The organism is Geobacillus sp. B4113_201601, assembly GCF_001587475.1.
Classification (GTDB): domain Bacteria; phylum Bacillota; class Bacilli; order Bacillales; family Anoxybacillaceae; genus Geobacillus; species Geobacillus icigianus.
The window spans coordinates 6330-63026 of record NZ_LQYX01000121.1; the positions used below are offsets into that span (position 1 = coordinate 6330).

56 protein-coding genes and 3 pseudogenes (1 of these 59 cut by a window edge) are annotated in these 56697 nt (G+C 54.0%); 45 read left to right on the forward strand and 14 right to left on the reverse strand.

From position 1 onward, the window contains the following. From B4113_RS20850 to B4113_RS16535, 10 genes and pseudogenes are all read left to right on the forward strand, one after another. Window positions 1-474: pseudogene (locus B4113_RS20850) on the forward strand (transposase); the annotation flags it as partial. A 341-nt stretch (window positions 475-815) separates the two neighbouring features. Continuing rightward, window positions 816-1601 (forward strand): SDR family oxidoreductase, encoded by a 786-nt coding sequence (locus B4113_RS16495; RefSeq protein WP_033844840.1) that lies wholly within the window; start codon window positions 816-818, stop codon window positions 1599-1601. A 130-nt stretch (window positions 1602-1731) separates the two neighbouring features. After that, entirely contained in the window at window positions 1732-2598 is an 867-nt protein-coding gene (locus tag B4113_RS16500; RefSeq protein WP_033843419.1) for an NAD(P)-dependent oxidoreductase, read from the forward strand. A 365-nt stretch (window positions 2599-2963) separates the two neighbouring features. Further along, on the forward strand, window positions 2964-4175 hold the full coding sequence (locus B4113_RS16505) for an acyl-CoA dehydrogenase (protein WP_033843420.1): 1212 nt from the start codon (window positions 2964-2966) through the stop codon (window positions 4173-4175). 19 nt (window positions 4176-4194) lie between these two features. Beyond that, window positions 4195-4977 (forward strand): SDR family oxidoreductase, encoded by a 783-nt coding sequence (locus B4113_RS16510; RefSeq protein WP_033843421.1) that lies wholly within the window; start codon window positions 4195-4197, stop codon window positions 4975-4977. Window positions 4978-5003: 26 nt separating this feature from the next. After that, a pseudogene (locus tag B4113_RS16515) lies at window positions 5004-5894 on the forward strand (AMP-binding protein); the annotation flags it as partial. A 63-nt stretch (window positions 5895-5957) separates the two neighbouring features. Continuing rightward, window positions 5958-6527, forward strand: a complete 570-nt coding sequence (locus B4113_RS16520; RefSeq protein WP_033022050.1) for a TetR/AcrR family transcriptional regulator — start codon at window positions 5958-5960, stop codon at window positions 6525-6527. A 103-nt stretch (window positions 6528-6630) separates the two neighbouring features. Further along, window positions 6631-7689 carry a phosphotransferase family protein gene (locus B4113_RS16525; protein ID WP_033843422.1) on the forward strand — a complete coding sequence of 353 codons (1059 nt, stop codon included), beginning with the start codon at window positions 6631-6633 and terminating at the stop codon, window positions 7687-7689. Between the two features lie 9 nt (window positions 7690-7698). After that, entirely contained in the window at window positions 7699-8481 is a 783-nt protein-coding gene (locus B4113_RS16530; RefSeq protein WP_033843423.1) for a 2-phosphosulfolactate phosphatase, read from the forward strand. Then, window positions 8478-9452, forward strand: coding sequence for an NADPH:quinone oxidoreductase family protein (locus tag B4113_RS16535; protein ID WP_033022058.1), 975 nt, complete (start codon window positions 8478-8480; stop codon window positions 9450-9452). Before B4113_RS16530 ends, B4113_RS16535 begins: the two co-directional genes overlap by 4 nt. Before the next feature lie 476 nt (window positions 9453-9928). Here B4113_RS16535 and B4113_RS16545 read toward each other — a convergent pair whose 3' ends face one another. After that, entirely contained in the window at window positions 9929-11086 is a 1158-nt protein-coding gene (locus B4113_RS16545) for an aminotransferase A (protein ID WP_033843424.1), read from the reverse strand. A gap of 156 nt (window positions 11087-11242) precedes the next feature. Then, entirely contained in the window at window positions 11243-11470 is a 228-nt protein-coding gene (locus B4113_RS16550; RefSeq protein ID WP_033022062.1) for an IDEAL domain-containing protein, read from the reverse strand. Window positions 11471-11668: 198 nt separating this feature from the next. Here B4113_RS16550 and corA point away from each other — a divergent pair, with 198 nt between their 5' ends. From corA to B4113_RS16575, 5 genes are all read left to right on the forward strand, one after another. Then, the gene (corA, locus tag B4113_RS16555; RefSeq protein WP_172418594.1) at window positions 11669-12661 is read left to right on the forward strand and encodes a magnesium/cobalt transporter CorA; all 993 of its coding nucleotides are present in this window, start codon (window positions 11669-11671) and stop codon (window positions 12659-12661) included. Between the two features lie 68 nt (window positions 12662-12729). After that, window positions 12730-13380, forward strand: a complete 651-nt coding sequence (locus B4113_RS16560; RefSeq protein WP_061912688.1) for a glycoside hydrolase domain-containing protein — start codon at window positions 12730-12732, stop codon at window positions 13378-13380. 165 nt (window positions 13381-13545) lie between these two features. Further along, a complete protein-coding gene (locus B4113_RS16565; protein ID WP_061912689.1) occupies window positions 13546-15177 on the forward strand; it encodes a diguanylate cyclase in 1632 nt (543 codons plus the stop codon). Then, window positions 15178-16203, forward strand: a complete 1026-nt coding sequence (locus tag B4113_RS16570; RefSeq protein WP_033843428.1) for a HEAT repeat domain-containing protein — start codon at window positions 15178-15180, stop codon at window positions 16201-16203. It begins immediately after the preceding gene. Further along, window positions 16203-17606, forward strand: a complete 1404-nt coding sequence (locus B4113_RS16575; protein ID WP_061912744.1) for a glycosyltransferase — start codon at window positions 16203-16205, stop codon at window positions 17604-17606. The genes B4113_RS16570 and B4113_RS16575 overlap by 1 nt, the downstream gene beginning before the upstream one ends. 180 nt (window positions 17607-17786) lie before the next feature. Here the strand turns inward: B4113_RS16575 and B4113_RS16580 are convergent, their stop codons facing one another. Next, a complete protein-coding gene (locus B4113_RS16580) occupies window positions 17787-18221 on the reverse strand; it encodes a YkyB family protein (RefSeq protein ID WP_033022070.1) in 435 nt (144 codons plus the stop codon). A 477-nt stretch (window positions 18222-18698) separates the two neighbouring features. On the opposite strand from B4113_RS16580, the gene fadH reads away from it, so the two are divergent. The 10 genes from fadH (at window position 18699) to B4113_RS16635 (ending at window position 27148) form a co-directional block, all read left to right on the forward strand. After that, window positions 18699-19466: a 2,4-dienoyl-CoA reductase gene (gene fadH, locus B4113_RS16590; protein WP_033022072.1), complete on the forward strand. Its 768-nt coding sequence runs from the start codon at window positions 18699-18701 to the stop codon at window positions 19464-19466. Window positions 19467-19913: 447 nt separating this feature from the next. Then, the gene (locus tag B4113_RS16595; protein WP_033022074.1) at window positions 19914-21131 is read left to right on the forward strand and encodes an EAL-associated domain-containing protein; all 1218 of its coding nucleotides are present in this window, start codon (window positions 19914-19916) and stop codon (window positions 21129-21131) included. A 50-nt stretch (window positions 21132-21181) separates the two neighbouring features. Next, complete coding sequence (locus B4113_RS16600) at window positions 21182-21415, forward strand: hypothetical protein (protein ID WP_033022077.1); 234 nt, start codon at window positions 21182-21184, stop codon at window positions 21413-21415. Between the two features lie 298 nt (window positions 21416-21713). Continuing rightward, complete coding sequence (gene abbA / locus B4113_RS16605) at window positions 21714-21911, forward strand: antirepressor AbbA (RefSeq protein ID WP_033843433.1); 198 nt, start codon at window positions 21714-21716, stop codon at window positions 21909-21911. 101 nt (window positions 21912-22012) lie between these two features. Next, the gene (gene cbpB / locus B4113_RS16610) at window positions 22013-22489 is read left to right on the forward strand and encodes a cyclic-di-AMP-binding protein CbpB (protein WP_033843434.1); all 477 of its coding nucleotides are present in this window, start codon (window positions 22013-22015) and stop codon (window positions 22487-22489) included. A 97-nt stretch (window positions 22490-22586) separates the two neighbouring features. Next, the gene (locus tag B4113_RS16615; protein WP_033843435.1) at window positions 22587-23459 is read left to right on the forward strand and encodes a LysR family transcriptional regulator; all 873 of its coding nucleotides are present in this window, start codon (window positions 22587-22589) and stop codon (window positions 23457-23459) included. Between the two features lie 73 nt (window positions 23460-23532). After that, a complete protein-coding gene (gene dapD / locus B4113_RS16620; protein ID WP_033022086.1) occupies window positions 23533-24243 on the forward strand; it encodes a 2,3,4,5-tetrahydropyridine-2,6-dicarboxylate N-acetyltransferase in 711 nt (236 codons plus the stop codon). Between the two features lie 58 nt (window positions 24244-24301). Beyond that, the gene (locus B4113_RS16625; protein WP_033843436.1) at window positions 24302-25438 is read left to right on the forward strand and encodes an N-acetyldiaminopimelate deacetylase; all 1137 of its coding nucleotides are present in this window, start codon (window positions 24302-24304) and stop codon (window positions 25436-25438) included. Window positions 25439-25483: 45 nt separating this feature from the next. Then, window positions 25484-25726: a YkuS family protein gene (locus B4113_RS16630; protein ID WP_033022091.1), complete on the forward strand. Its 243-nt coding sequence runs from the start codon at window positions 25484-25486 to the stop codon at window positions 25724-25726. Window positions 25727-26485: 759 nt separating this feature from the next. After that, window positions 26486-27148 (forward strand): TrkA family potassium uptake protein, encoded by a 663-nt coding sequence (locus tag B4113_RS16635; RefSeq protein WP_033843437.1) that lies wholly within the window; start codon window positions 26486-26488, stop codon window positions 27146-27148. Window positions 27149-27420: 272 nt separating this feature from the next. Here B4113_RS16635 and rnjA read toward each other — a convergent pair whose 3' ends face one another. From rnjA to B4113_RS21055, 3 genes are all read right to left on the reverse strand, one after another. Beyond that, window positions 27421-29088, reverse strand: a complete 1668-nt coding sequence (rnjA, locus tag B4113_RS16640; protein WP_033843438.1) for a ribonuclease J1 — start codon at window positions 29086-29088, stop codon at window positions 27421-27423. Next, on the reverse strand, window positions 29085-29300 hold the full coding sequence (locus tag B4113_RS16645) for a DNA-dependent RNA polymerase subunit epsilon (RefSeq protein WP_033022097.1): 216 nt from the start codon (window positions 29298-29300) through the stop codon (window positions 29085-29087). The genes rnjA and B4113_RS16645 overlap by 4 nt, the downstream gene beginning before the upstream one ends. A gap of 142 nt (window positions 29301-29442) precedes the next feature. Next, the gene (locus B4113_RS21055) at window positions 29443-29571 is read right to left on the reverse strand and encodes a hypothetical protein (RefSeq protein WP_255358743.1); all 129 of its coding nucleotides are present in this window, start codon (window positions 29569-29571) and stop codon (window positions 29443-29445) included. Between the two features lie 185 nt (window positions 29572-29756). Here B4113_RS21055 and B4113_RS16650 point away from each other — a divergent pair, with 185 nt between their 5' ends. Then, on the forward strand, window positions 29757-30533 hold the full coding sequence (locus B4113_RS16650) for a Cof-type HAD-IIB family hydrolase (RefSeq protein WP_033843439.1): 777 nt from the start codon (window positions 29757-29759) through the stop codon (window positions 30531-30533). Window positions 30534-30585: 52 nt separating this feature from the next. Here B4113_RS16650 and def read toward each other — a convergent pair whose 3' ends face one another. Further along, on the reverse strand, window positions 30586-31140 hold the full coding sequence (gene def, locus B4113_RS16655; RefSeq protein ID WP_033843440.1) for a peptide deformylase: 555 nt from the start codon (window positions 31138-31140) through the stop codon (window positions 30586-30588). Between the two features lie 526 nt (window positions 31141-31666). Here def and pdhA point away from each other — a divergent pair. From pdhA to B4113_RS16680, 5 genes are all read left to right on the forward strand, one after another. Then, entirely contained in the window at window positions 31667-32776 is a 1110-nt protein-coding gene (gene pdhA, locus B4113_RS16660) for a pyruvate dehydrogenase (acetyl-transferring) E1 component subunit alpha (protein ID WP_033843441.1), read from the forward strand. Window positions 32777-32779: 3 nt separating this feature from the next. Continuing rightward, on the forward strand, window positions 32780-33757 hold the full coding sequence (pdhB, locus tag B4113_RS16665) for a pyruvate dehydrogenase complex E1 component subunit beta (RefSeq protein WP_033022105.1): 978 nt from the start codon (window positions 32780-32782) through the stop codon (window positions 33755-33757). A gap of 71 nt (window positions 33758-33828) precedes the next feature. Then, the gene (locus B4113_RS16670) at window positions 33829-35124 is read left to right on the forward strand and encodes a dihydrolipoamide acetyltransferase family protein (RefSeq protein WP_033843442.1); all 1296 of its coding nucleotides are present in this window, start codon (window positions 33829-33831) and stop codon (window positions 35122-35124) included. Window positions 35125-35128: 4 nt separating this feature from the next. Then, the gene (lpdA, locus tag B4113_RS16675; RefSeq protein WP_033022111.1) at window positions 35129-36541 is read left to right on the forward strand and encodes a dihydrolipoyl dehydrogenase; all 1413 of its coding nucleotides are present in this window, start codon (window positions 35129-35131) and stop codon (window positions 36539-36541) included. 144 nt (window positions 36542-36685) lie between these two features. Continuing rightward, complete coding sequence (locus B4113_RS16680) at window positions 36686-36928, forward strand: hypothetical protein (RefSeq protein WP_033022113.1); 243 nt, start codon at window positions 36686-36688, stop codon at window positions 36926-36928. Between the two features lie 221 nt (window positions 36929-37149). On the opposite strand, the gene B4113_RS16685 is transcribed toward B4113_RS16680, so the two are convergent. Continuing rightward, window positions 37150-37527, reverse strand: coding sequence for a DUF1885 family protein (locus B4113_RS16685; protein WP_033022115.1), 378 nt, complete (start codon window positions 37525-37527; stop codon window positions 37150-37152). A gap of 182 nt (window positions 37528-37709) precedes the next feature. Here B4113_RS16685 and B4113_RS16690 point away from each other — a divergent pair, with 182 nt between their 5' ends. Beyond that, a complete protein-coding gene (locus tag B4113_RS16690; protein ID WP_033022116.1) occupies window positions 37710-37835 on the forward strand; it encodes a GapA-binding peptide SR1P in 126 nt (41 codons plus the stop codon). A 108-nt stretch (window positions 37836-37943) separates the two neighbouring features. On the opposite strand, the gene B4113_RS16695 is transcribed toward B4113_RS16690, so the two are convergent. After that, complete coding sequence (locus B4113_RS16695) at window positions 37944-39416, reverse strand: aminotransferase class I/II-fold pyridoxal phosphate-dependent enzyme (protein ID WP_033843443.1); 1473 nt, start codon at window positions 39414-39416, stop codon at window positions 37944-37946. A gap of 157 nt (window positions 39417-39573) precedes the next feature. Here B4113_RS16695 and B4113_RS16700 point away from each other — a divergent pair, with 157 nt between their 5' ends. The 4 genes from B4113_RS16700 to B4113_RS16715 all read left to right on the forward strand — a co-directional run bounded on the left by B4113_RS16700 (window position 39574) and on the right by B4113_RS16715 (window position 42025). After that, on the forward strand, window positions 39574-40533 hold the full coding sequence (locus tag B4113_RS16700; RefSeq protein ID WP_033843444.1) for a nitronate monooxygenase family protein: 960 nt from the start codon (window positions 39574-39576) through the stop codon (window positions 40531-40533). Between the two features lie 16 nt (window positions 40534-40549). Then, window positions 40550-40846: a UPF0223 family protein gene (locus tag B4113_RS16705; protein WP_033022123.1), complete on the forward strand. Its 297-nt coding sequence runs from the start codon at window positions 40550-40552 to the stop codon at window positions 40844-40846. An 89-nt stretch (window positions 40847-40935) separates the two neighbouring features. Continuing rightward, complete coding sequence (locus B4113_RS16710; protein WP_172418592.1) at window positions 40936-41151, forward strand: hypothetical protein; 216 nt, start codon at window positions 40936-40938, stop codon at window positions 41149-41151. Window positions 41152-41230: 79 nt separating this feature from the next. Beyond that, window positions 41231-42025 (forward strand): inositol monophosphatase family protein, encoded by a 795-nt coding sequence (locus B4113_RS16715; RefSeq protein ID WP_033843445.1) that lies wholly within the window; start codon window positions 41231-41233, stop codon window positions 42023-42025. Window positions 42026-42324: 299 nt separating this feature from the next. Here the strand turns inward: B4113_RS16715 and B4113_RS19970 are convergent, their stop codons facing one another. Further along, window positions 42325-42498, reverse strand: a complete 174-nt coding sequence (locus B4113_RS19970; protein WP_160331385.1) for a DUF5325 family protein — start codon at window positions 42496-42498, stop codon at window positions 42325-42327. A gap of 233 nt (window positions 42499-42731) precedes the next feature. Here B4113_RS19970 and typA point away from each other — a divergent pair. The 3 genes and pseudogenes from typA (at window position 42732) to B4113_RS16730 (ending at window position 45268) form a co-directional block, all read left to right on the forward strand. Next, window positions 42732-44576: pseudogene (gene typA, locus B4113_RS16720) on the forward strand (translational GTPase TypA). A gap of 105 nt (window positions 44577-44681) precedes the next feature. Continuing rightward, a complete protein-coding gene (locus B4113_RS16725) occupies window positions 44682-44987 on the forward strand; it encodes a YlaH-like family protein (RefSeq protein WP_033843447.1) in 306 nt (101 codons plus the stop codon). Next, window positions 44984-45268 (forward strand): hypothetical protein, encoded by a 285-nt coding sequence (locus B4113_RS16730; protein ID WP_033022130.1) that lies wholly within the window; start codon window positions 44984-44986, stop codon window positions 45266-45268. Before B4113_RS16725 ends, B4113_RS16730 begins: the two co-directional genes overlap by 4 nt. A gap of 50 nt (window positions 45269-45318) precedes the next feature. Here the strand turns inward: B4113_RS16730 and B4113_RS16735 are convergent, their stop codons facing one another. Beyond that, complete coding sequence (locus B4113_RS16735; protein ID WP_033022131.1) at window positions 45319-45519, reverse strand: YlaI family protein; 201 nt, start codon at window positions 45517-45519, stop codon at window positions 45319-45321. A gap of 61 nt (window positions 45520-45580) precedes the next feature. After that, complete coding sequence (locus B4113_RS16740) at window positions 45581-46171, reverse strand: YhcN/YlaJ family sporulation lipoprotein (RefSeq protein WP_033843448.1); 591 nt, start codon at window positions 46169-46171, stop codon at window positions 45581-45583. A 133-nt stretch (window positions 46172-46304) separates the two neighbouring features. Here B4113_RS16740 and B4113_RS16745 point away from each other — a divergent pair, with 133 nt between their 5' ends. Then, window positions 46305-47636: a PhoH family protein gene (locus B4113_RS16745; RefSeq protein ID WP_033843449.1), complete on the forward strand. Its 1332-nt coding sequence runs from the start codon at window positions 46305-46307 to the stop codon at window positions 47634-47636. 188 nt (window positions 47637-47824) lie between these two features. Here B4113_RS16745 and B4113_RS16750 read toward each other — a convergent pair whose 3' ends face one another. Further along, complete coding sequence (locus tag B4113_RS16750; RefSeq protein ID WP_033843450.1) at window positions 47825-48331, reverse strand: hypothetical protein; 507 nt, start codon at window positions 48329-48331, stop codon at window positions 47825-47827. A gap of 164 nt (window positions 48332-48495) precedes the next feature. Between B4113_RS16750 and B4113_RS16755 the strand changes: the two genes are divergently transcribed. The 3 genes from B4113_RS16755 (at window position 48496) to pyc (ending at window position 53625) form a co-directional block, all read left to right on the forward strand. Beyond that, window positions 48496-48783: a YlaN family protein gene (locus B4113_RS16755; RefSeq protein WP_033022310.1), complete on the forward strand. Its 288-nt coding sequence runs from the start codon at window positions 48496-48498 to the stop codon at window positions 48781-48783. Window positions 48784-48905: 122 nt separating this feature from the next. Continuing rightward, window positions 48906-50117: a putative lipid II flippase FtsW gene (gene ftsW / locus B4113_RS16760; RefSeq protein WP_033843451.1), complete on the forward strand. Its 1212-nt coding sequence runs from the start codon at window positions 48906-48908 to the stop codon at window positions 50115-50117. 64 nt (window positions 50118-50181) lie between these two features. Then, a complete protein-coding gene (pyc, locus tag B4113_RS16765; RefSeq protein ID WP_033843452.1) occupies window positions 50182-53625 on the forward strand; it encodes a pyruvate carboxylase in 3444 nt (1147 codons plus the stop codon). 162 nt (window positions 53626-53787) lie between these two features. Here the strand turns inward: pyc and B4113_RS16770 are convergent, their stop codons facing one another. Beyond that, window positions 53788-54741, reverse strand: a complete 954-nt coding sequence (locus B4113_RS16770; protein ID WP_033843453.1) for a heme A synthase — start codon at window positions 54739-54741, stop codon at window positions 53788-53790. A gap of 388 nt (window positions 54742-55129) precedes the next feature. Between B4113_RS16770 and cyoE the strand changes: the two genes are divergently transcribed. Further along, complete coding sequence (gene cyoE / locus B4113_RS16775) at window positions 55130-56059, forward strand: heme o synthase (RefSeq protein WP_033843454.1); 930 nt, start codon at window positions 55130-55132, stop codon at window positions 56057-56059. 85 nt (window positions 56060-56144) lie between these two features. Further along, on the forward strand, window positions 56145-56697 hold the 5' portion of the coding sequence (gene coxB, locus B4113_RS16780; RefSeq protein ID WP_033843455.1) for a cytochrome c oxidase subunit II. It continues 518 nt past the right edge of the window; 553 of the gene's 1071 nt are visible here — the first part of the coding sequence; its start codon is at window positions 56145-56147; the stop codon falls past the right edge of the window.

The following is a 56697-nucleotide window of genomic DNA, read 5'->3' on the forward strand; positions in this document are numbered from 1 at the left end:
TGAGTTCAACGACACCTGCCTCGTCACGGTGGGGAACGAGCGTTACCGCGTGTATCGCTACGAGGGAGCAATCCATGGCCTCGAGGATGCGGTGGTGCTGCTGGCTTGGAAGGCGGATCAACGGATGACGCCGGATCATCTCCATGTCGTCTTGAGCACCGACCGGGAGCTGAGTGACGAAGACATCTTGCGTTACGATACCCAGCGCTGGACGATCGAATGCGTTTTCCGGCAGGCCAAAGGCCAGCTGAAGTCAGGTGGGACCGTGTTCGCCACGTTCGGGCGGTGAAACGGTATTGGGCCGTGGTGCTGTTCGCCTGCGTATACAGCATCGCGGAATCTCAACAAGACCTCTCTTCCGGCCTGGAGCTTCTTCGGTCTCGAAAAGGACACAGCATCGTCGAGTTCATCTACGATGCCGCGAAGCAAGAGATTCCCATTGATGTGATCAAAAAACCGCTCCATGTCGCCTAAGGGGTACCCTGTTTGTCTCTCAGAGAATGGAAATGATTGTAATAAAAAATGCTCATCTACAGCCTGATATTGCTTTTCAAGTGTTTATACAGGAGCAAGGGGGAGAATTAAATGAGGAAACGATGTTTGTCTAATGGTCTTTGTCTATGGTCGTTTAGTTGCCCATCTACAGCGACGCAGAACGTTCGCCAGAAAGGATGCAATATTCTTGGTGAGGCGCAAAGACCATTCTTCATTTCACGAGTATGGAGTCGTGACCGCTTTTTCGCGGGGCGAAAGAAGGAAAATCGAGCATAGCCGCGAATATTATGACTTGCGATGATTTTTTTGGGGGGATGACGATGGAACTCGGATTGGCGGGAAAAACGGCGTTGGTTGCCGCCTCAAGCCAAGGGCTCGGCAAGGCGATCGCCCGGGCGCTTGTGCTCGAAGGGGCGAACGTGATGATCACGAGCCGAAGCGAAGAAAAACTGCAGCAGGTTGCTGAGGAGCTGAACGGGTTACATAAGGGGCGCGTCGCTTACGTGCGCACCGATGTGACGAAAGCGGACGAGATTCGCCAGCTGGTCGCCAAAACAGTGGAGACGTTTGGGACGATCGATTTGCTCGTCAATAACGCCGGCGGTCCCCCCGCGGGGACGTTTGAAACGGTGAGCGACGAAGACTGGCAATATGCGTTCGAGCTCAATTTATTGAGTTATATTCGGCTCATTCGCGAAGCGCTTCCTTATTTGAAGAAAAAGGGCGGAAAAATTGTCAACATCACCTCCTCATCGATCAAAGAGCCGATTCCGGGCTTGATTTTATCCAACACGTTCCGCACCGGCATCGTCGGGCTGACGAAAACGTTGGCTGGGGAGCTCGCTCCGGATGGCATTTTGATCAATACGGTGGCCCCAGGGCGAATCGCGACGGAACGGGTCGCCTTTTTGGACAAGGTGAACGCCGAGAAACTAGGCATTACGAAAGAAGAGATGGAAGCGCGCATGAAAAGCGCCATTCCGCTCGGTCGCTACGGAACTCCCGAAGAGTTTGCCAACATCGTCGTTTTCTTGCTGTCAGAGGCGAACTCGTATGTTACCGGGCAGGCGCTCATTGTCGATGGGGGCATGGTGAAGGCCATCTAAGCCGAGCGGATCGGTAGCGGCAAAACGGTCATGAAATCTGCACGATCCCATTGAGCATGGGGGATAGGTGGAAAAGCTAGACTCGCCCTTGACCAACACCCGCCAAAGCGGATCGGAGGGGAGAAACAACATGAAAACAATCGGGTTTATCGGACTTGGTGTGATGGGGAAAAGCATGGCGCGCCACTTGCTAAAAGCAGGCTATCCCCTTCTCGTCTATACGCGAACGAAAGAAAAGGCAAACGACTTGCTGGCAGAGGGGGCGGCATGGAAGGAAACGGTCGCTGATTTGGCCCGGGAGGCGGATGTCGTGATGACGATGGTCGGCTATCCGCGCGATGTCGAGCAAGTGTATTTCGGTGAAGGCGGCATTTTGGAGAACGCGCGGCCGGGAACATACGTCATCGATATGACCACATCGACGCCGACGCTGGCGCAATCGATTTACGAAGCGGCGAAGCGAAAAGGCGTTCATGCATTGGACGCGCCGGTGTCCGGCGGCGACATCGGCGCGCGCGAAGGAACGTTGACGATTATGGTTGGCGGTGACGAAGACGTGTTTTTGGCGTGCAAACCGATCCTTGAGCGGCTTGGAACTAACATCATTTTGCAAGGGAAAGCGGGAGCTGGCCAACACACGAAAATGTGCAACCAAATCGCCATTGCCACGAACATGATCGGGGTGTGCGAGGCGATCGCCTATGCCAAGCGGGCGGGATTGGATCCGATGAAAGTGTTGCAAAGCATCTCCAAGGGAGCGGCTGGCAGCTGGTCGCTGAGCAACTTGGCGCCGCGCATGCTCGCTGGCGATTTTGCCCCCGGATTTTACGTGAAGCATTTCCTCAAAGATATGAACATTGCCCTTGAAGAAGCGGAGCGGATGAACTTGCCGCTGCCGGGCTTAGCGCTTGCGAAGCGGCTTTACGAGGAGCTGGCACAAGCCGGCGAGGAAAACAGCGGCACGCAGGCGTTGTACAAACGGTACGCGTCAGAATGATGGCGCGCGTTTTGGGCTGCCCTAGCGTCCGTTGCCCCTAAGGCGCGACGAATGCTAGGGCTTGCTGCTGTTTGGCCGCTAGCAAGCTGGTGAACACCAGTGGTTTTTCCCCGTCCATGAGCAAACGGGTGAAAACGAAAACCGGATGCTACGAGGTTTTTCGATGAGAGAAACGATGCTCGGAAGCGGGATGTTCGATTCAGTCCCGGTCCTGCTAGAAGGCCGGCGTTGGCGTGGGGAAAGCCGTTCAGACCGACGGAGAGTGCAGTGATTATTCGTCAAAAAATATTGAATATGGTTTCTTGGTAAGGTATAGTAGTAGTAAGAGGACATACCAACCGGTTAGTATAAAAGGAGGGGAGCAGATGGACTTTTCCTATTCGCCCAAAGTGAAAGAGTTGATCAAAAAATTAAGCGCTTTCATGGAAGAGTACATTTATCCGAACGAGAAGGTGTATGAGGAGCAGCTGAACGCCCAAGAGTCGAGATGGGCCGGCGTGCCGCCGATCATCGAACAATTGAAGGAAAAGGCGAAAGAAGAAGGGCTTTGGAATTTGTTTTTGCCAGACAGCGAATACGGCGCGGGATTAACGAATGTCGAGTACGCGCCGCTTTGCGAAATCATGGGTCGCTCGCTCATCGCCCCGGAAGTGTTCAACTGCAATGCGCCCGATACCGGCAACATGGAAGTGCTCGTCCGCTACGGCACCGAGGAGCAAAAGAAAAAGTGGCTTATCCCGCTCTTGAACGGAGAAATCCGCTCGTGCTTTTCGATGACGGAGCCGGATGTGGCGTCGAGCGATGCGACAAACATTCGCGCTTCGATCGTTCGCGACGGCGATGAGTATGTCATCACCGGACGGAAATGGTGGTCATCCGGGGCCGGCGACCCGCGCTGCAAAGTCGCCATCGTCATGGGAAAGACGAACCCCGATGCGCCAAAACATGAACAGCAGTCGATGATCATCGTTCCGCTTGATACGCCGGGCGTGAAAATCGAGCGGATGCTGCCGGTGTTCGGCTTTGACCATGCGCCGCACGGGCATGCCGAAATTACGTATGACCATGTGCGCGTGCCGAAGGAAAACATCATTTGGGGCGAAGGAAAAGGGTTCGCCATTGCCCAAGGCCGGCTCGGTCCGGGGCGGATTCACCATTGCATGCGCTTGATTGGGGCGGCGGAGCGGGCGCTTGAACTGATGTGCCGCCGCGTGCAGTCGCGGGTGGCGTTCGGCAAACCGCTCGCCGAGCACGGCGTCATCCGCGAGTGGATCGCCCAGTCGCGCATCGAGATCGAGCAGGCGCGCCTGTTGACGCTCAAGGCGGCGTACATGATGGATACGGTCGGCAACAAAGCGGCGCGCAAAGAAATTGCGATGATCAAAGTGGTCGCGCCCAATGTCGCGCTCAACGTCATCGACCGCGCCATTCAGGCGTTTGGCGCCGCCGGGGTGAGCAACGATTTTCCGCTTGCCGCGATGTGGGCGAACTCGCGCACGCTTCGTTTGGCTGACGGGCCGGACGAAGTGCACAAAGAGCAAGTGGCGAAGCTTGAATTGCGGCAATACCAACCATAAGGGAGAGGAAGAGGAGCTTATGCATGTGCTGGATTTATTCAAAATCGAAGGAAAAACCGCCATCGTGACGGGCGGTGGGCGCGGGCTCGGTGAGCAAATCGCCATCGGCCTCGCTGAAGCCGGAGCGAACGTCGTCGTCTGCTCGCGCAAGGTTGAGGCGTGCGAGCAGGTGAAAGAAAAGCTCGAACAGCTCGGCGTCCGTTCGCTCGCATTGCGGTGCGATGTGACGAATCCGGAGGATGTCAAACACGTTGTCGAAACGACCGTCAACGAGTTCGGCGGCATCGACATTTTGGTCAACAACAGCGGGGCGACGTGGGGGGCGCCGGTCGAGGAAATGCCGCTTGAGGCATGGCAAAAGGTGCTCAACGTCAACGTCACCGGCACATTTTTGATGAGCCAGGCGGTCGGCAAGGTGATGATCGCCAAACAAACGGGCGGCGCCATTGTCAATATCGCGTCGGTCGCCGGTCTTGGCGGCACGCATCCGGACATTTTGAATACGATCGGCTACAACACGAGCAAAGGGGCGGTCATTACGTTTACGAAAGATTTGGCCGCCAAATGGGGAAAACACGGCATTCGCGTCAACGCGGTAGCGCCGGGCTTTTTCCCGACGAAAATGTCCCAAGTCGTCCTTCAGCATGTCGGCCAAAAAGTGCTCGAGCATACGCCGCTCGGCCGTTTCGGCGGCGACGATGACTTAAAAGGCGCGGTCCTGTTCTTGGCCTCTCCGGCCTCCGCGTTTGTCACCGGCGCGCTTCTTGTCGTTGATGGCGGCAGCCATGCTGCTGGAATGTAATCCAAAATGGAAGGGGGAAAAAAATAATGAGCGAAAAACGGGCGTTGTCTCTTTATCCGGAACATGTGTCGTTTCATATCGAGATTCCGAACAAAACGGTGTGCGAGGTGCTGCATGAACGGGCGGCGGAATTTGGCGCTCAGCCGGCGCTGACGTTTTACAGCCAAACGATCACTTACGCTGAGCTCGCCGCGGCGGTCAACCGCTTCGCTTCTAGCCTGCAAGCGCTCGGAGTGCAAAAAGGCGATCGGGTCGCGATCATGCTGCCAAACTGCCCGCAATACGTCATCGCTTACTACGGCATTTTGCAGGCGGGCGCCATCGTCACCCAAGTGAGTCCGATGCTCGTTGAGCGTGAGCTTTCGTACTTGCTCAATGATTCGGGGGCGGAGATAATCGTCATTTACGCGCCGCTTTATCCGCGTCTAGCGGCCGTGAGAGAAGAGACGGCCGTCAAGCGGGCGGTCACTGTCCAGTTCGGGGCGCCGGCTTCTGTCCCGCTCGCTGAAGGCGATGTGACGTTTGAACAGTTTTTGGCCCAAGGGGATGGACAAGTGCGCCCGGTGCCGATCGAGCCGGCGCATGATATCGCTGTGTTGCAATACACAGGCGGAACGACAGGGCGCTCGAAAGGGGCGATGCTCACCCACCGCAACATTTTTGCCAACGTCTTGCAGTGCGCCGAATTTTTCAAAGGAATGTTTGAATTTGGAAAATATTGGTATTTAACCATCATTCCGTTGTTCCACGTATTCGCGATGACGTCCGGCATGAACTTGGCGATTTACCAAGGGGCGGAAAACATTTTGTTGCCACGCTTTGAGCTGAAAGAAGTGCTCGAGACGATCCACGACAAGCAGCCGACCGTGTTCCCCGGCGTGCCGACGATGTACGTCGCCATCACGAACACCCCCGGCAAGACGGGCCATTTTATGGTACAATAGCTGGCAGTGATGACGCAGGGCAAGAGGTGGGAGAACATGAGGGAAAAGATTATCGCTGCCAGCATTGAACTGTTTGAGCAAAACGGGTTCAGCGAAACGTCGATTCAAGATATTGTCGACGCGCTTGGGGTAACGAAAGGGACGTTTTACTATTATTTCAAAAGTAAAGAAGAGCTGCTCATGGATATTCATCTTCGCTACATTGAAGGGCTGCTTCGCGAACAGCAGCGCATTATCAATGACGGGCGGCGATCGGTGCGGGAAAAGCTGTATGCCATTGTGTATATGCTTATTCACAACGTTGAGCGCCAAGGGCGGCAAGCGCGCATTTTTTTCCGCGAAATGAAACATTTGAACGAGGAGCATTTGCAAAAAGTGAAGGAAAAGCGCGATTTGTTTCGCTATCAGCTGCAGGCGTTAATTGAGGATGGAATGAAAAGCGGCGAACTGCGCCGCGATTTGTCGCCATCGATTGCCGCGCTCACGGTGCTCGGGGCGGCCAATTGGAGTTACCATTGGTTTCGCCCGGACGGCGGGCTGACTGATGCGGAAGTGGCCAAACAGATGATCACCATTTTGATCGATGGGATGGGGCCGGCGTCTTAACAAGCACCATGCGCCTGCCATAGAAGTCAAGGTCGCCGTTCATGTCGCTCGTCTGTCGATGTTTGACCAAACAAAACGCGCTCGCCAAAAGGGGGAGAGGGAAATGAGCGCCATTATTCCGGTGCGCAAAGGTGAAGAATTGCCGGTTGGAAAATTGGCCGCGTTTTTGCGCTCAGTGCTGCCGGACATGCCGGATGGGGAGCTGGAGATTCGGCAATTTTCCGCCGGTCGCTCGAATTTGACGTATTTGCTCCGCTGCGGGGAGTGGGAGGCGGTGCTGCGCCGGCCGCCGCTTGGCCCGGTGCCGCCGAAAGCGCATGATATGAAGCGGGAGAGCACATGGCTTGCCGAAATCCATCCGCTCTTTCCGCTGGCGCCGAAGCCGCTGTATTTTTGTGACGATGAGTCGATCATCGGTAGCTCCTTTTTCGTGATGGAGCGGCGTGATGGCGTTGTCATTGACGACGATTTTCCGGACGGCGTTGTGCCGACAGAAGACGTCTGCCGCGGCATTTCCGAAACGATGGTCGAGACGTTAGTTCGCATCCATCAAATCGATTATACGAAAACGCGGTTGGTGCACATGGTCAAGCCGGAAGGATTTATGGAGCGTCAAGTGCACGGATGGATTCAGCGGTATGAGCGGGCGAAAACCGACGATGTTCCAGCGGCTGAGGCGCTGACGAAGTGGCTCGCTTCCCACATTCCGCCGCAGCGGGAGGCGACGGTCATTCATTACGATTTTAAGATGAACAATGCTATGTTTGCGAAAGATGATATCACTAACATGGTCGGCTTGTTTGACTGGGAAATGTCGACCGTCGGCGATCCGCTGGCCGATTTGGCGGTGGCGATGAGCTATTGGATTGAAGAGGATGATCCGCCGCTTGTGAAAAATGGATTTGGTCGCGCACCGGCTACCGTCCGGCCTGGATTTTACACGCGCGAACAGTTTATTGACGCGTACGCGAGAAAAAGCGGCCGCGATGTGTCCGACGTGCACGTGTATTTGACGTTTGCCTACTTTAAATTAGCGGTCATTTGCCAGCAAATTTATTATCGTTATCGCCGCGGGCAGACGAACGATGAGCGGTTTCACCATTTCGGCCAGTTTGTCGACGCGCTTATCGAGCATGCATGGCAGCTGGCGACGGGGCGGTGAGGCAGCGTGATGACAAACGTGCATGTCGTGCTGCGCAAGGAAGACATTGATGAGACGGCGCTCGCTGATGGGAAAGTTGCTGTTGTGTTTGACATTTTGCTTGCCACCTCATCGATTGCCGCCGCGCTTTCGGCCGGCGCTCGTTCGGTGATCCCGGTGCGCGACGCCGAGGAGGCGAAGGCGGTCGCGATTCACTTGCCGGAGAAAAGTTATGAGCTCGTCGGTGAACGGGAGGGACGGACGATCGATGGCTTCCATCCCCCGGCGCCGCTGTTTTTGCAAACGATCTGCCCGGGGAAAACGGTCGTGTTGTCGACGACCAACGGCACGGTGGCGGTTCATAAAGCGCAGTCGGCGAGCGCGGTATACACGGCGAGTTTGCTGAACAGCCCGGCGGTCAGCGAGCATGTTTGCCGGTGGCATCGCGACAAAACGATTATCGCCATCTGCTCCGGCTCGTCGGGTCGTTTTTGCCTCGAAGACTTTTACGGCGCCGGCTATTTCGTGCATTGCCTCGTCGAGCAAGGGATCGATGCGACAAAGCTGTCTGACAGCGCGATGGCCGCATGGCTCTTTTACCGGCAATATTCGGGGGAAGAAAGGGCGAAAGAAGTATTGTTCGCCGCGCGCGTCGGCCGCTGGATGGCGGCGTACGGTTTGGAATCAGAAGTGGATTACATTAACCGGCACGGGGCGCTTTCTTCCGTTCCGAAACTTGAACGAGGATCGTTCGGTTTGGAGCTGCGCGATATCGCGCCAACAAAATTCATGAAAGAGGGGAGATCGTCATGAAATTTGTCCAATTCGTTGAATACGGTGGGCCCGATGTCTTGCGTGTTTGCGAAGGAGAACGGCCGAAGCCCACAGGTCGGCAAGTATTGATCGAAGCCGAAGCGATCGGTGTCAACTATGCCGATACAGCCCGGCGGGAAGGGCGCTACGTGGTGCCGACGCCGCTTCCGTTCATACCGGGGACGGAGGTGGCCGGCGTTGTTTGCGAAGTTGGTCCGGAGGTGCAAACGGTCCGTCCAGGGCAGCGCGTCGTTGCGTTGATTGAGTCGGGGGGCTACGCCGAGTGTGTCGCTGTTGACGAGCGGGCGGTCGTGCCGCTTCCGGACGGCATGGATGCTCGGCAGGCGGCGGCTTTGCCGGTGCAAGGGCTGAGCGCCTACCATATTCTCAAAACGATGGGCCGCTTAGAGGAAGGAGAAACCGTGCTCGTTCACGCCGCTGCCGGCGGCGTTGGAACGATCGCCGTCCAGCTGGCGAAACGGTTCGGCGCCAAAACGGTCATCGCCACGGCGAGTACGGAGGAAAAACGGGCGCTCGCCCAACAGCTTGGCGCTGATGTTGCCATTGATTATACAAAAGACAGCTGGGCCGCGGACGTGATGGAGGCGACCGGTGGCCGCGGCATCGATGTCGCCTTGGAAATGGCGGGCGGCGATGTCTTTCATCAGACGCTCGATTGCCTCGCTCCGTTCGGCCGTCTTGTCGTCTACGGGGCGGCGAGCGGAGAGATGACGCGTCTCAATCCGGTTCGTCTCATGGCGAAAAACTGGTCCGTCATCGGTTTCTTTTTGCCGCAAATCATGCGAAAGCGGGCGCTGTACGAACAAAGTTTGCGCGAATTGCTTTCATGGGTGCAAGATGGGAGCTTGCAGCTGACGATCGGCGGCGTCTACCCGCTTGAGCAGGCGCCGATGGTACACAAACTTCTTCAAGAGCGGAAAACGCACGGCAAGCTGCTGCTTGTGCCATAAGGAACGAAAAGGGTGTCCAGACACGGAGCTGGACACCCGCAACTTCCTGAACGTAGTCGGCATCCGCCAGCTACGTTTAGAAGGCTGGTGAAACGTCGCTGCTTCCCTTCATCAATGGAAGAATGAGTGAAAAAACAGACCGATGCAACAAGGTTTTTCTCGTTGAGAAATGAGATGGAAAAGCACGAGTACATCACCGGCCTCTTAGGAGACCGGTCATTGAAGGGAGCAAGCCGCTGATCAAGCGCGTTTCTCCAATAGAAAAGCCTTGTCGCATTAGGATCGCCTTTCAAACGATTCCCCATTGCTTAAAAGAAACAACCGTTTTTCACCGGCCTCTTTCGCGATGTATCGACTAGCCTCTGTTTTGGCTGTTAGGAGGAACAAGCTGTGAACTACTCCCACTTCGTTTTGCTTGAAGTGGGAGACTTCTTTCGGAATTATGTTAAAAAAGAACCGGTGTGGATCGCGTCCCATTACGGCCGCCGCCGTTTTTGTTGAATGTACCGCTCGAGCCGATCGAGTCCTTCCTTTAACACATCGAGCGAATAGGCGTACGACAGTCGGACGTGGCCTTCACCGTAGTCGGAAAAGGCGCTGCCGGGAACGAGGGCGACGCCGGCGTTTTCGACGGCATCGAGGGCGAAATCAAACGAAGACATGCCAAAGGCGGCAATCGACGGAAACAAATAAAACGCCCCGTCCGGCTTTTCCACCGGCAGCCCCATGGCGGTGAGACGACCGTAGGCGTACTCAAGCCGCTTTGCATAGGCGGCGCGCATCGTCTCGGCGTCGTTTTTGCCGGCGGTGAGCGCCTCGAGCGCCGCTTTTTGGCTGATCGATGATGTGCACGAGACGCTGTACTGGTGCACTTTGATCATTTGTTCAACGGCGAACGCCGGGGCGAAGACGAAACCGATGCGCCAACCGGTCATCGAGTGCGATTTGCTTAAGCCGTTGATCACGATCGTCTGCTCCGGCAGCCATTCGGCGATCGAGCGGTGGCGTCCGCGATAGACGAGCTCGCTGTAAATTTCATCAGACACGATCCAAATCGGCCGTCCTTTCAAAAGCGAAGCGATGCGGGCCAGCTCTTCAGCCGACAGCGCCGTCCCTGTTGGGTTGGATGGATAGGGAAGGATCACGCAGCGCGTCTTTTCCGTCAAATAAGGTGCAATGAGCTCAGCCGACAGACGGAACCCGTTTGGCCTTGTGTCGATGTACACCGGTTTTGCCCCGCACAAACGGATGAGCGGCTCATAGCCGGGATAGACCGGCGCGGGAAGGAGCACTTCCGTCCCTTCTTCTAAAATGGTGCGGAACGTGATATCAAGCGCTTGGCTGGCGCCGACGGTGGCGATGACTTCGTCCGGCGTGTAGCGGAGGCCGTACTTGTCAGCGACGAATTGGCAAGCCGCTTGGCGCAGTTCAAGCAGCCCGGCGTTGGCGGTGTACGTGGTGAAATCAGCGGCGATCGCTTCCTGGGCGGCGGTTTTGACATGTTCGGGCGTTGGAAAGTCGGGCTGGCCGATCGTCAGTGAGATCACTCCTGGTCGGCCGGCGACGAGGTTGAAAAACTGGCGGATGCCTGATATTTGGATGGATTGGACGCGTGGCTGAATGAGGTGTTTCATGGCGTGTCCACCTTTCTTTTTTTCTCTATTGTATCATTGTTCAACGCAAACGGAAAAACGAAAATCAGCCCCATTTCCGTTTGGGTGGTTTCCGCAGACGGAAATGGGGCCTACGTTGCGATGGATGATTCACACTCCAATTTCGTTCGCTCCTTTTTACGCGCCGTATTTTTTCAACAAGTCATTGTATTGGGCGGAAAGCTGCAAAAACAGCGGCTTGTTGCCGGCGGCGAGCGCCTCGTCGATTTGCTCCATTAATTTTTTTCGCTGAAATTGGAAAATCGCTTCGTTTAGCACCTGTTCGGCGATCGGTCCGTAGCTGCTTTTTTCTTCCGGTTGGTTGAACAAGACAGCGCCTTCGTTTGGATATTGTTTTTCGTACATCGTTGATTCCCTCCTATACGGGAACGAAATGGTTCCCTTTTTTATATTATCCTCGTTTTTGAAGCTAATGTAAAGAAAATTTCGATAAATATTTTTTGTCAATTTTTTCTCTACATGATTTGAATACCCGTTTTTTCTTGGGCGATAACAGACTTTTCGGTTATGATAAAAAGAAGAAACAATGGCAGGGTGATGGAAATGATTCGCACATGTATCGTGACAAAAGAATTTGAGATTTTGGCTGGGGTAGATCTTACGATGGTCAACAGTCCCGACGTTTCTTGGTATTGGGTCGACTTTCATGAGCCGACGGATGAGGAGTCGGAGCTGCTCGCGTCGTTTTTTCGCTTTCACCCGCTCGCGATTGAAGACTGCTTGGAATATGTGCAGCGGCCGAAGCTCGATTTTTACGACCGCTACTTGTTTGTCGTTCTCCATGCGATCGCTGGGATGACGCTCGAGGCTGAGGAAGTGGATTTGTTTGTCGGGCAAAATTTCATCGTTTCGTTTCATAAGTCGGCCATTCACGCGGTCGATGAAGTGTGGGAGCGGCTCAAACATGAGGCGGATGTTCAGCAGGGACCGTTTCATGTGATGTATCGGCTCATTGACAAACTCGTTGACGATTATTTTCCGCCGTTGTACCATATTGAAGACGTGCTGAACGATTTAGAGGAGAATACGAACAACGAACCGATTCATGACATCATTGAAAAAGTGTTCGACATTCGCAGCGATTTGTCAAAACTGCGGCGGACGATTGTGCCGATGCGCGATTTGTTATACCGCATCACCCATTCTGACCGGCTGCAGCGCATGAAGGAGCGGCAGCTGTATTTCCATGATATTTACGATCATTTGCTCAAGCTGTCGGAAATGATTGAGACGAACCGGGAAATTACCGCGGACATCCGCGACAGCTATTTGTCGCTCAACTCGAATCGGATGAACAATATTATGATGACGTTTACCGCCATCACGACGATTTTCATGCCTCTTACCTTCATCGCTGGCATTTATGGGATGAACTTTGACTATATGCCGGAGCTGCGTTGGAAATACGGCTATTTCGCCGTATTAGCGATCATGGCCGTAATCGGTATGACGATGTTCGTTTGGTTTAAACGCAACGGTTGGTTTCAGCTGCTCAAGAGCGACTGGGCGGATGAAGAACGGAAGCGGCGCCCCTAGCCGTATAAGCCAAGCGGTTCCCTTCATATACATAGCTATAGCGATGCGATCGCAAAGGAGGGAAACGGGTGGCAAAGGGAATTTGGGGAGTCGACTCGGCTCAGTCTGTTACGGAGCAACTGTTGCAATGCGTCCGGACCGAGCTAGGCGCTCCAAAATTTTGGGGCCGTTATTTAGTTCGGGTTCCAAACGTATCGGAAGGGTTGACACGGGAGGAAATCACGCGCATCCGCAACGACGGCATCAAAGTGTTGCCCATTTACAATGCGTTTCGCGAGGCGATCGGCTATGCGAGCGGACAGGTGGCGGCGCGCAATGCGGTGTTCCATGCGCGACGGCTCGGCATTCCGAAAAACAAGCTGCTGTTTGCCAACATTGAAGATTTTTTCGCCGTAGACGCTGCTTGGATCGCCGCTTGGGTGGAAACGCTCTATCCGACCGGGTACCGGCCGGGGCTGTACGCTGACCCGACGAAAGGGGACTTTGCTGCCGCTTATTGTGAGGCGGTCAGCCGGAACAACCAAGTGGCCGTGCAAGCGGTCATTTGGAGCGCCGCACCAAGGCCGGGGGCGACGAAAGAGCAAAAAGCGCCGCGCTACCAGCCGGCCGCCCCGCCTTGCAGCGCCAATGTCTGGGTGTGGCAGTACGGGCGCGACGCGGAGGTGTGTCCGGTCGATACGAATTTGGCTGACCGCCGCCTGCTTGATTTTTTGTATTGAGCGAAGCCGTTGCCGACAGCAGCGGCTTTTTGTATGGCGGTGAAAAGTGGAGCGGTTTTGAGTTTATTTTCTTTCATGTTTTGCTTCAGATCGATTATATTAGTAATAGGAAAAAGGACGGATTGGCGATTGGACGCAGACATATAGTCGGAAAGGAGGGGGAGCGTGGATCGATCGACCGCGTTGTTATTGGCACGCATGAAGGAGCAGTACGAACGATGGAAGGCGGGACCGCTGACCAGCCGGGAATTCGCCCGGTTTTTGCGCGCCGTTGGCCGGGCGGCAACCGTGATCGGACGGCCTGACATCGCCGCCGAGGCCGAACGGTTGAGCCGTCAGGTGAACAGCGGCAAAGAGAAGGAATGGACGGCTGAAGAAGCGCTGGTGGAGATCGCTCCTCTTCTTCGCTGTTTCTATGAAGAGAAGGAAACGCCCTTTCCGCTCCCTCTCATCAAAAGCGAACAGGAATCGGAAGCGACGATCCTCCTGTGCGGAAATGATCCGCTGTTTTTTACGTATCTTTGCCGCGCGCTGGATGCCGCGCCATGGCGGCTGCTCACGGTGCCGTCGCTCGAGCAGGCGGCGGCTTCGATCATTTGTCTTAGTCCGGACTGCCTCGTGGTCAGTCTTAGCGAGGAAGACGGGGAACCTTCTGCGTTGGCTAGTTTGTTGGAGAACGCCGGACGGCACCCGTATCTTCCCGTTGTGGTCATCAGCGCCGATGGGCGGAAAGAGACGCAGTTGAAATGCTATGAGCTCGGCGCCGATGATGTCGTGACCCCGACGGCCGCCGATGAGCTGTTTATCCGCATCCGCCGGTTGATTGAAAAAAAGAGAAAAATTGATGAGCTTGTATTGGTAGATGAATTGACAGGCGTCTATAACCGGAAATATTTGCCGCGCGTGTATGCCCGCCTCCGCAGCGATTTGGAACGTTCCGGCACGCCGAGTTGTTTAGCGCTCCTAGACCTCGACCATTTCAAACAGATCAACGATCGCTTCGGCCATTTGGTCGGCGACGCCGTGTTAAAGAAACTGGCTGATGTGCTCCTTCAGCATACGCGCGGCCTGGATACCGTCATTCGTTTTGGCGGAGAAGAGTTCATCGTTTGGCTGGCCCAAACGTCGAAACAGGAAGCGCGGGCGGTGCTTGAGCGTCTGCGGCACCAGTTCGAAGGCGAAGAAATCGTAGCTGACGGGTTCCGGCTGTCGTGCACGTTTTCTGCCGGTTTGGTGGAATGCGATCAAGCTGATGAATCGCTCGATCATTGGCTGCGTCTCGCTGATGCCGCGTTGTACGAAGCGAAAAAGAAGGGCGGCAATCGCATCGAGGAAGCTGGCGCGCCGTCCGCCCCTCACGATAGCGGCCAAGAGCGAAGCCAGCGCCGGCGAACGGGCAGGCGGCGGTGGGCGGTGGCCATTGTCGATGATGATGAACTGGCGCGGGCGGTCATTGCTGATCTTGTTCGCAAGTTGGCGGCTGAACAACAGCGGGAAGTGGACATTGAGGAGTTTGGCGACGGGCTTTCCTTTTTGCAGTCCCCGCTGTACCGAGACGGTCGGCGGTTCATTGTGATTCTCGACCGGGTGATGCCGAAAATGGACGGTCTAGAGGTGCTTGAACGCCTCCGCCAAGAGCGGAAGCGATGCAAGGTGATGATGTTGACATCGCGCCACGATGAGCGGGAAATTGCCCATGCGTTGGAGCGCGGGGTGGATGAATATGTGACCAAGCCGTTCAAATGGCTTGAGCTGGAGGCGCGGCTGCGCCGGCTGCTGAGGGGGCTCGATTCGTAAATGGCGCTGAAGGTTGCCGTTTCCCTCACCTTCTTTTTGTTTGGAACGTTGACCGCGGTGTTTGCGTATTTGATGGTGCGCAAGCGGCGGGAAAACCGGCGCCAAGCGGTGCTGCGCGCTGGCAAGGAACAGCTTCGGCTTCCGTTGCTCCGCTACTTGCTTGGCGATGAGGAACAGCCCCCTTGGCCGGCTTCGTTGCTGGAGCGAGAGGCGCTGCTTGAGCTGCTGGACGATTTTGCCGCGCTGTTGAAAGGGGAGCAAGTGCAGGCAAGGATTCGGGCGTTTGCCGAAGAATATTTTGAAGGCTGGCTGCGCCGCCGGTTGGCAAGTCGACATTGGGGAGAGAGAATGAACGCGCTGTTTTTCATTGAAGATTTGCAGATGAAGGCGCTGCTAGCCGACATCGAGCGGTTATATCGCTCCCGGATCGCTACCAAAGGGGAAGTGGTAAAAATATTGACGATTTTCGCCAAATTTGATTACCGCCCGGTTGTCGTGTACGTGCTTCAACCGAAACATGAGCTGACGGAATTTGCGTACCGCGTCATTTTTGGCCATATGAGCGAAAGGCTGCTCCAACAAGTAAAAAGGCGGTTTGCCGAGCTCCCGCCGGCAGGCCAATATGCATTGATCGACATCATCGGCATCCGCCGCCGTCAGGAACAGTCGTTTTTGCAAGAGCGGCTGGCATCGGAAGAGCTGGAAATCCGTGTCCGCGCGCTCAAGGCCATGGCGGAAATCGGCGCGCCGCTTCATGCGCGTCAGCTTGCGCACCATCTAAGTTCCCCGCACTGGCAGGAACGGTTGATGGCCGCCCGCCTTGCCGGTCGATGCCGCGAAGAACGGCTGCTTCCGCTTTTGTATGAACGGCTGTCCGACCGCTCCTTTGCGGTTCGTGCGGAGGCCGCTGCCGCTCTCGCGCGCCTCCCTGGTGGCCGCATCGCGTTGAACCGGGCGGCTCAGCAAGCCGATGACCGTTATGCTCGCGATATGGCCCGACAATGGTTGGAAGGCGGGGAAGGATGATGGCGTTCTGGCAGTCGGTTGTATCGTTCATTGGGAACGCGGTGCTTGTTTATATGATCGGGGTAGTCGCTTTTTATACGTTTTTGCTTGTCGTGTCGTTTTGGCATTTGCGCCGCCTCCATCGGCTTGACGACTGGGAGCCGTATGAAGAGCTGCTTGAAGCCAGCTACGCCAAGCCGGTGTCCATTCTTGTGCCTGCCTATAATGAAGAAGCCGGCATCGTCGGTTCGGTTCGCTCCTTGCTCGCCATTGAATATCCGCAATACGAGGTGATCGTCATTAACGACGGTTCCACAGACCGGACGCTCGAGCGGCTGATCGAACATTTCGAACTTCGCCCGGTCTATCTCGTCATTCGCCGCCAACTGGCGACAAAAGAAGTCAAAGCGATTTATCAATCGCCGGCTTATCCGCATTTGTTTGTTCTTGACAAGGAAAACGGGGGGAAGGCTGACGCGCTGAATGCCGGCATCAACGCTGCCCGCTATCCGTATATTTGTTCCATTGACGGCGATTCGGTTTTGGAACGGCACGCGTTTTTGAAAGTGATGAAGCCAATGCTCGAATCCGATGGCGAGGTCATCGCCTCCGGAGGGACGATTCGGGTCGCCAACGGCTGTCAGATTGAACGTGGTGAGATTGTCAAGGTTGGGTTGTCGCGGCAGCCGCTCGTAGTGATGCAGACGATTGAATATTTGCGGGCGTTTTTGCTCGGCCGCCTTGGTTTAAGTCGTCATAACTTGCTGCTGATCGTCTCCGGGGCGTTTGGCGTCTTTTCCAAACCGTGGGTGATTGAGGCTGGAGGGTATGCCGACACAGCCGGTGAAGATATGGAGCTGGTCGTCCGTCTGCATCGGCTGGCCCGGGAAAAAAACGAGCCGAAAAAAATCATCTACATCCCAGATCCCGTTTGTTGGACAGAGGCGCCGGAAACGTACCGCGATTTGCGGCGGCAGCGGCGGCGTTGGCATCGTGGGCTGCTTGAGAGTCTGTGGCGGCATCGCGCCTTGTTGTTCAATCCGAAATACGGCTCGATCGGCCTTTTGTCGCTCCCGTATTTTTGGATTATTGAGCTTCTTGGCCCGGTCGTTGAACTGGTGGGGTATATGGTGATCATCCTTTCATTGTGTTTCGGCACCATCTACATCGAGTTTGCTCTTCTTTTGTTGACTGTTTCTGTTTTGTATGGCTCGCTTTTGTCAGCGGCCGCAGTGCTGCTTGAGGAATGGACGGAGCGGAAGTTTCCGAACGTCTCGGATTTGGTTCGGCTGTTTTTCTTTTCATTGACGGAGACGTTTTGGTACCGTCCGTTGACCGCATGGTGGCGGTGCGAAGGGATCATCGATGCGTTTCGCTGGCAAAAGCAATGGGGAAGCATGAAACGAAAAGGGGTGTCCGCTTAATCGGACTTGAGGTGTTGCCGCTGGCATGGTTCACGGTTCGGTTCGTGAATTCCCCGCCATGAAGAAAAGGGTGTCCCAAGCAGCGGGACCCCCTTTTTCATCGGAAATCAAGGACATGAACGGAGGGGAGTCTGAGCAAAGCGGTCTGTCATCGCGATGGGCATTGAGAGCGTTCTTTGGTCAATAGCGGTCGCCGAGCCGCCTAAACACGGGTTTGGTCGCCCGTTTTGGGGCCCGCTCCAACGGCTCGTTCAATCCGGTGTAGGCGATGAGAATGGCCTTGGCTTCCGACAAAGGCATGCGAGCCGGAGGATTGCGGTACGAATCATTGAGTGCGCCAAGATGCGGGAGGACGGCGAAATCTTGTTTTGTCGGAGGGATGTGGAAATAGTAATCGCCGACGGCAACGAGCACATCCGACTGCTGTTGGCTGTATTTTGGGTTGCGGGAAAAATGGAGGCCGACCTTTTTTGCCTTGCCTTCTGCGAGCAGTTTTTCGATGGCTTTTTTCTTGAGCAGATAAAGAAACGAAGGGTTTAATGCCGTTTTGGCGTGGCGGTTGACCGTAAAAATGGCTTTGGCGATATTGTCGACCGACAATTGCAATGGTTTCATCGGCATATCTCCTTTTTTTCTTTCTATTATAGCATACGGACGCCCGGCTTGGCTTCTTTTTCGAAAGGGACGGGCAACGACGGCGTTTGTTCGTTTGCAACCCAAAAAGCCGCTATGTCCCCTCTTTCTTTGAGCGGCTTTCGATCACTGACTCGCCAACGCTCACCGGCAGGCGAGCGAAAAACGGTCAGTTCCGGCGGGGCGAGAAACGGAGCGGCACTCCAGCGCGCGTCACCAAAGGAGGAAGACGCCGTCAATGCGGCCGTGGGGCCAGTGCGCGCCCCATTTTTGAAAAACGCGCGTCGGTTCATATAGGTTGGTTCCATGTGAGGCATAATGTCGCCGTCCTTTCATAAGCAGTTTTATTATAACGAAAAAGGAAAGAGAAGGACAACCAGAGAAAAATATCGAATATTCAATGATTATGTAGTATGATGAAAATATGAATGAATCATCACTCACAGGAGGGGAAAAACGATGAATGGAAAGGTCGTCATTGTGACCGGCGGGTCGAGCGGAATGGGCAAGTATATGGCGAAGCGGTTTGTCGCTGAAGGGGCGGACGTCGTCATTACGGGAAGGCGGGCGGAAGCGCTGGAAGAGGCGAAGCGGGAAATGGAAACGCCCGGCGGTGGGCGCGTGCTTGCCGTCCCGATGGATGTGCGCAACCCGGAGCAAGTCGCCGACATGGTCGCGCGGGCTGACGCCGAGTTTGGCCGCATTGATGCCCTCGTCAACAACGCGGCCGGCAACTTTATTTGTCCGGCGGAAAAGTTGTCGATCAACGGCTGGAACAGCGTCATCAACATCGTGTTAAACGGCACGTTTTACTGCAGTCGGGAAGTGGGAAACTACTGGATTCAGCGCGGTTTGAAAGGGAACATCATCAACATCATCGCGACGTACGCGTGGCATGCCGGCGCCGGAGTCATTCATTCCGCCTGCGCCAAAGCCGGGGTGTTGGCGATGACGCGCACGCTTGCGGTCGAATGGGGGAAAAAATACGGGTTTCGCGTCAACGCCATCGCTCCGGGGCCGATTGAGCGCACCGGAGGAGCGGAGCGGCTTTGGGAGTCGGAAGAAGCGGAGCGGATGACGTTGGAAAGCGTGCCGCTCGGGCGGCTCGGAACGCCGGAAGAAATCGCGGCGGTCGCTTCGTTTCTGCTTTCCGATGAAGCCGCTTACATCAACGGTGCTTGCATCACCGTCGACGGCGGCCAATGGCTCAATCGACGGCCGTTTTAACGTCATTTCCGACCGAAGCCTCCCACCTCAAGGAATGGACGGGACAACGCCCAATGAGGAGGTGGGGGGATACATGTCGGTTGACGATTGCCGACCGATGTGGTTATTGTTCGAACGGACGCTTCCGAGCGAAGGAAAGCGTAAAGGGTTCTTGTGTGCGGCTTGCCGTTCGGCCAACACGCACAAGCCGCTTGAAGCTTCCGCCTCCAAGCGAAGCGCAGGTGGCGGGTGAGCGCTAAGCGAAAGCGACGGCGCGCTGACAGCGCGCGGATCCGCGTCCAAACCGTGCCTCTCATCCTTTTTGTCGCAACGGATGGGAGGCTTTTTGTTTCGAGTTTGGTGGGGAGGAGGACAGTCTGTTCCGGTCGCTGTTTTTCCGTCAGGAACGACGAAGCCGTTGTGCTATAATAAAAGCAGAGATGGTCGACGAGAATGAGGTGAGCGCAAATGGATGCATTAGACGTGATGGCCAACTTGTCGCAAGTCGTTCCGCACTACCAGCCGATTTTCAGCGCCGATGAGCATGGAGTCATCGGATATGAAGTGCTCGGGCGTTTTCAAACCGAGGAAGGGCCGGTCAGCCTCGGTCCGTTTTTCCACGATGAGACGATTCCGGAAGAGTTTCGCATGGAAGTCGATGATGTGATTACTAAAAAGGCGCTTGATTATTTTTTGTCGCTCGATGACGAAGCCCTGCTCATCTTTTTCAACCGTGACGCCAATTTGTTGATGCTTGACCGCGGCGAATCGTTTTTGCAGCTGCTTTTTGCTTATCAAGCCAAAGGGCTGGCGCTTGACCGCATCGTGTTGGAAATCAACGAGCAGCATTTTAAAGGCGATTTGGATCAACTCAGCCACCTGTTGACGTACATTCGCACCTATGGCATTCGCGTGGCGGTTGACAATATCGCCGAACATAGCATTCATCTCGAGCGAATCGGCGTGTTGTCGCCTGACATTTTAAAAATCGATTTGCACGAATTGCGGAAAACATCGGTCCACCAAGCTTACCAAGAAATCGTTCACTCCATTTCGTTGCTAGCGCGCAAAATCGGAGCGACGCTGTTGTATGAGGATATCGAAACTTCCTTTCAGCTCCAATACGCTTGGCGGCATGGCGGCCGCTATTATCAAGGATATTATTTGGCAAAACCGGGGCCTGAAGTCGTGCCGCGCGATTTGCTGAAAGACTTGCTGCGAAAAGAGTGCCATCGCTTCATTCAGCAGGAAAAGAAAAAGCTTGAGACGCTGTATCACATTTCCGAACAGTTTCAGCAACGAATTGCTGCGCTGCTTGGCAAATACAAAAAAGCGGGCGGCTTCAACGAACTCATTTCACTGTTGGCCGATGAGCTGGATGACGTTTGCTTCCGCATTTACGTTTGTGATGAAGACGGCTTTCAGCAGTCGGGCAATATGTTCAAGCGCGATGGGCGCTGGACATTGGAGCCGCAGTACTATATGAAAAATTGGAGCTGGCGCCCGTATTTTTTGGAAAACATTATTCGGATGCGCTCGCGCCGAAGAGGCATTTTGTCCGATTTGTATACGGACATCGAAACGGGCGAAACGATTCGGACGTATTCGTACCCGATCGATGAGCGCCATTATTTGTTCATCGACTTGTCGTACAGCTATTTGTTTGAGCACGATGCTCATTATTAAACCGTATAAAATCTCCTCGGTGCGGCAAAGTATAGATGAGGTGAACGAAGATGGCACAGCTTGCCTTTATCTTATCGATTTTGTCCGTCTTGATTGCAGTGATCGGATTCGTTTATACAGTTCGCCTTGGCCGCCAGCAGCGCTGGCAAGGGGAGCTTGACGGGCCGATTCCGAAACCGGTGGAGGAACATGCTTATTTGCGCAATCCGATGCTTCTCGCCTACGTGCTCGCTGCTTTGCTCGCCGCGTTTGCCATCGGGTATTTGGCGCTCCGATCTTATTGAACAAAGAGGCTGGCCCAAAAGGTTGACGTCTTCAAGATGAATTCCTTGACGAAACAATTTCGTCATCATCAGAAGGATGTAAATCCCTTTGCCCATTTTCGACCGGCAGGTATTTTCACGATCGGCACAATCGATCGTGCGGCAGAGGCAGCCAGCACGTATATAGTGCAACGAAAGAGGGATCCCGATCCTTGGGACACCCTCTTTCTGTTTGCCTCTACATGACGCTTTTTTCCATGACTTTTTTTCGTGGCCGGCGAATATATATGGAAGCGGAAGAGGCAAAGGGGGAATGGAGATGGCCAAGCGGCTGCCGCCGGAGCTGTCGGGCGAGGAAGCGATGCTGTTGCTTGACGTGTTGTTCAGTCAGCAATATGCGCTAGAGCTCGTCCGTTCCGAGCTGGCGGATATCGAAAACGGTGATAAAAAAGCCGATGAACAACGATACCGGCAGCTGTTGCGCTTATATGACCGTCTGTGTACTGAAGAAACTTAAAAGATTGTCTCGCGCTATCGCTTGGCAAGAAGCGATAGTCTTTTTTATGATATGATGATGAGGGAGAGGAGAAGACAAACAGAGAAAGGCGGAACAACGGTATGACATGGTTGAAAGACAAAGAGGCAGTTCCTATGACAGTCAAACCATTTCTTATTTCTGCGGATAAAGTGGCGCACGTCCAGCCGGAAAACTATTTGGATCACGCGCTGCTCGTTCTCACTAAAACCGGTTATTCAGCGATTCCGGTGTTGGATACATCCTACAAGCTGCAAGGGCTGATCAGCATAACGATGATCATGGACGCGATTTTAGGATTGGAGCGCATCGAATTCGAACGGCTCGAAACGATGAAAGTGGAAGACGTGATGAACCGAAACATTCCGCGCCTGCGGCTTACCGACAGCCTGACGAAAGCCATCGGGCTCATTGTCAACCATCCGTTCGTCTGCGTCGAAAATGATGATGGCTACTTTGCAGGCATTTTCACTCGCCGGGAGATATTGAAACAACTGAATAAACAGTTGCATAAATCTAACGGCGGCCGGAAGACAGACCGAAAAGAAGCTGAACAATGAGTAAGAAAGTCGCCATCTGCAACATGGTTATCGTTCGTTCCGACCATCGCCTCGGCGATCGTCCCCCGCCGAGGCGGAAAGGAAAAGGAGGATCGTTTTGAACAGTTCAGAGTATGAAATCCTCGCCGTTTTGGCGGAAGAATTGAATATGAGGAAAGCGGCCGCCCGGCTGTATGTGACGCAGTCGGCGTTGTCTCAACGGCTGCAGGCGATCGAAGCGGGCTGGAATGTGAAAATATTTATCCGGTCTCCGCGAGGGTTGCTGTTAACGCCAGAGGGGGAAAAAATCGTCCAACTGGCGAAAGAAACCGTGCAGAAAACGAAGCGAGTCAAAGAGGAGATCCAACGACGGGTCGGACAAATCAGCGGGACGTTAACGATAGCGGTCACGTCCATTGTTGCCCAGCATTGGCTGCCCCCCGTTTTAAAAACATTCATCAAATTATATCCGGATGTCAACGTTTCGTTGACGACGGGATGGACAAGCGAAGTGCTAAGTCATATGTACGAAAATCGGTTTCAGCTTGGGATTGTTCGCGGAGAGCCGAACTGGAGCGGGATCGCGACGCGGCTATTTACCGATCAGCTCTATTTGGTCGACCAAGAAATTCACGATTTGGAGCAACTGCGCCACACCGAGCGCCCGTTCATTCAATTTAAAAGTGATTCGACTTATTCGCTGCATATTCAACAATGGTGGCATGAACAATTTCAAGCTTTGCCGGCGCGCACAGTGATGGTCGATCAAATTGAAACGTGCAAACAGCTCGCTTATCATGGCGTTGGTTATGCGATTTTACCGGAAATCGCTTTAGATGACCGCGAACAATATGTTGTTCATATGATACCGTTAAAAAATAAGCGCGGTGAGCCAATGACGAGAGATACGTGGCTGATCAGCTCGGAAGCGGCGTGGCAGCTTCCGCAAGTACAAGCCTTCGAAAAGGTGCTGCGCCGTTTTGTCCCGTGAATTTATGCTTGTCACGATGAACTCTCGTTTGCTAAAGTAAAAAAGAATACAGCTGCAAAGGAGGATGTCGCCCATGAAGATGATGGACGCCAATGAAATCATTTCGTTTATTCAAAACAGCAAAAAATCCACGCCTGTGAAGGTATACATAAAAGGAGAGCTTGATGGCATCGATTTCGGCCCAAGCGCGAAAACGTTTATGACCGGCAACGTCGGCATCGTGTTTGGCGAATGGCAAGACATTCAAGCCGCCATCGAGGCGAATCAAGACAAAATCGAAGACTATGTCGTCGAAAACGACCGCCGCAACTCGGCCATTCCGCTCTTGGATTTGAAAGGCATCAAGGCGCGCATCGAGCCGGGAGCGATCATCCGCGACCATGTCGAAATCGGCGACAACGCCGTCATTATGATGGGAGCGGTGATCAACATCGGCGCCGTCGTCGGCGAAGGAACGATGATCGACATGAACGCCGTGCTCGGCGGCCGGGCGACGGTCGGGAAAAACTGCCATATCGGTGCTGGTGCCGTGTTGGCGGGCGTGATCGAGCCGCCATCGGCTAAGCCGGTTGTCATTGAAGATGATGTGCTTGTCGGGGCGAACGCCGTCATTTTAGAAGGCGTCACCGTCGGCAAAGGGGCGGTCGTCGCTGCGGGCGCGGTCGTCGTCGAAGACGTGCCGCCGTATACGGTTGTCGCCGGCGTGCCGGCGCGCGTCATTAAGCAAATCGACGAGCAAACGCGAGCGAAAACGGAGATGAAACAAGAGCTTCGCCAATTATAAATCACAACAAAGGCTGTCCCTTGATGAGGACAGCTTTTTTCCCATGGAGGAGAAGATGATGAAAGCGATCAGCCGATTTGTCGCCATTCGCCGCGACTTGCATCAAATCCCGGAGCTTGGGTTTCAGGAGGTTAAGACGCAGCACTATTTGCTGCGCTATATCCAATCGTTGCCGCAAGAGCGGCTTCAAGTCCGGACGTGGAAAACCGGAATTTTTGTCAAAGTCAACGGAACGTCACCGCGCAAAACGATCGGCTACCGCGCCGATATGGATGGGCTCCCGATTCGCGAGGAGACGGGCTTGCCGTATCGGTCGACGCATGACGGCTGCATGCATGCGTGCGGCCACGATGTCCATATGAGCATCGCCCTTGGCGTGCTCACCCATTTTGCTCATCATCCAATTCAAGATGACTTGCTGTTTATTTTCCAGCCGGCGGAGGAAGGACCGGGCGGGGCCAAGCCGATGATCGAAAGCGACATCATGCAGGAATGGAAGCCGGATATGATCCTTGCCCTGCATATTGCCCCGGAATATCCGGTCGGCACGATCGCAACGAAAGAAGGGCTGCTGTTTGCCAATACGTCGGAGCTGTTTATCGACTTGAAGGGAAAAGGCGGCCACGCGGCGTTTCCGCATTTGGCGAATGACATGGTCGTCGCCGCTTGCGCGTTGGTGACGCAGCTGCAGTCGATTGTTGCCCGCAACGTCGACCCGCTTGACAGCGCGGTCATTACGATCGGGAAAATTACCGGCGGGACGGTGCAAAACGTCATCGCCGAGCGCGCTCGGCTCGAGGGAACGATTCGGACGCTGTCGGCCGCGGCGATGCAGAAGGTGAAACGGCGGATTGAAGCGATCGTGCACGGCGTTGAAGTCGCGTACGAATGTGAAGCCGCTATTGATTACGGGGCGATGTACCATCAAGTGTACAACGATCCGGAGCTGACAGCGGAATTTATGAAGTTTGCTGCGGCGCACGGCGGCGTGAATGTCATCAGTTGCAAGGAGGCGATGACCGGCGAAGATTTCGGCTACATGCTGGCCGACATCCCGGGTTTTATGTTTTGGCTCGGCGTTGAGTCGCCATACGGGCTGCACCATGCCAAACTCGCTCCGAACGAGGAAGCGATCGACCGCGCGATTGCGTTTTTGATCGACTATTTTTCTTGGAAGGGGAATTCAGAAGTATAGTTCCACCTCTGACAAGGCACATTATGGGTGAGGAGGTGGAGTGGGATGGCGAAAATTGGTGTTGAGCCATCGCTGACTGATGTGCAAGAAGCGTTGAGAGAACGAGGGCATGACGTTGTGCCCCTCCGTGGGGAGCAAGACGCAAAAGGTTGCGACTGCTGCGTCATTACCGGTTTGGATGCAAACGTTGCCGGCATGCAAAACGCGGTCACGTCCGGCCCGGTGGTGGAAGCGAGCGGGCTCAGCGCGGAAGAGATTTGCCAAAAAGTTGAAGAAAAACTTCGTTGATGATCCAAAAACCGGGCTAGGCGCGCTGACAGCCCGGTTTTTTGTGCGCCAAGCGGCTAGGCTCTCGACACCTAGGAGGCTGGTGAAAAACGGTTGTTTCTTTTGAGCAATGGGGGATCGTTTGAAAGGCGATCGTGATGCGATGAGGCTTTTCTATTTGAAAAACGGGTTTGATAAACGGCTTGTCCGCTTAAATCACCGGTCTCCTAGAAGGCCGGTGATTTACTCGCGCAACTGCTTCCCAGCATTGTTTCTCAAATAGAAAAGCCTTGCAACAATGCAAACTTTTTTCGTCAACTAAAGGAAACCAATGGTTTTCACCAACCGTCTAGAAAGCCGGTGAAAAACCGCTGTCACACCAATTGGCGGCATGATCCATGGGCAATGGTTTGCCCTCCACCCGGGGATGAAAATCCGCGTCAGGACGGCATTTTCACGGAAAGGAAAGCTGATTTTGTAAGGTTTCTCTCATTGAAAAATGGGGGGAACTCAGCAGTATTTTGCTCGAAATCACCGGACTCCTAGTTCGCTTTGATTTTGCCTCGTTGTCAGTGCGGACGCATGGCGGTTTTGACTTCTGGCGGCCAAGAGGATGGTCTTTCACCCCCTAGGCGGAAACAGCAGTCAGTGGCCGCATTTTTGGTACAATAGGGAGAAAGCATTCGGTTACCTACCGCCCCCTATCTTGCGTCAGTGGCCGCATTTTTTGGTACAATAGGAGCGAAGAACGATGAATTGACGAACGATGGAGGAGAAACGATGAAAAAGAAACAATTTGCCGTCATCGGACTCGGGCGTTTTGGCGGAAGCATTTGCCGCACATTGAGCGAACAAGGAATGGAAGTGCTCGCCATCGACATTGATGAGGATCGGGTGAACGAGTTTGCATCCATCGCTTCGCACGCCGTCGTCGGTGATACGACCGATGAAAACGTGCTGAAAAGCTTAGGGATCCGCAACTTTGATCACGTCATTGTCGCGATCGGCGACAATATTCAGGCGAGCATTTTAACGACGCTCATTTTAAAAGAGCTCGGTGTCGACCATATTACCGTCAAGGCGACCAATGACTATCATGAGAAAGTGCTGAAAAAAATCGGTGCCGATCAAATCGTGCACCCGGAGCGGGATATGGGCGAACGGATTGCCCATAATTTGATTTCCAACAACGTGTTGGATTATTTGGAGCTCTCTGATCAATATAGCATCGTCGAGATCGTGGCGAGCCAACGGCTTGACGGTCATTCGCTTTTGGAACTCGATATTCGCGCCCGCTACGGCATCAACATCGTCGCCATCAAGCGCGGGGCGAGCGTCATCGTGTCGCCGCTCGCCTCGGAAATCATCCGCAAAGGCGATGTGTTGGTTGTGATCGGCGCCGACAGCGACATCGACCGATTTGAGGAAGAAGTCGTCGGGTGACGGTGAATCGGAGACGTCGGCAGCGAAAAAAAGGGCTGTCCGATCAGTCCCTAATAATGAAGCAAGTGGAGAAAACGATTCGTTCTCTCCACTTGCTTTTCTATTTTTCGATATTGATCTGAAAGTAGTCGGCGGATGCCACAATCCTTTTTTAGGAGGCTGGCGATTGACTCGCCTAACCGCTTCTCGGCATCGTTTCTCAAGTAGAAACCGTTGTTGCCTCCCCCGCTACAATCACCGATCAAGGGAAATGGCGATTTTTCGCCAACCTGTTAGATTTCCATGATGATCGGCAAAATCATCGGCCGCCGTTTTGTCCGCTCGTACAAGAACGGGGCGAGCGTTTCGGTAATTTCATTTTTAATTTCCGACCATTGGTTCGTTTTTCGTTCGAGCACTTTCGCGAGATGTTTGGCAATAAGCGCCTGCGCTTCGTTGATCAAATCGCCTGATTCGCGCATATAGACGAAGCCGCGAGAGATAATATCAGGGCCGGCGGCGATTTTAAAGTCTTTCATGTTGATGCTGACGACGACGATCACGAGCCCTTCCTCTGACAAAATGCGGCGGTCGCGCAAGACGATGTTGCCGATGTCGCCGACGCCGCTGCCATCGATGTAGACCGAACCGGACGGAATTTTGCCGACGATGCGCGCTTCTTTGTCGCTGATGCCGAGCACTTCGCCGTTGTCCATAATAAAGCAGTTTTCCTCCGGCACGCCGCAGTCGATGGCGAGCTTGGCGTGCATTTTTTGCATCCGGTATTCGCCGTGGATCGGCATGAAATATTTCGGCTTCATCAACCGGATCATCAGCTTTTGCTCTTCTTGTCCGCCGTGCCCGGAGGTGTGGATATCGTTGAGCGGCCCATGAATCACTTCGGCGCCGGCTCGGTATAGCATGTTGATCGTTCGGTTGACGCTCACGGTGTTGCCCGGGATCGGCGATGAAGAAAAGACGACCGTGTCGCCCGGGATGATTTGAATTTGCCGGTGCGTGCCGCTCGCGATGCGCGACAAGGCGGCCATCGGTTCCCCTTGACTGCCGGTGCACAAAATCGTCACCCGATGCGCTGGCAGGCGGTTGATTTCGTTCGCGTCGACGAACGTGCCTTTCGGGCATTTAATGTAGCCGAGATCTTGTCCGATTTCAATGGCCGCTTCCATGCTGCGGCCGAAGACGGCGATTTTCCGGTTGTTGGCGACAGCCGCTTCCGTCACTTGTTGAAGCCGATGGATGTTGGAAGCAAAAGTGGCGAAAATGATGCGCCCTTCCACTTTGCGAAAAATGTCGTGGATGCTTTCGCCGACGCGCCGTTCGGACATCGTAAAATGCGGAATTTCGCTGTTTGTGCTGTCCGACATGAGGCAAAGGACGCCTTCTTTCCCGATTTCGGCCATTTTTGTCAAGTTGGCCGGCTCGCCAACGGGAGTAAAGTCGAATTTGAAATCTCCGGTATGGACGATTTGGCCAACCGGCGTTTTGACGACGATGCCGTAGCTGTCCGGAATGCTGTGTGTCGTCCGGAAAAAGGTAACGGCCGTTTTTTGAAAGCGGATGACATCGTCTTCGCGAATTTCAATAAGCTTTGCTTGGCGCAGCAACCCGTGCTCTTCCAATTTGTTGCGAATCAGCCCGAGCGCCAGTTTGCCGCCGTAAATCGGGATGTTCACCTGCCGGAGCAAGTACGGAATGCCGCCAATGTGGTCTTCGTGCCCGTGGGTGATGAACAGCCCTTTCACCTTGTCGGCATGCTTTACTAAATACGAATAGTCGGGAATGACGTAATCGATGCCGAGTAACTCATCTTCCGGAAACTTGATGCCCGCGTCAATCACGATAATTTCATCTTGGAATTGTACGCCGTATGTATTTTTGCCGATTTCACCCAGTCCGCCGAGGGCAAAAACGCCAACTTGTTCGTCTGTCAATAGTTTCATGATGACGTCTCCAATACTTGAAAATTAGGGCTTTTCTTTTCGTAGTCTAAATGCGCTCCCTCTAACGGCTGAATATATTCGATGTTGATCGAACGGCCATCGAGCTTTCGGCGTACTTCCCGCTCTGATTCTGCTTCGATATAGAGCGTTTTTGTTTTTTCTCTTACGGGCACCTCGTCCGCGTTTTCTTGGTAAAACACTTTGAAAATCATCGCAAAATCTCTCCTTATCGTGCAATCGTTGCTTTATTTATTATATAGGAATGGAATGCCATTTTCATGTGTTTTGTTGCAAAAAGCAAAAAAACAGGCCGACGATATGTACATCTTTGACGAACATCGGCCGTTTCATTCGTCAAAGTGGGAAAAGAAGCCCTTCAAGCGGAAGGGCTGTCGTTGTAGCGGTTAGGCGATTGATTTTTTTCGGAGCAGATCTTTCCACTGTTGAAGCAGCTTTTTTTTCAGCTTTTTCAACATGTTTCATCACTCCTTACCTTTTATTGTACTCATTTTGTGGCGAAAGTAAATGTTCTATTATATATGATATGTAGACAAGGGCTTGTTTTTCATGGGTAAAAATGGAACCTCGCGTCTTTTCGATTGACATTTTTGCGCTTTTTCAGTACGGTAAACGAATGAAGAATCGATTTTCAGCAAGGGGAAGAGAACATGGATCAAAAAATGGTGTTTTTCGATATCGATGGGACGCTGCTTGACGAACGAAAACAGCTGCCGCCGTCAACGATCGAGGCGATCCGGCGCTTGAAGCAATCGGGCGTGTATGTCGCCATTGCCACAGGGCGAGCGCCGTTTATGTTTGAGCACGTGCGCAAGCAGCTTGGCATCGATTCGTTCGTCAGCTTTAACGGTCAATATGTGGTGTTCGAGGGGACTGTTCTACACAAACAGCCGCTTCGCCGCGAGAAGCTTCGGGAGCTGGCCCGCGCCGCTCATGAAAACGGCCACCCGCTCGTTTTTATGGATGCTGAAGAAATGCGGGCCAGCGTCGGCGACCATCCGCACATTCACGTCAGCATGGGCAGCTTAAAATTTGCCCATCCGCCTGTTGATCCCCTCTACTATGAAAACAATGACATTTATCAAGCGCTGCTGTTTTGTCACGCGGCGGAGGAACAGCCGTATGTGCACCAGTATCCGGAATTCCGCTTTGTCCGTTGGCACGACGTTTCGACCGATGTGCTGCCAGCAGGAGGCTCGAAGGCGGAAGGCATTCGCCTGATGATCAAAAAGCTCGGGATCGATAAGAAGAATGTGTATGCGTTCGGCGACGGATTGAATGACATTGAAATGCTCTCGTTCGTCGGAACCGGGGTGGCCATGGGCAACGCCCATGAGGAAGTGAAAAGGGTCGCCGACTTCGTTACGAAGTCGGTCGATCAGGAAGGCATTTGGTATGGATTGAAACAGCTGCAGCTCATCCGATGAAAAAGCGGCCTTGGCCTTTTCGGCTGGGCCGCTCGCCATTTATAGGGGGCTTTTAGCGCCCAATTGGAATCGCCCCGTCCGGAACTTGAAACGGATCATCGGGATTGATGCGGTCATAGAACATAATGCCGTTTAAGTGATCGATTTCATGCTGAAAGACGATCGCCGGCAACCCTTTTAAGCGCAGTGTGACGTCTTCGCCGTCGATCGTCGTCCCGGTCACAGTGATGCGCGCATAGCGCGGCACATATCCCGGCACGTCGCGGTCGACCGACAGGCATCCTTCCCCGGTCGTCAAGTAGCACTGCTGAACGGAGTGGCTAACGATTTTCGGATTGAACAGCGCGTAGCTGTGCAATGTCCCGTTTTCATCGGTGATATGGACGGCGATCATCCGCTTTGAGACGTTGATTTGCGGGGCGGCGAGCCCAATGCCGGGCCGCAGCCCGTATTTGGCTGCCAGCTCAGGGTCTTGACTCATTTTCACATAGTCGAGCAAGCTTTGCAAAATGCGCTGATCTTCTTGCGAAGGCGGCAGCGGAACAGGTTCAGCCACTTTCCGCAGCGTCGGATGCCCTTCTTTAATAATATCTTTCATCGTGATCATTCGCTCGTTTCACTCCTTGTCTTCGGCGTCGCTGTCTATCGTCTAGTCTAACAAAACGCCCACCGTGCGTAAATGAAAATGCAACGGAACGGATACATTATTGGAGAATAAAGAAGTTCAGCAACAAAAATCAGAAAAATGCTTTCATTTCCTTGACCAAATCATCATGCATCTTCTATTGTGGGAAAATATAGTACAGGACTTAGACAGGGTTCGGTTCATGTAATATAACAGTTTTGGTCGAGAAGTTTTTTTATCCAAATTCATCCATAGAAAAGAAAGAGAATCGTGATAAATCAAAGTCGTTGACGGTTGGAAAAAGAACGTGTAAACTAAAACTTGCAAATGCACGTTGTATTAGTCGGGACAAAAAAAACAGTAATACAGGTTTGGCGTCTCGTTTTGTGACCGAGGGCGCCTGCGGGTGATTGTTTTTTTATTTCTTCTTCCGTTTGGGTACAGTAATAGTATATGGATGGATGCAGCCAAATTTCCAAATTACCGATGAAAGGCAGAGGTGAACAAAATGGGTGTGAAAACCTCCCAATTTCGATTCGCGGAGCAGCTCGAGAAAGTGGCCGAGCAGTTTCCGATGTTCCAAATTTTGAATGAAAAAGGCGAAGTCACTAACGAAGAGGCGATGCCGGAGTTAAGCGATGAGCAGCTGAAAGAGCTGATGCGCCGCATGGTGTATACGCGCATCCTTGACCAGCGCTCCATTTCGTTGAACCGCCAAGGGCGCCTCGGCTTTTACGCGCCGACTGCCGGACAAGAGGCGAGCCAAATCGGCAGCCATTTTGCGCTTGAAAAGGAAGATTTCATTTTGCCGGGGTATCGTGACGTTCCGCAAATCATTTGGCACGGGCTGCCGCTGTATCAAGCGTTTTTGTTCTCGCGCGGTCATTTTCACGGCAACCAAATTCCGGAAGGTGTCAACGTCTTGCCGCCGCAAATCATCATCGGGGCTCAATACATCCAAGCGGCTGGCGTGGCGCTCGGCCTGAAAATGCGGGGCAAAAAAGCGGTAGCCATTACATATACGGGTGACGGCGGCACATCGCAAGGCGATTTCTACGAAGGGATCAACTTTGCGGGGGCGTTTCAAGCGCCGGCCATCTTCGTCGTGCAAAACAACCGCTTTGCCATTTCGACGCCGGTTGAAAAGCAGACGGTCGCCAAAACGTTGGCGCAAAAAGCGGTCGCGGCCGGCATTCCGGGCATTCAAGTCGACGGCATGGATGTGCTGGCGGTTTACGCAGCGGTGAAAGCAGCTCGCGAGCGCGCGGTGAACGGCGAAGGGCCGACGCTCATCGAAACGCTTTGCTTCCGTTACGGTCCGCACACGATGTCCGGCGACGATCCGACGCGCTATCGTTCGAAAGAGCTCGAAAACGAATGGGCGAAAAAAGACCCGCTGGTGCGTTTCCGCAAGTTTTTAGAAGCGAAAGGGTTGTGGAGCGAAGAAGAAGAAAATCGCGTCATCGAGCAGGCGAAAGAGGACATCAAAGAGGCGATCAAAAAAGCGGATGAGACGCCGAAACAAAAAGTGACCGACTTGATCAGCATCATGTACGAAGAGTTGCCGTTCAACTTGAAAGAGCAGTACGAAATTTATAAAGAGAAGGAGTCGAAGTAAGCCATGGCGCAAATGACAATGGTTCAAGCGATCACCGATGCGCTGCGCATCGAGTTGAAAAACGATCCGAACGTGCTCGTGTTTGGGGAAGACGTTGGGGTCAACGGCGGCGTCTTTCGGGCCACGGAAGGCCTGCAAGCGGAATTTGGTGAAGAGCGCGTCTTTGATACGCCGCTGGCCGAATCGGGGATCGGCGGCTTGGCGATCGGCTTGGCCTTGCAAGGATTCCGCCCGGTGCCGGAAATTCAGTTTTTCGGCTTCGTCTATGAAGTGATGGATTCGATTTGCGGACAAATGGCGCGCATCCGCTACCGCACCGGCGGCCGTTACCATATGCCGATTACGGTTCGTTCGCCGTTCGGCGGCGGCGTCCATACGCCGGAATTGCACTCGGACAGTTTGGAAGGGCTTGTCGCCCAGCAGCCGGGGCTGAAGGTCGTGATTCCGTCGACGCCGTATGACGCCAAAGGGCTGCTCATTTCGGCGATCCGCGACAACGATCCGGTCATTTTCCTTGAACATTTGAAGCTGTACCGTTCGTTCCGCCAAGAAGTGCCGGAGGGCGAGTATACGATTCCGATCGGCAAGGCGGACATTAAGCGCGAAGGAAAAGATATTACGATCATCGCGTACGGGGCCATGGTGCATGAATCGTTAAAAGCGGCGGCAGAATTAGAGAAGGAAGGCATTTCCGCTGAAGTTGTCGACTTGCGCACCGTGCAGCCGCTCGATATCGAAACGATCATCGGTTCGGTGGAGAAAACAGGCCGCGCCATCGTCGTTCAAGAAGCGCAGCGGCAGGCCGGCATCGCCGCCAACGTGGTCGCCGAAATTAACGAACGGGCCATTTTAAGCCTTGAAGCGCCGGTGCTTCGCGTTGCCGCACCAGATACGGTGTATCCGTTCGCCCAAGCGGAATCGGTGTGGCTGCCGAACTTTAAAGATGTGATCGAGACGGCGAAAAAAGCGATCAACTTCTAATCAGGACAAGCCGGGGGAACGAAGCGCTCTCCCCCGCTCATTTTCGGCAAACGATAGGAGGTCGACCTACAGTGGCATTTGAATTTAAGCTGCCGGACATTGGCGAAGGCATTCATGAAGGCGAGATCGTCAAATGGTTCGTCAAGCCGGGGGATGAAGTGAACGAAGATGACGTATTGTGCGAAGTGCAAAACGACAAGGCGGTCGTGGAAATTCCCTCCCCGGTGAAAGGGAAAGTGCTTGAGATCGTCGTCCCGGAAGGAACGGTGGCGACGGTCGGACAAACGCTCATTACGCTCGATGCGCCCGGATATGAAAACATGACGTTTAAAGGGCAAGAGCACGAAGAAGAGACGAAAAAAGAGGAAAAAGCGGAAACGGTGTCGAAAGAGGAAAACGGTGGGACCGCCGCTTCAGCTGCCGCCGACGCGGAACCGAACCGCCGCGTCATCGCGATGCCGTCCGTGCGCAAATATGCGCGGGAAAAAGGCGTGGACATCCGGCTTGTGCAAGGAACGGGCAAAAACGGCCGCGTTTTGAAAGAAGACATTGACACCTTCCTCGCCGGCGGCGCAAAAGCTGCAGCTCCTTCGGCAGCGCAAGCGCCGGAAGAGAAAGCAGCGCCGCAAGCGCCAACGGCGAAACCGGTTGTGCCGGAAGGCGAATTCCCGGAAACGCGCGAGAAAATGAGCGGCATCCGTCGCGCGATCGCCAAGGCGATGGTGCATTCGAAACATACGGCTCCGCACGTGACGCTCATGGACGAAGTCGACGTGACGAAGCTCGTTGCTCATCGGAAAAAGTTCAAAGCGATCGCGGCGGACAAAGGAATCAAGCTGACGTTCTTGCCGTACGTCGTCAAAGCGCTTGTTTCCGCGCTGCGTGAATATCCGGCGCTCAATACGTCCATTGACGATGCCAGCGAAGAAATCATCCATAAGCACTATTACAACATCGGCATCGCCGCTGACACGGACCGCGGCTTGCTCGTCCCGGTCATTAAACATGCCGACCGGAAGCCGATTTTCGCCTTGGCGAAGGAAATCAACGAACTCGCGGAAAAAGCGCGCGACGGCAAGCTGGCGCCAAATGAAATGAAAGGCGCCTCGTGCACGATCACGAACATCGGCTCGGCCGGCGGGCAATGGTTCACTCCGGTCATCAACCATCCGGAAGTGGCGATTCTCGGCATCGGCCGCATCGCGGAAAAACCGATCGTCCGCGACGGAGAAATTGTCGCCGCACCGGTCTTGGCGCTCTCGCTCAGCTTCGACCATCGGATGATCGATGGGGCGACGGCGCAGAAGGCGCTCAACCATATCAAACAGCTGTTAAGCGACCCAGAACTCTTATTAATGGAGGCGTAAAACGATGGTAGTTGGCGATTTTGCAATTGAAACGGAAACGCTCGTCGTCGGCGCCGGCCCTGGCGGTTATGTGGCCGCCATTCGCGCCGCGCAGCTCGGGCAAAAAGTGACGATTGTCGAAAAAGGGAATTTAGGCGGCGTCTGCTTAAACGTCGGCTGCATTCCGTCAAAGGCGTTGATCTCGGCCGGTCACCGGTATGAGCAAGCGAAACATTCCGAAGAGATGGGCATTAAGGCGGAAAACGTCACGGTCGATTTCGCGAAAGTGCAGGAATGGAAAGCAAGCGTCGTCAAAAAGCTGACAAGCGGCGTAGAAGGCTTGCTGAAAGGCAACAAGGTCGAGATTGTCAAAGGGGAAGCGTATTTCGTCGACGCCAACACGGTGCGTGTCGTCAACGGCGACAGCGCGCAGACGTACACGTTTAAAAACGCCATTATCGCGACCGGCTCGCGCCCGATTGAGCTGCCGAACTTCAAGTTTTCCAACCGCATCCTCGATTCGACCGGAGCGCTCAACCTCGGGGAAATCCCGAAATCGCTTGTCGTCATCGGCGGCGGCTACATCGGCATCGAACTTGGCACCGCCTACGCCAACTTCGGGGCGAAAGTGACGATTTTAGAAGGGGCCGGGGAAATTTTATCCGGCTTTGAAAAGCAAATGGTCAGCATCATTAAGCGCCGTTTGCAGAAAAAAGGCGTCGACGTGGTCACGAACGCGCTCGCCAAAGGGGCGGAAGAGCGCGCAGACGGCGTAACGGTCACGTACGAAGCCAACGGCGAAACGAAAACGGTTGACGCGGACTACGTGCTGGTGACGGTCGGCCGCCGTCCGAACACCGACGAGCTCGGCCTTGAACAAATTGGCGTCAAAATGACCGAGCGCGGCTTGATTGAAGTGGACGACCAATGCCGCACCAGCGTGCCGAACATTTTTGCCATCGGCGACATCGTTCCGGGACCGGCGCTCGCCCATAAAGCATCGTATGAGGGGAAAGTGGCGGCGGAAGCGATCGCCGGCCACCCGTCGGCGGTCGATTACGTCGCGATTCCGGCGGTCGTCTTCTCCGATCCGGAATGCGCCTCGGTCGGTTACTTTGAGCAGCAAGCGAAAGAGGAAGGCATCGATGTCATCGCGGCGAAGTTCCCGTTTGCCGCCAACGGCCGCGCCTTGTCGCTCAACGATACCGAGGGCTTCGTGAAACTGGTCGTTCGCAAAGAAGACGGCGTCGTCATCGGTGCACAAATCGTCGGCCCGAACGCTTCGGACATGATCGCCGAGCTTGGGCTGGCGATTGAAGCCGGCATGACGGCTGAAGACATCGCCTTGACGATCCACGCCCACCCGACGCTCGGTGAAATCGCCATGGAAGCGGCGGAAGTGGCGCTTGGCACACCGATTCATATTGTCACAAAATAAGCCGAAAGCGGCTGGGCTTGAAACGGTTCAAGCTCAGCCGCTTCGTTTTTTAGCCGGTTTTGATCCACTTTTGTCCCATTCCCATACTATTTTGTGGCCTTGTCTCATATCGTTATGGTAAAGAAACGCGGGAGAAGGGATCAGATGAAAGCGTATGTGGCGTTTTTAGTGCAGATGATGATTTGGAGCAGTTTTTCAATCATTGAGTGGCTGTCCGGACGAGATCGGCCGTTTTTCCGCGGGGTGATGCTATGCGTGTTTATGTATATCGCCTTTTTGTTGGCGCGGCGGCTCGGTCTGGCGACGCGCCAGGCGGCATTGACGACGATTGGGACAGCGGCGGTGTACTTTGCCGGTCAGCAATGGGTGTGGCAAGCGGTGCAGTGACGGAGGGCAGGGGCGGAACGGTCGTCACCCCCGCCCTTTCTCGACGAGAAAAATGTTGTTGCATCGGTGCTGCTTTTCACGCGTATGAAGGAAATTCGCCGTTTTTCATCAGCCTGATGAAGGGGATCTGCCGTTTTTTCACCAGCCTTCAAGGCAAACCGCGGTTTTTCACCGACTTTCTTGACGAATGCCTTCGATCGTTTCACCGGCCGTCTGCCCGTTTATGAGGCGTCAAACACCATCGTCCGGCCGCTAAACAAATGCCATTCGCCGCCAAGCGTTTTGGCCAGCCACCTGCCGAACTCATTCGCCTTGCCTTTGTCTCCGTGCGTGGCGCCCGGCGGCAGCGCGATGTCGATGAAACATTGTTCGCCGGCGGTGCGCACGGAAACGGCCATCCCTCGATACAGGCGGCCGTCGCCTTGCAAGTACAGCACTCCTTCGCGCTCATGCACTGTATATGGGAAAGCCGCTTGTTCATACGCCCAGCTTAGCTGTTCTCCCGTCTTGCCGAGCGCCGCCCGGTAGCGTTCAAGCAGCTGTTTCACTTCATCGAGCGCGACGGTTTGTCCTGCCTTCAGTTTCAAGCTTGTTTTCATGCGCCCCTCTCCTTTCGTTCTTTACGTCGATTGTACCACGTTTTTTCTGAATATTGATGAAAAAGTTTCGGAAGGAAGATGATTGGTCTAAATGTGACATACAAATTAGAGTTGACATTCTAAATGTGATATATTATTATAAAATCAACAATGAAATTTATCATCACAAAGGGGTTTTGGGGATGGGCACGATCGTATGCCAAACATGCGAAGCGACGATTGCGTACTTCGAAGATGAAAAAGTGACTACGCTTTACGGTCAATGCGATGGTTGCGGGCATGACGATGACGGTGAAAAAGGGGAGTAAAACGGTCAAACAAAATGGGGGAAGGAATGAAGTAGCGCGCATGTGATGGGGGCACATGCGCGCTGTTTATTTAACAACCGCCCAAACCGGCGAACGCGGCCTAGGCGGCTACCAAATCGGCTTATGTTCCTTAATGACGCGCAACGTTTGCAGCGTATCGTCTTCCGGGCCTTGGACGGGGAGGCCGGCGGCTAAATTCGTCTCGATATAGTTTAAGTTTTCTTCCGTAATAATTTCGCCCGGAATAAAAATCGGAATGCCTGGCGGATACACCATCACAAACTCGGCGATAATCCGCCCGGCCGACTCGCGGAACGGAACGACTTCCGTCTCGGCGTAAAAGGCGTCGCGCGGCGTTAACGCGAGCGCCGGAATGTCCGGGAGAAGCACTTTCGGTTTTACCCCTTCTTCCGCTTGGTGGCTGAATTGTGCCGATAGGCGGCGGAGCGCTTCCACGAGAAGGCCGGCCTCGCGCTCGCTGTCACCGGGGGTGATGATGCACAAAATGTTGTACAAATCGGAAAGCTCGACTTCAATGTTGAACGCTTCCCGCAGCCATTGCTCGGCATCATGGCCGGTCAATCCGAGCTCTTTGACGGAAATGATCAGCTTGGTCGGATCGTAGTCGTAGACCGCTTCCGTGCCTAAAATCTCCTCGCCGACGCAGTACAAATACGGGATTTCATTGATTTGCCGCCGCGTCCAGTCCGCGAGGCGGATGGCGTTGTCGATGAGTTCCCGGCCTTTGGTGGCCAGCTGTTTGCGGGCGACATCGAGCGAAGCAAGCAGCAAATACGACGTCGATGTGGTCGTCAACATGCTGAGAATCGCCTGTACGTGCTTCGCTGAGACGAGTCCCTCACGCACGTTTAAAATCGAGCTTTGCGTCAGCGAGCCGCCGAGTTTGTGAACGCTTGTCGCCGCCATATCGGCACCCGCCTGCATCGCCGAAAGCGGCAAGCGCTCATGAAAATGAATATGAACGCCGTGCGCTTCGTCGACGAGCACCGGAACACCATAGGCGTGCGCGATGTCAACGATTTTTTTCAGATCGCCCGCTATGCCGAAGTACGTCGGGTTGATGACGAGCACCCCTTTGGCATCCGGGTGCTGGCGGAGCGCTTTTTCCACCGCTTGCGGCGTGATGCCGTGGGAAATGCCAAGCTCCTTGTCGATTTCCGGATGAATGAAAATCGGCGTCGCCCCGGAAAAGACAATGGCGGACATCACGGATTTATGGACGTTGCGCGGCACGATGATTTTATCGCCCGGCCCGGCGACCGACATGACCATCGTCATGATGGCGCCGCTCGTTCCTTGCACGGAAAAAAACGTGTAGTCGGCCCCGAACGCTTCGGCGGCGAGCTCTTGGGCCCGTTTGATCATTCCTCGCGGATGGTGCAAATCATCGAGCGGACTGATGTTGATCAAATCCATCGCCAAGGCATTTTCTCCGATAAAAGAGCGAAATTCCGGATCCATGCCGGCCCCTTTTTTATGGCCGGGGATATGGAACTGGACCGGATTTTTTTTTATATGTTCCAACAAACCGGTAAACAACGGTGTTTCAAGCTGCGACAATGGGTTTTCACACCTCTTTACCTAAAAAATAAAACAAATGCATTATAGCATGGATTTTTTCGTTTGCAAAGAAAAAGAAGCGAACGCGGAAACAGGAAAACGAAGAGGAAGTCAAGAATAGGTAGAAAGACGAGATGAAAGAAGGAGATGAGGTTTGATGGAGTGGAAGACGAGAGTGACAGAGCTGCTTGGCATCACCTATCCGATCATTCAAGGCGGGCTCGCCTATTTGGCGTACGCCGATCTGGCCGCCGCTGTCTCGAATGCCGGCGGCCTCGGGCAAATCACGGCCATGTCGCTTGAAAGCCCGGACCGGCTGCGAGAGGAGATTCGCAAGGTGAAAGCGAACACCGATCGCCCGTTTGGCGTCAATTTCGCCATCGGCCAGCACGGCCGTCCGTTCGCCCATATGCTCGAGGCTGCGCTTGAAGAGGGAGTGCCGGTCGTTTCGGTCACCGGGGGCAACCCGGCCCCGTTTTTTGAGCAATTGAAAGGCACGAAGGTGAAAAAGCTTGTTCTGGTGGCCGCTGTCCGCCAAGCGGTAAAAGCGGAAGAGCTCGGGGCGGATGCGGTGATGGTTGTCGGTCAAGAAGGGGGCGGGCATCTCGGCAAACATGACACCGGCACGTTCATTTTGATCCCGAAAGTCGTCGATTCGGTCTCGATTCCGGTCATCGCCTCCGGCGGCATCGCCGATGGCCGCGGGCTGATGGCGGCGTTGGCGCTCGGCGCAGAGGGGATCGAAATGGGAACGCGGTTTATTGCCACGAAAGAATGCGTCCATGCCCATCCGGTTTACAAGGAAATGATTGTGAACGCAACAGAACAGGATACGATCATCATTAAGCGATCGCTCGGAGCGCCGGGGCGGGTGCTCGCCAACGCTTGGGCGGAAAAAATCGTGGAAATCGAACGTCAAGGCGGCACGTACGATGACTTGAAGGAGTATATTAGCGGAGAAGCAAACCGGCGCTTCATTTATGAAGGAAAGGTCGATGAAGGGTTCGCTTGGGCCGGACAGGCGATCGGCCTCATTCGCGACATTCCGTCTGTCGCTGAATTGTTTGCCCGCATGATCGAAGAGGCGGAACAAATTCGGAGCCGCTGGGCAAACTAACAGCGGAGGTGGGAAAATGAGCTATTCGTATCCGTTTTCCTATGAGTGGTCGACGCAAGAAATCATCGATGTCATCAAATTTTTCACGGCGATTGAAACGGCCTATGAACAGGGAATTCGGCGCGAAGAACTGATGAGCCGGTATCGCCGTTTTAAGGAGATCGTCCCGTCGAAAAGCGAGGAGAACCGGCTGTACGCCGAATTCGAGCAAGAAAGCGGCTATTCGTCCTATGCGGTGATGAAGCAGGCGAAAGAGGCGAAAGACGGCGATTGGATTCACCCCGCCCCGAACGGGCCGCAGCGCGGTAGGTAAACACACAAATTAGTTGCATACACCTCTTTTTCCACATAATATAATATAAAACAAAACGAAGCAGGCAAAGGGCGCCGGAGGTTTCGCGGATGACAGGGAAAGGGGTGCGGATGAACATGAAAAAAACCGCCAATTCGCTGAAACGCCCAGACGGGGATAAACGCATGGCGGTGCTGCGGCTCGAGCTCGATTACGAACTTGCGACGCTGTACGAAGCCATGATGGAAAATGATGAGGAAAAGAAAAAAGAATGCAAACGGCGGCTGGAAAAACTGCGCCAAGAACTGATGCGCCTTCAAGTATGATCATCATTCAAGGCGAACCATGCGGTTCGTTTTTTTCTTGACAGCGGTGATGTACATACGAAAGCGAGGAGGAATGGACATGACAGCAAAATGGGATGAAATCGACCAATGTGCCCAGCAATGGATTCGCGAAGCGGGGGAGCGCATCCGCGCCTCGTTTGCCGAAAAGCTGACGATCGAGACGAAAGCGAATGCAAACGATTTGGTGACCAACGTTGACCGCGGCATTGAGCAGTTTTTCGCCGCGCAAATCCGGCGCCGGTTTCCGGACCATCATCTGTTGGGCGAAGAAGGCTTCGGCGATCCGCTCGAGGCGCTTGATGGAATCGTTTGGATCATCGACCCGATTGACGGCACGATGAACTTTGTCCATCAACAGCGTCATTTCGCCGTTTCGATTGGCGTTTTTGCCGACGGCGTCGGCCAGCTCGGCTATGTGTATGACGTCGTCGCTGACGAATTGTATTGGGCGCGAAAGGGACAAGGGGTGTGGCTGAACGGCGCGCCGCTTAGCCGCCTGCGGCCGGTGCCGATCGCGGAATCGGTCATCGCTGTCAATGCGACATGGCTGATGGAAAATCGCCGCCTTGACCATCGCCCGCTTGTGCGGCTGGCGAAAGAGGCGCGCGGCACGCGCTCATACGGGTCGGCGGCTCTCGAGCTCGCGTATGTCGCCGCCGGGCGTTTGGACGCCTATCTTTCGCCGCGGTTGTCGCCGTGGGACTTCGCCGGCGGGATGGTTTTGATTGAGGAAGCGGGCGGAGTTGTGACAAACTTGAACGGCGCGCCGCTTGATTTGCTCGGCCCTAATTCAGTGCTCGCCGCCAAACCGGGAGTGCACGAAGAGATTTTGCAGCGCTATCTTTCGCGTTGACAGCCGCCATGGTGGCGCTCATTGCCCCAAAAGGTTGTCTGCTTTTTTGCCGGATATTTGCGGCCGGCTGCTGGCGGCCGGAAAGCCGGCAAATACGCCGGCGGCCATCATCGAACAAGAGCGGCACAACGTATCGTGCGGAAGAAACAGTCAGAACGTATAATGCAACGAAAGAGGGGCTGACCCAAAAGGCGATTTCCTCTCAAGAAAGACATAGCATATCGTGTGGAGAGGGACAGTTAGTGTCCATATATAGCGATGAGTGAGGGTGTCCCGCCCCTTTGGGACACCCTCCTCGTTCAGCGGCGCGTTCGTTTTTTATGGGCGAACCCAACGCCCATGACAGCGATAAAGATCAGTGTAGAAGCGGCGATGCCGATGGCGCTTTGCTTGGCAATGAAGACGCCGATCGCCATCAAGGCGGCCACCGCGACAATCGAAAGCAGCAGCGGCACAAGCTCGATTCGTTTCATCTCGCGCGGGCGATTCCTCGGCTTAGCAGCGGAAGCAACCGCCTAGAATCCCCTTTCCTCCTTTCGCTTCGTCCTCTTTCGGTCGAACCGCAAGCGGCCCAAGCAGGCCGGCGTTCAGCGGCTGTTTCAGTCTCGTGCATTGACGCGTCTTTTTTAGTTTACCGGAAAATATGCTGATTTTCTATCGTTGTGATATAATAGACAAGCAGTTTGCCAAACAGGAGTGACCGACATTGACGAACAGACGAATGGATATACGCAATATCGCGATCATCGCCCATGTCGACCACGGAAAAACAACGCTTGTCGACCAACTGCTTCGGCAGTCAGGAACGTTCCGCGAGAACGAGCAAGTCGCCGAGCGGGTGTTGGACCGCAACGATTTGGAGCGGGAGCGCGGCATTACGATTTTAGCGAAAAATACGGCCGTTTTGTATAAAGGAACGCGCATCAACATTTTGGATACGCCCGGGCACGCCGATTTCGGCGGAGAGGTAGAGCGGATTATGCGCCTTGTCGACGGGGTGCTGCTCGTTGTCGACGCCTATGAAGGCTGCATGCCGCAAACGCGGTTCGTCTTGAAAAAGGCGTTGGAGCAGCAGCTTGTGCCTATCGTCGTCGTCAATAAAATCGACCGCGAGTTTGCCCGCCCGACGGAAGTTGTCGATGAAGTCATCGATTTGTTGATCGAACTGGGCGCCACCGAAGAGCAGCTCGACTTTCCGGTTGTGTATACATCGGCGCTGCGCGGGACATCAAGCCTTGATCCGGAGCGGCAAGACGGCGATATGACCGCCCTGTTTGAAACGATCATCGATCATATTCCGGCGCCGGTCGATAACCGCGAGGAGCCGTTGCAGTTTCAAGTGGCGCTGCTTGATTACAATGAATACGTCGGGCGCATCGGGATCGGCCGCGTGTTTCGCGGCGCGATGAAAACCGGCTAGCAAGTGGCGCTCATCAAGCGCGACGGATCCGTGAAGCTGTTCCGCGTCACGAAACTGTTCGGGTTCATCGGTTTGAAACGAATCGAAATCGAACAAGCGCAGGCCGGTGACATCGTTGCGATCGCTGGCATGGAAGACATTAACGTCGGTGAAACGGTGTGCCCTCCGGATCACCAAGAGCCGCTGCCGCCGCTGCACATTGATGAACCGACATTGAAAATGACGTTTCTTGTCAACAACAGCCCGTTCGCTGGCCGTGAAGGCAAATACGTGACGGCGAGAAAGCTCGAGGAGCGGCTGCGCACACAGCTCGAAACCGACGTCAGCCTGCGCGTGGAGCCGACCGAGTCGCCGGATGCGTGGATCGTTTCGGGGCGCGGCGAGCTTCATTTGGCGATTTTGATTGAAAGCATGCGCCGCGAAGGGTATGAATTGCAAGTGTCGAAGCCGGAAGTGATTGTCAAAGACATCGATGGCGTTCGCTGCGAACCGATTGAGCGAGTCGTCATTGATATTCCGGAAGAATATACGGGGGCGATTATGGAATCGCTCGGCAGCCGCAAAGGCGAGCTCGTCGACATGGTGCACGGCGACAACGGACAAGTGCGTCTTGTGTTTCATGTGCCATCGCGCGGATTGATCGGTTATCGGAGCGAGTTTTTGTCATTGACGCGCGGCTACGGCATTTTGAACCATTCGTTCGATCATTATGCCCCGCTGCACCCTGGTGCGATTGGCGGCCGCCGTCAAGGCGTGCTCGTTTCAATGGAAACGGGAAAAGCGACGGCCTACAGCATCATGCAGCTGGAAGACCGCGGGACGATTTTCGTTGAACCGGGCACAGAAGTGTATGAAGGAATGATCGTTGGCGAGCATAATCGCGAAAACGACCTCGTCGTCAACATTTGCCGGGAAAAACATGTCACGAATGTGCGCTCTTCGACGAAAGAGCAGACGGTGACGATGAAAAAACCGCGTCTGTTGACGCTTGAAGAGGCGCTCGAATATTTGAGCGACGATGAGTATTGCGAGGTGACGCCCGCTTCGATTCGCTTGCGCAAAAAAATCTTAAGCAAGAGCGAGCGCGAAAAGGCGGAGAAGAAGAAAAAAGCGGCCGAACAGGCGAAATAGCCGACATCGTTCCTTGTTCTGCCAAAAAAGAGGGAAGCCGGGCGCCGCTTGGCGCCTGCGCGTCTTTGAGCGGAGCGGATCATCGGATGAAATGGGGGGAAGCGAATGAACGTGCTCGAACGGTTGAGCTTTTTTGCCTCGCTGTATGATGTGCATGATCATCCCGAGCGGGGCATGTGGTTGCTTTATATCACCGTGCTGTTGCTCGCGGCGTTGGTGTATCGGCTCGGGTTTGCCCGTCGCCTGCCGCTGTTAAAAAACGTCATCATCTATGGATTGCTGGCGCTCGGCTGCACGATTTTAACTTTTTTTGCTGTTTTTTTGCCGGTGGCGGAAGGATTGGCCGTCGCCGCACTCGTATTAATCATATATAAAATTCGGCTGAGGCAGGCGAAAGAGGGAGAAAGGTGAGATCCGTGGAAGATGTTCTTGGCCATTGGCTGACCATCCATATTGTCTCCACCGCTCGTCCGCACGATGCCGCGGCGCGCGAAACCGCTTCCTTTTTCCGCTCGCTGCTTGCGAGCGATTTTGGCGTCACCGCGGTCGCGGCCGGCAAAGATGAACAAAGCGGGCACTATATTGTCGAATACGAGCGCGGCGGGGAGAAACGTGTCGCCCGGTTTTCGATTGAGCTGGCGGAAGCGATGTGGAGGCAAATGGAGGTCGAGCCGGAAAAATACGGATGGTAACAACACGGCGCTGAAAAGCGAATGCTTTCAGCGCCGTGTTGGTAGTCTGGTTACCAGTCGTCCCCCGCCCGGTGGCCGCGGTAAAAACGAAATTTTCCTGTCGAAAGCCGCCGCTTCGTTTTTTCGCTGATGCGGTCATGGCATTTGTGACACATGTACGTATGGATCGGACGGTTGCGCAGCCGTTTGGCAAGCGGCGATTCATCGTCAATCGTCTCGATTTGATCGCAAAGCACGCATTTGACTCTCATCGTTCACCTCAGGAAAGGGCTAATTTCCCGTTCCATTATACCATAACCGCACCGGAATCGGTTAGCGATTTAAATATTGGTTCGATTGCTTGTTTTGCTGTTCATTGAGCTGCCGCTCCTGCCGTTCGTTCAGCTGTCCATCGTTTTCTTCGGTTGGCGTTGGTGTCGTTTTAAACAAGTCGCTCGGCACTTCCGGCATCACCCGTCCGACAATGTCGGCGATTTCGTTCATGAACGCTTGCACCGGACGGCCATCGTCGATTTGCCTGCCGATGTTGCGCACGCGGGTGTAAAGGTCCGGATCGGCGACAATGATGGCGTTGGCACCGTACGGGTCTTTTTGCAGCGCCTCGGCAACCGAGTATTTGATCGTACCGACGCGCGAGGCATCGACATTGGCGCCGACATCGATGCCGACAATGGCGTATTTGCCGACGACGAGCGCGGCAGCGTCACGGACATTCGGGACGCGGTTGGCGATTTCGGCAAGCCGGCGGGCGATCGCTTGTCCCGATTTCGTTTCCACCCGCTCGTCCACTGTATTTTTCACGCGCACCAGCCTAGAATCGTCCGCTGCCTTGTCGTTTCCTCCGTTGCAGGCGCCTAAAAGCAAACAGCCCACCAACATGAGCAGCCATCCGTTTCGCTTCATCATTTGCCACCTCGACTTTTTTTCTTTAGTTTGCAAATGTCCTTCTATCCTTATACATTTGTTCATAATGTTATACTACAGCTATTCCCATCCGGCGCCGAAGGTGAAAAACGGATATAGGGGGAAAAGAAATTTGGGAAAGAAAATTTATGTGCTGGATACAAACGTCCTTTTGCAAGACCCGTATTCGATTTTCGCGTTTGAGGATAATGAGGTCGTCATTCCCGCCGTCGTCTTAGAGGAAGTCGATTCGAAAAAACGGTATATGGATGAGATCGGCAGAAACGCTCGCCAAGTGTCAAAGCTGATCGATCGCCTGCGCGAAAACGGGAAGCTGCACGAAAAAATTCCGCTGGAAAATGGAGGAGCGCTGCGTATCGAATTGAACCATCGCTCGTTTCACCAACTGCAGGAAATTTTTGTTGAAAAAACAAACGACAACCGCATCTTGGCGGTGGCGAAAAATTTATCGCTGGAAGAGCAGGCGAAAGAAGACGGGCGCTCCGTCATTTTGGTAAGCAAAGATGCGCTCGTGCGCGTCAAGGCTGATGCGATCGGGCTGCAGGCGGAAGACTTTTTGAGCGACCGCGTCGTTGATGTCGATCACATTTACACCGGCTTTTTGGAGCTGTACATAGGAAAGGATCACTTGCAGCGGTTTTACGAGAAAGGGGAGCTTGTGCTCGCCGACCTCGCCGACCACCCGTTTTATCCGCACCAGTTCATCATCATGAAAGATGCGTTTGGCAGTTCGGCATCGGCGCTTGGCATCGTCGACCCAAACGGAAAAAAAGTGAAAAAACTCGTGTTTCAAAACGAGCACGTATGGGGAATTAGGCCTCGCAATGTGCAGCAGACGATGGCGTTCGAGCTGCTCATGCGCGATGACATTCCGTTGGTGACATTAATCGGCAAAGCGGGGACGGGAAAAACGTTGCTTGCTCTTGCAGCTGGATTGATGCAAACCGAAGATTTGCGCACGTACAAAAAATTGCTCGTCGCCCGGCCGATTGTGCCGATGGGGAAAGATCTCGGCTTCTTGCCAGGGGAAAAGGAAGAAAAGCTGCGCCCGTGGATGCAGCCAATTTTTGACAATCTCGAATATTTGTTTAACACGAAAAAGCCGGGGGAACTGGACGCGATTTTGGCCGGCATGAGCTCGATCGAGGTGGAAGCCCTCACCTATATTCGCGGCCGGAGCCTGCCCGAGCAGTTTATTATCATCGATGAAGCGCAAAATTTAACGAAGCATGAAGTGAAGACGATTTTGACACGGGTTGGCGAGAAAAGCAAAATCATTTTAATGGGCGATCCGGAACAGATCGACCATCCATATTTGGATGAATATAATAACGGGTTGACGTACGTCGTCGAAACGTTTAAAGACCAAAAAATCGCCGGACATATCCGCCTTATCAAAGGAGAGCGCTCAGCGCTCGCCCAGCTGGCTGCTGATTTGCTGTAAAAGGTTGGTGAAAAACCGCTGATTCTGTTCATCAATGGAAGAATGAGGGGAAGATCGATGTAACTAGGTTTTTTCAAAAAATGACATCGCAAAGCCGTATCTGCGATCAGATCACCAGCCTCCTAGCGGCGTAGGGAGCGCCGACCACAGACGGCCGCGGCGGCGCCCCTTGACAGCCGCTGTTCCCGTCAACGGACGACAAGCCGACGCACGTGGGTGATGGGCGCTTGGCGGTTGGAGCCGTCTCCGAAATAAATGTGCACCGGCCCGTCATCGCGCAGCGGCTTCCCGTTTTTCGAAAACGCAAAAATCAACTCGTACGCCTGTTCCAGCGGGATCGCGATCTCCTCGGTTTCCGTTATGATGACTAACTCCGACGCGTCCTCATGCGGCTCGGCGTTGCGCAAAAACGGAGCGAACGGCATGGCGAACGAACCGGTGACGATTTTCTCTTTCAAAAAGCGCCGCTCCGTTTTCAACGTCGGAGGAAAGACGGCGCCCTCCTGAATCTCCCGATCCCAGAAAGCGGACAGCTTTTTCATTTCCTCTTCGTCCTGCTCCGCTTGATCGACCTTTGGTTTTGGCTCTGAAAAATAGGTGTCCAAGTCAATTTTCCGGTCGTCGAAAATCCAAACGCCCGGGTCGAGCGTGATCGTAAAGCGCACGTTTCCTGTCAGCACGATAATCTCACTCATCAAGCATCCTCTCCTCTGCATGTCCCGACTGTTTCTTATAATAAAATAAAACTGAGCGTTTGTCATGTTCGAAGCGAAACCGCTGTCAACGGTTTCAACTTGCAAAATGGGTTGTTTCACGTTAAGATTTAAAGAAGGATAGGGGAGAGAACGGAGGGATGGATGTGACGAACGAAGCGATGAGCCATCGTGAAAAAGCGTACGCGCTTTTGCAGGCAGATGCCGAAAAAATTATCCAGCTCATCCGCGTGCAAATGGACCATTTGACGATGCCGCAATGTCCCGTCTATGAAGAAGTGCTTGATACGCAAATGTTCGGTTTGTCGCGGGAAATCGATTTTGCGGTGCGCCTTGGGCTGGTGGAGGCGAAGGACGGAAAGGCGCTTCTTGATCGGTTGGAGCGGGAACTTTCCGCCTTGCATGAGGCGGTAGCGAAAAAGCGCGTGCGATAAGGATACATGACCACTCAAACGGTTGGCGCGTCCATCGTTTGAGTTTTTCTGTTTTTCGGCAGGAAAATGCCATGCTGCTGCGAATGATTTATGTACATACTCGTTTGCGAGGAAGAGGGAAAATGGAACAGCGATTATGGAAAAAAATCATCAAGTGCTATGACTATCCGCTTATTGCCGCCGTCGTGATGCTTTCGCTGTTCGGGCTGATCATGGTGTATAGCGCAAGCATGGTGACAGCGGTCACCGTTTTTGGAGTGTCGAGCGATTACTTTTATGAGCGGCAAAAATTGTGGGTGATCGTCGGTTTAGCTGCTTTTGCGGTGATGATGATGATTCCGTACAAAGTGTGGCGGAACGACCGGCTGGTGAAATTGGTGTTTTTTGCTTCCCCGCTGCTGCTTGTCGCCGTTGCGATTTTTGGCCACACGTCAAACAATGCGACAAGCTGGTTTCGCATCGGCGGGATGTCTTTCCAGCCAGCCGAACTGGCAAAGCTTGGCTTGATTTTGTATTTGTCGGCCGCGTTCGCCAACAAGCGGAAACGGTTGGCTGAACCAGTGAAAAGCAACTTATTTCCCATTTACTATACGCTGTTGATCTGTTTTCTGATCGCCATACAGCCTGACTTCGGTACGGCGGCGATCGTGTTCGTCATCGCCTTGTGCGTTATCGTTTCCTCAGGATTGCGCCTCGGTCTGTTGCTGAAGCAAATGCTGTTTTTTTCTTTGCTCGCTTTCGCCGTTTCGCCGTTTTGGCTGCCGGAAGTCGGCAAAAAAATTTTTTCTCCCGAGCGGATGGGGCGGCTATATAGCTATTTAGATCCGTTTCAGTACGCGGAGACGGACGGCTATCAGCTCATCAATTCATATGTGGCCATCGGGCTCGGCGGCCTGAAAGGGGTCGGGCTGGGGGAAGGGGTGCAAAAATACGGCTATTTGCCGGAAGCGCACACCGACTTCATCATGGCGGTGGTGGCCGAGGAGCTCGGGTTGATTGGCGTCACGTTTGCGCTCGGATTATTGGCGTTTATCGTGCTGCGCGGACTTTGGATCGCCCGCCGTTCGAGCGATGCGTTCGGAAGTTTATTAGCCATTGGCATCTCGGTCATGATCGGCTTTCAAACGTTCATTAACATCGGCGGGGTCACCGGGCTCATCCCGATCACCGGCGTGCCGCTTCCGCTCGTCAGTTACGGAGGGACATCGCTCGTTCTCACGATGGCCTCGCTTGGCTTGCTTGTCAATATTTCCATGTTTGTCAACTATGAACAACGATACCGAAACAACAAACGGGCGGTTCACAGCGAGCAGAAAAGAGGTCTGACTTTTTAGAAAGTGTATTTACAAATCGGCAAAACTTTTATACTTTTATTAAATAAAGGAGAGGAGGGGCAAAATGAGAACGAGACGAATTCACAAAGTGTTGGTGGCCAACCGCGGCGAGATCGCCATTCGCGTGTTTCGCGCTTGCACGGAGCTCGATATTCGCACCGTGGCGATTTATTCGAAAGAAGACGCGGGATCGTATCATCGCTACAAAGCGGATGAAGCGTATTTGGTCGGCGAGGGGAAAAAGCCGATCGAAGCGTACTTGGACATCGAAGGCATCATCGAGATCGCCAAAGCTCACGATGTCGATGCCATCCACCCGGGATACGGGTTTTTGTCGGAAAACATTCAATTTGCCAAACGCTGTCGCGAGGAAGGGCTCATTTTCATCGGTCCGAACGAAGAACACTTGGATATGTTCGGCGATAAAGTGAAGGCGCGCCATGCTGCCATGAAGGCGGGCATTCCCGTCATCCCGGGCAGCGACGGACCGGTCGGCAGCCTTGAGGATGTCGTTCGCTTTGCCGAGACGCACGGATACCCGATCATCATTAAAGCGGCGCTTGGCGGCGGCGGGCGCGGCATGCGCATCGTTCGCTCGAAGGCGGAGTTGAAGGAAGCGTTCGAGCGCGCCAAATCAGAGGCGAGAGCAGCGTTTGGCAGCGATGACGTCTACGTTGAAAAGCTGATCGAAAAGCCGAAGCACATTGAAGTGCAAATTTTGGGCGACCACGAAGGAAACATCGTCCACCTTTATGAACGAGACTGCTCGGTGCAGCGCCGCCATCAAAAAGTCGTTGAGGTCGCGCCGAGCGTCTCGTTGTCGGACGAGCTGCGCGAGCGCATTTGCGAGGCGGCGGTGCAGCTGATGAAAAGCGTCGGCTACGTCAACGCCGGCACGGTCGAGTTTCTCGTCTCCGGCGATGAATTTTATTTCATCGAAGTCAACCCGCGCATTCAAGTTGAGCATACGATCACCGAAATGATCACTGGGATTGACATCGTACAGTCGCAACTTTTAATCGCCGACGGCTTTTCGCTCCACAGCCCGGACGTCGGCATTCCAAAACAGGAAGACATCCGCGTCAACGGCTATGCCATTCAATCGCGGGTAACGACCGAAGATCCGCTCAACAACTTTATGCCGGATACGGGAAAAATTATGGCGTATCGTTCCGGCGGGGGCTTCGGCGTGCGCTTGGACGCCGGCAACGGCTTCCAAGGGGCGGTCATTACGCCGTATTACGATTCGCTGCTCGTCAAAGTGTCGACATGGGCGTTGACGTTTGAGCAGGCGGCGAGAAAAATGCTGCGCAACTTGCGCGAATTCCGCATTCGCGGCATTAAAACGAACATTCCGTTTTTGGAAAACGTCGTGCAGCATCCGAAGTTTTTGTCCGGGGAATACGATACATCATTTATCGATACGACGCCGGAATTGTTTGTATTCCCGCGTCGAAAAGACCGCGGGACGAAAATGCTGACGTACATCGGCACGGTGACGGTCAACGGCTTCCCGGGCATCGGCAAAAAGAAAAAGCCGGTGTTTGACAAGCCGCGCGTGCCGAAGGTGAGCCAAACGGAGCCGATCCCAGCCGGGACGAAGCAAATTTTGGATGAGCGCGGACCTGAAGGGCTCGTTCGCTGGATTCAAGAGCAGCCGCGTGTATTGCTCACCGATACGACGTTCCGCGATGCGCATCAGTCGCTGCTCGCGACCCGTGTCCGCACGATCGACTTGTTGCGGATCGCCGAGCCAACGGCGCGTTTGCTGTCCCACTTATTCTCTCTTGAAATGTGGGGCGGGGCGACGTTTGACGTGGCGTACCGCTTTTTGAAAGAGGATCCATGGGATCGGTTGCTCAAGCTGCGCGAGCGCATCCCGAACGTGCTGTTCCAAATGCTGCTGCGTTCGGCCAACGCTGTCGGGTATAAAAACTATCCGGACAATGTCATCCGCGAGTTTGTGGAAAAATCGGCGCAGGCCGGCATCGATGTGTTCCGCATTTTCGACAGCTTAAACTGGGTGAAAGGCATGACGGTGGCGATCGATGCCGTCCGGCAAAGCGGCAAAATCGCCGAGGCGACGATTTGCTATACGGGCGATATTTTGGACCCGAACCGGCCGAAGTACAATTTGGAGTATTACAAAGCGTTGGCGAAAGAGCTCGAGCAAGCCGGCGCGCACATGTTAGGCATTAAAGATATGGCCGGGCTCTTGAAGCCGCAGGCGGCGTACGTGCTCATTTCCGCGCTCAAGGAAACGGTCGACATTCCGATCCATTTGCATACGCATGACACGAGCGGCAACGGCATTTATACGTACGCGAAAGCGATCGAAGCCGGCGTCGATATCGTCGATGTCGCCGTCAGCTCGATGGCCGGCTTGACGTCACAGCCGAGCGCTAATACGCTCTACTATGCGCTTGAAGGAACGGAGCGGGCGCCGGAGGTCGATAGTTACGGTTTGGAGCAGTTGGCCCGCTATTGGGAAGACGTGCGCAAGTTTTACCAAGAGTTTGAAAGCGGCATGAACGCCCCGCATACGGAAGTATACATGCATGAGATGCCGGGCGGCCAGTACAGCAACTTGCAGCAGCAGGCAAAAGCGGTCGGCCTCGGCGATCGCTGGGATGAAGTGAAAGAAATGTACCGCCGCGTCAACGACTTGTTCGGCGATATCGTCAAAGTGACGCCGTCATCGAAAGTCGTCGGCGACATGGCGCTTTACATGGTGCAAAACAACTTGACGGAGCAAGACATTTTTGAACGCGGCGAAACGCTCAATTTCCCGGACTCGGTCGTCGAGTTTTTTGAAGGCTATTTAGGCCAACCGCACGGCGGATTCCCGAAAGAGTTGCAGCGCATTATTTTGAAAGGGCGCGAACCGATCACCGTTCGTCCGGGCGAGCTGCTTGAGCCGGTTGATTTCGAGCAAATCAAGCGGGAGCTGTACGACAAACTTGGCCGCGAAGTGACCGACTTTGACGCCATCGCCTATGCGCTTTATCCGAAAGTGTTTTTGGAATATGCCGAAACGGTGGAAAAATACGGCGACATTTCGGTGCTTGATACGCCGACGTTCCTGTATGGCATGCGCCTTGGCGAGGAGATCGAAGTGGAGATCGAGCGCGGCAAAACGCTCATCGTCAAGCTCGTGTCGATCGGCCAGCCGCAGGCGGACGGGACGCGCGTCGTTTACTTTGAGCTGAACGGCCAGCCGCGCGAAGTCATCATCCGCGATGAAAGCATCAAAGCGGCCGTCGCTGAGCGCATCAAGGCCGATCGGACGAATCCGAACCACATCGCCGCCACCATGCCGGGCACGGTCGTGAAAGTGCTCGTGGAAAAAGGCGAAAAAGTGGATAAAGGCGACCATTTAATGGTCACGGAAGCGATGAAGATGGAAACGACGGTGCAGGCGCCGTTTGCCGGCGTTGTCAAAGACATTTACGTCAAAAGCGGCGACGCCATTCAAGCGGGAGACTTGCTGATCGAGCTGTCCAAATGAAACTGTTCATCGCGCGCAAAAAGAGGGTGTCCCAAACGGATCGGGACACCCTCTTTCGTTGCTATATAGGTGCTGACTGCTTCTGCCGTACGATCGGTTGTGCCGATCTTGAAGGCAGATACCTTTTCGGTCAGCCCCTTTTGATTTGCGGACGGACGAACGTCATTTCAACGTCGCCGGCGCCGCTTCCCGCGCTGAATGGTCGGCGGCTTTTTCCGGCTTGCGGCGGGTGCGGAGCGCCAAAAGCAATAAATAGCTGAGCACGCCGAACAGGCAGGAAATGAAAAAGGCATGCGCCAAGGCAATGTATAAATTCAGCTGCGTAAACACGACAAGCGCGCCAGTCGTCATTTGCGCAAGCACGAGACAAAGGGCGATCAGCCACCCGTAGTAGATGACCGGCTGCCCGCGATAATGGCGCACAGCATGGATCGCGGCCGCGGCGATCCAGATAATGATGACGGCGGCGGCCAACCGATGACCCATCTGCACCCATTCATGAAATTGAACCGGAAGGATGCGCGTTTTCGTGCACAGCGGCCAGCTCGGACAGGCGAGGCTGGCGTTCGTATGACGCACCAGCGCCCCGGTGTAGACGACGATATACGAATAAATGATGATGCCGTAAATATGAAACCGCATTTGGCCGTCAAGGGAAAGCGAAGCGGCAGTAAACAATTTGTCGATTTCAAAAATCAGCAATGTCAGCAACAGCACAGCGGCGAACGAAATGAGCGAAATGCCAAAATGCAAGGCGAGGACGAAATCGGACTGCCCCCACACGACCGCGGCGGCGCCGATCAGCCCTTGCAAAACGAGAAAGGCGAACGATAGGACGGCCAAAAACTTCGTCTCCCGCACATGGCCAATGGCTCTCCACGTCCAGATGGAAAGGATGAGCACCATGATGCCGGCCAGTCCGGAGACGAGCCGATGGCTCAGCTCAATGATGAGTTCAGGCGTCACGCGGTCCGGCACCCATTGGCCGTTGCACAGCGGCCATGACCGGCCGCAGCCCATCCCGGATCCCGTTTTGGTCACAAGCGCGCCGCCGATCAGGACAAACAGCATCGCCAACGTCGTTGCCGAGGCAAACCATTTTAGTGAACGTTGCAAAATCTTCACCTTCTTGTATTGAGAAATTGGGATTTTGTCCATATTAGTAAAGTAATGGATTTTACCGCAGCCAACCGGGCTGCGAAGCCAAATCTATTTTACACGATGGCGCCAAGAAACACAAAATGACGTTTGCGTATTGAATAAGTTGAATAAGTTTGCTAGAAATATTAATGGGACAAGCGAAAGCGCCGCTTGGTGCCCGCTGATTCAAAAATTTGACACAAATTATTTAAAAAAAGTTCACATGATGAAAACAAAATGTGATTTAATATAAAGAGAAGCAGCATGTGCTAATCGCGAGCTTTGGCTGTTAGGAGGCATCACCGGCCAAGCAGGATAACGGCGCCGTAGGGACGAGGCGGCGCGGCGAGGAGGAACCAGGAACATGGCTGATTTGAAAGCGGTACATCAGACAGTGAACGATCTCGGGCATCGTTCAGAGGCAAGTGTGAAGGCCGTTTGGAGAGAGTTGTCGTCGGTTGTCAAAATCGGGATCGTCAATTCCAATTTGATTACAACGTTCGCCGGGATGTGGCTGGCGTTTTATTTTACGGGAGAGCATTTTTTGGAAAACTTGCATCTTGTCTTTTTTGCGCTGTTTGGGGCGGCGCTTGTCATCGCCGGTTCATGCGCCATCAACAACTATATTGATCGCGATATCGACCGCTATATGGAGCGGACGAAAACGAGGCCGACCGTGACCGGGACGATGGACGCACGGCGCGTGCTTTGGGCGGGGATCGCGCTCGTTTTCATCGGCGAAATGAGTTTGCTGATGACAACGGTTACGGCGGCGATCGTGGGATTGATCGGTATGGTGACGTACGTGTTTTTGTACACGCTTTGGACGAAGCGTCATTACACGGTCAACACGATCGTCGGCAGCATTTCCGGCGCCGTTCCTCCAGTGATTGGCTGGACGGCGGTCGACCCGAATTTTCATGTCGTTCCGCTCGTCTTATTTTTCATCATGTTTTTATGGCAGCCGCCGCACTTTTTGGCGCTGGCGATGAAGCGGTGCGAGGAATACCGCGCTGCCGGCATTCCGATGCTGCCGGTCGTCCACGGTTTTGCCATCACGAAGCGGCAAATTGTCGTTTGGGTAGCGTGTTTGCTGCCGCTTCCGTTCTATTTGTTTTCGCTAGGCGTCCCGTTTTTAACCGTGGCGACACTGTTAAACATCGGTTGGCTGCTGCTTGGGCTTGCCGGCTTTAAGATGAAAGACGATCTGAAATGGGCGAAGTGGATGTTCGTCTATTCGCTCAACTATTTGACGATTTTGTTTGTGGCCATGGTGATCGCCACACTTTGGTGAACAGGGTCAAATTCTTTCTCTAATGAAAGAATTGATATACATTTCTCCACATCAAAGATCAATGAAAGAGGGGTTTGGTGAAGCTATGAAGAAGGGGCTGCGTAACTGGCGCTTATTTTCCTTGTTCGGGATGATGGCGCTGTTGCTCGCCGGCTGTGGCAAGCCGTTTTTATCGACGCTTCAGCCTGCCGGTGAAGTGGCGGACATGCAGTATTCGCTCATGCTGTTGAGCACGTCGATCATGGTGCTCGTCATTATCGTTGTAGCGATTATCTTCGTTTATGTCGTCATCCGTTTCCGGCGTCGCAAAGGGGAAGAAAATAAAATTCCAAAACAAGTGGAAGGAAGCCATAAGTTAGAAATTATTTGGACTGTCATTCCGATCATTCTCTTGCTAATTTTAGCAGTGCCTACAGTGTTGGCAACTTTTAAGCTGGCTGATGTCAAAGCGATGAATGTGAAAAAACGCGATAAAGATGCCGTTGTTGTCAACGTGCGTGCCAATTTGTATTGGTGGGAATTTGAATACCCGGATTATGGCATTATTACGAGCCAAGACTTAGTCGTGCCGACGAATGAAAAAGTGTATTTTAACTTGAGTGCGTCGGATGTCAAGCACTCGTTCTGGATTCCGGCGG

Excerpts from the sequence above, each read along its gene's own strand:
- B4113_RS16575 (WP_061912744.1), top strand. The coding sequence starts at position 16,203 with ATGGCGTTCTGGCAGTCGGTTGTATCGTTCATTGGGAACGCGGTGCTT.
- B4113_RS16705 (WP_033022123.1), top strand. The coding sequence starts at position 40,550 with ATGAGCTATTCGTATCCGTTTTCCTATGAGTGGTCGACGCAAGAAATC.
- B4113_RS16750 (WP_033843450.1), bottom strand. The coding sequence starts at position 48,331 with ATGAGTGAGATTATCGTGCTGACAGGAAACGTGCGCTTTACGATCACG.
- B4113_RS16500 (WP_033843419.1), top strand. The coding sequence starts at position 1,732 with ATGAAAACAATCGGGTTTATCGGACTTGGTGTGATGGGGAAAAGCATG.
- B4113_RS19970 (WP_160331385.1), bottom strand. The coding sequence starts at position 42,498 with ATGAAACGAATCGAGCTTGTGCCGCTGCTGCTTTCGATTGTCGCGGTG.
- ftsW (WP_033843451.1), top strand. The coding sequence starts at position 48,906 with ATGGAACAGCGATTATGGAAAAAAATCATCAAGTGCTATGACTATCCG.
- B4113_RS16635 (WP_033843437.1), top strand. The coding sequence starts at position 26,486 with ATGAAAAAGAAACAATTTGCCGTCATCGGACTCGGGCGTTTTGGCGGA.
- B4113_RS16740 (WP_033843448.1), bottom strand. The coding sequence starts at position 46,171 with ATGAAGCGAAACGGATGGCTGCTCATGTTGGTGGGCTGTTTGCTTTTA.
- dapD (WP_033022086.1), top strand. The coding sequence starts at position 23,533 with ATGAAGATGATGGACGCCAATGAAATCATTTCGTTTATTCAAAACAGC.
- B4113_RS16600 (WP_033022077.1), top strand. The coding sequence starts at position 21,182 with ATGGCACAGCTTGCCTTTATCTTATCGATTTTGTCCGTCTTGATTGCA.
- B4113_RS16645 (WP_033022097.1), bottom strand. The coding sequence starts at position 29,300 with ATGATTTTCAAAGTGTTTTACCAAGAAAACGCGGACGAGGTGCCCGTA.
- B4113_RS16530 (WP_033843423.1), top strand. The coding sequence starts at position 7,699 with ATGACAAACGTGCATGTCGTGCTGCGCAAGGAAGACATTGATGAGACG.
- B4113_RS16570 (WP_033843428.1), top strand. The coding sequence starts at position 15,178 with ATGGCGCTGAAGGTTGCCGTTTCCCTCACCTTCTTTTTGTTTGGAACG.
- lpdA (WP_033022111.1), top strand. The coding sequence starts at position 35,129 with ATGGTAGTTGGCGATTTTGCAATTGAAACGGAAACGCTCGTCGTCGGC.
- pdhB (WP_033022105.1), top strand. The coding sequence starts at position 32,780 with ATGGCGCAAATGACAATGGTTCAAGCGATCACCGATGCGCTGCGCATC.
- B4113_RS16520 (WP_033022050.1), top strand. The coding sequence starts at position 5,958 with ATGAGGGAAAAGATTATCGCTGCCAGCATTGAACTGTTTGAGCAAAAC.
- B4113_RS16525 (WP_033843422.1), top strand. The coding sequence starts at position 6,631 with ATGAGCGCCATTATTCCGGTGCGCAAAGGTGAAGAATTGCCGGTTGGA.
- B4113_RS16630 (WP_033022091.1), top strand. The coding sequence starts at position 25,484 with ATGGCGAAAATTGGTGTTGAGCCATCGCTGACTGATGTGCAAGAAGCG.
- B4113_RS16690 (WP_033022116.1), top strand. The coding sequence starts at position 37,710 with ATGGGCACGATCGTATGCCAAACATGCGAAGCGACGATTGCGTACTTC.
- B4113_RS16545 (WP_033843424.1), bottom strand. The coding sequence starts at position 11,086 with ATGAAACACCTCATTCAGCCACGCGTCCAATCCATCCAAATATCAGGC.
- cbpB (WP_033843434.1), top strand. The coding sequence starts at position 22,013 with ATGACATGGTTGAAAGACAAAGAGGCAGTTCCTATGACAGTCAAACCA.
- B4113_RS16505 (WP_033843420.1), top strand. The coding sequence starts at position 2,964 with ATGGACTTTTCCTATTCGCCCAAAGTGAAAGAGTTGATCAAAAAATTA.
- B4113_RS16710 (WP_172418592.1), top strand. The coding sequence starts at position 40,936 with ATGACAGGGAAAGGGGTGCGGATGAACATGAAAAAAACCGCCAATTCG.
- B4113_RS21055 (WP_255358743.1), bottom strand. The coding sequence starts at position 29,571 with ATGAAACATGTTGAAAAAGCTGAAAAAAAAGCTGCTTCAACAGTGGAA.
- B4113_RS16700 (WP_033843444.1), top strand. The coding sequence starts at position 39,574 with ATGGAGTGGAAGACGAGAGTGACAGAGCTGCTTGGCATCACCTATCCG.
- B4113_RS16680 (WP_033022113.1), top strand. The coding sequence starts at position 36,686 with ATGAAAGCGTATGTGGCGTTTTTAGTGCAGATGATGATTTGGAGCAGT.
- rnjA (WP_033843438.1), bottom strand. The coding sequence starts at position 29,088 with ATGAAACTATTGACAGACGAACAAGTTGGCGTTTTTGCCCTCGGCGGA.
- B4113_RS16535 (WP_033022058.1), top strand. The coding sequence starts at position 8,478 with ATGAAATTTGTCCAATTCGTTGAATACGGTGGGCCCGATGTCTTGCGT.
- B4113_RS16725 (WP_033843447.1), top strand. The coding sequence starts at position 44,682 with ATGAACGTGCTCGAACGGTTGAGCTTTTTTGCCTCGCTGTATGATGTG.
- pyc (WP_033843452.1), top strand. The coding sequence starts at position 50,182 with ATGAGAACGAGACGAATTCACAAAGTGTTGGTGGCCAACCGCGGCGAG.
- B4113_RS16580 (WP_033022070.1), bottom strand. The coding sequence starts at position 18,221 with ATGAAACCATTGCAATTGTCGGTCGACAATATCGCCAAAGCCATTTTT.
- B4113_RS16650 (WP_033843439.1), top strand. The coding sequence starts at position 29,757 with ATGGATCAAAAAATGGTGTTTTTCGATATCGATGGGACGCTGCTTGAC.
- abbA (WP_033843433.1), top strand. The coding sequence starts at position 21,714 with ATGGCCAAGCGGCTGCCGCCGGAGCTGTCGGGCGAGGAAGCGATGCTG.
- pdhA (WP_033843441.1), top strand. The coding sequence starts at position 31,667 with ATGGGTGTGAAAACCTCCCAATTTCGATTCGCGGAGCAGCTCGAGAAA.
- B4113_RS16735 (WP_033022131.1), bottom strand. The coding sequence starts at position 45,519 with ATGAGAGTCAAATGCGTGCTTTGCGATCAAATCGAGACGATTGACGAT.
- cyoE (WP_033843454.1), top strand. The coding sequence starts at position 55,130 with ATGGCTGATTTGAAAGCGGTACATCAGACAGTGAACGATCTCGGGCAT.
- B4113_RS16550 (WP_033022062.1), bottom strand. The coding sequence starts at position 11,470 with ATGTACGAAAAACAATATCCAAACGAAGGCGCTGTCTTGTTCAACCAA.
- B4113_RS16510 (WP_033843421.1), top strand. The coding sequence starts at position 4,195 with ATGCATGTGCTGGATTTATTCAAAATCGAAGGAAAAACCGCCATCGTG.
- B4113_RS16625 (WP_033843436.1), top strand. The coding sequence starts at position 24,302 with ATGAAAGCGATCAGCCGATTTGTCGCCATTCGCCGCGACTTGCATCAA.
- B4113_RS16715 (WP_033843445.1), top strand. The coding sequence starts at position 41,231 with ATGACAGCAAAATGGGATGAAATCGACCAATGTGCCCAGCAATGGATT.
- def (WP_033843440.1), bottom strand. The coding sequence starts at position 31,140 with ATGATCACGATGAAAGATATTATTAAAGAAGGGCATCCGACGCTGCGG.
- fadH (WP_033022072.1), top strand. The coding sequence starts at position 18,699 with ATGAATGGAAAGGTCGTCATTGTGACCGGCGGGTCGAGCGGAATGGGC.
- B4113_RS16685 (WP_033022115.1), bottom strand. The coding sequence starts at position 37,527 with ATGAAAACAAGCTTGAAACTGAAGGCAGGACAAACCGTCGCGCTCGAT.
- B4113_RS16495 (WP_033844840.1), top strand. The coding sequence starts at position 816 with ATGGAACTCGGATTGGCGGGAAAAACGGCGTTGGTTGCCGCCTCAAGC.
- B4113_RS16595 (WP_033022074.1), top strand. The coding sequence starts at position 19,914 with ATGGATGCATTAGACGTGATGGCCAACTTGTCGCAAGTCGTTCCGCAC.
- corA (WP_172418594.1), top strand. The coding sequence starts at position 11,669 with ATGATTCGCACATGTATCGTGACAAAAGAATTTGAGATTTTGGCTGGG.